Source organism: Nannocystis bainbridge, assembly GCF_028368995.1.
Taxonomy (GTDB): Bacteria; Myxococcota_A; Polyangia; order Nannocystales; family Nannocystaceae; genus Nannocystis; species Nannocystis bainbridge.
Genome location: NZ_JAQNDL010000002.1, coordinates 1,959,806 through 2,001,775 on the forward strand (window position 1 = coordinate 1,959,806; position 41,970 = coordinate 2,001,775).

The 41,970-nt window shown below is 73.2% G+C and carries 36 protein-coding genes (1 of these 36 running past the window's edge); 24 read left to right on the plus strand and 12 right to left on the minus strand.

All coding sequences use genetic code 11. From position 1 onward, the window contains the following. A protein-coding gene (locus tag POL25_RS25355; protein WP_272088741.1) for a hypothetical protein crosses the window boundary here: on the minus strand, positions 1-117 show its 5' portion. 87 nt of this gene lie to the left of the window's left edge; 117 of the gene's 204 nt are visible here — the first part of the coding sequence; it begins with the start codon at positions 115-117; its stop codon lies off the left edge, out of view. A gap of 291 nt (positions 118-408) precedes the next feature. On the opposite strand from POL25_RS25355, the gene POL25_RS25360 reads away from it, so the two are divergent. The 13 genes from POL25_RS25360 (at position 409) to POL25_RS25420 (ending at position 18,052) form a co-directional block, all read left to right on the plus strand. Further along, entirely contained in the window at positions 409-1,041 is a 633-nt protein-coding gene (locus tag POL25_RS25360) for an ATP-binding cassette domain-containing protein (protein WP_272088742.1), read from the plus strand. A 203-nt stretch (positions 1,042-1,244) separates the two neighbouring features. Further along, positions 1,245-2,045 (plus strand): alpha/beta fold hydrolase, encoded by an 801-nt coding sequence (locus POL25_RS25365; protein WP_272088743.1) that lies wholly within the window; start codon positions 1,245-1,247, stop codon positions 2,043-2,045. 226 nt (positions 2,046-2,271) lie between these two features. After that, positions 2,272-3,789 carry a hypothetical protein gene (locus tag POL25_RS25370; RefSeq protein WP_272088744.1) on the plus strand — a complete coding sequence of 506 codons (1,518 nt, stop codon included), beginning with the start codon at positions 2,272-2,274 and terminating at the stop codon, positions 3,787-3,789. Positions 3,790-3,864: 75 nt separating this feature from the next. After that, a complete protein-coding gene (locus POL25_RS25375; RefSeq protein ID WP_272088745.1) occupies positions 3,865-6,924 on the plus strand; it encodes a WD40 repeat domain-containing serine/threonine protein kinase in 3,060 nt (1,019 codons plus the stop codon). A gap of 94 nt (positions 6,925-7,018) precedes the next feature. Beyond that, positions 7,019-7,231, plus strand: coding sequence for a microviridin/marinostatin family tricyclic proteinase inhibitor (locus POL25_RS25380; RefSeq protein WP_272088746.1), 213 nt, complete (start codon positions 7,019-7,021; stop codon positions 7,229-7,231). 29 nt (positions 7,232-7,260) lie between these two features. Next, complete coding sequence (locus tag POL25_RS25385; protein ID WP_272088747.1) at positions 7,261-8,238, plus strand: MvdC/MvdD family ATP grasp protein; 978 nt, start codon at positions 7,261-7,263, stop codon at positions 8,236-8,238. Continuing rightward, positions 8,235-9,239 (plus strand): MvdC/MvdD family ATP grasp protein, encoded by a 1,005-nt coding sequence (locus POL25_RS25390; RefSeq protein ID WP_272088748.1) that lies wholly within the window; start codon positions 8,235-8,237, stop codon positions 9,237-9,239. Before POL25_RS25385 ends, POL25_RS25390 begins: the two co-directional genes overlap by 4 nt. A gap of 7 nt (positions 9,240-9,246) precedes the next feature. After that, positions 9,247-11,055: an ABC transporter ATP-binding protein gene (locus tag POL25_RS25395; protein ID WP_272088749.1), complete on the plus strand. Its 1,809-nt coding sequence runs from the start codon at positions 9,247-9,249 to the stop codon at positions 11,053-11,055. 74 nt (positions 11,056-11,129) lie between these two features. Then, positions 11,130-12,029, plus strand: a complete 900-nt coding sequence (locus POL25_RS25400; RefSeq protein ID WP_272088750.1) for an FHA domain-containing protein — start codon at positions 11,130-11,132, stop codon at positions 12,027-12,029. Positions 12,030-12,119: 90 nt separating this feature from the next. Then, entirely contained in the window at positions 12,120-12,815 is a 696-nt protein-coding gene (locus POL25_RS25405; RefSeq protein ID WP_272088751.1) for a hypothetical protein, read from the plus strand. 371 nt (positions 12,816-13,186) lie between these two features. Continuing rightward, positions 13,187-15,283, plus strand: a complete 2,097-nt coding sequence (locus tag POL25_RS25410; RefSeq protein WP_272088752.1) for an InlB B-repeat-containing protein — start codon at positions 13,187-13,189, stop codon at positions 15,281-15,283. Between the two features lie 163 nt (positions 15,284-15,446). Beyond that, positions 15,447-16,280 carry an STAS domain-containing protein gene (locus POL25_RS25415; RefSeq protein ID WP_272088753.1) on the plus strand — a complete coding sequence of 278 codons (834 nt, stop codon included), beginning with the start codon at positions 15,447-15,449 and terminating at the stop codon, positions 16,278-16,280. 221 nt (positions 16,281-16,501) lie between these two features. Then, positions 16,502-18,052, plus strand: coding sequence for a PQQ-binding-like beta-propeller repeat protein (locus tag POL25_RS25420; RefSeq protein ID WP_272088754.1), 1,551 nt, complete (start codon positions 16,502-16,504; stop codon positions 18,050-18,052). A gap of 222 nt (positions 18,053-18,274) precedes the next feature. Here the strand turns inward: POL25_RS25420 and POL25_RS25425 are convergent, their stop codons facing one another. After that, positions 18,275-19,372: an MYXO-CTERM sorting domain-containing protein gene (locus POL25_RS25425; protein ID WP_272088755.1), complete on the minus strand. Its 1,098-nt coding sequence runs from the start codon at positions 19,370-19,372 to the stop codon at positions 18,275-18,277. A 446-nt stretch (positions 19,373-19,818) separates the two neighbouring features. On the opposite strand from POL25_RS25425, the gene POL25_RS25430 reads away from it, so the two are divergent. Then, entirely contained in the window at positions 19,819-20,070 is a 252-nt protein-coding gene (locus tag POL25_RS25430) for a hypothetical protein (RefSeq protein WP_272088756.1), read from the plus strand. Between the two features lie 124 nt (positions 20,071-20,194). Here POL25_RS25430 and POL25_RS25435 read toward each other — a convergent pair whose 3' ends face one another. After that, the gene (locus tag POL25_RS25435; protein WP_272088757.1) at positions 20,195-21,049 is read right to left on the minus strand and encodes an oxidoreductase; all 855 of its coding nucleotides are present in this window, start codon (positions 21,047-21,049) and stop codon (positions 20,195-20,197) included. A gap of 93 nt (positions 21,050-21,142) precedes the next feature. Here POL25_RS25435 and POL25_RS25440 point away from each other — a divergent pair, with 93 nt between their 5' ends. Beyond that, positions 21,143-22,057, plus strand: a complete 915-nt coding sequence (locus POL25_RS25440; RefSeq protein ID WP_272088758.1) for a LysR family transcriptional regulator — start codon at positions 21,143-21,145, stop codon at positions 22,055-22,057. Positions 22,058-22,276: 219 nt separating this feature from the next. Here the strand turns inward: POL25_RS25440 and POL25_RS25445 are convergent, their stop codons facing one another. The 3 genes from POL25_RS25445 to POL25_RS25455 all read right to left on the minus strand — a co-directional run bounded on the left by POL25_RS25445 (position 22,277) and on the right by POL25_RS25455 (position 26,293). Beyond that, positions 22,277-22,606: a thrombospondin type 3 repeat-containing protein gene (locus POL25_RS25445; protein ID WP_272088759.1), complete on the minus strand. Its 330-nt coding sequence runs from the start codon at positions 22,604-22,606 to the stop codon at positions 22,277-22,279. A 747-nt stretch (positions 22,607-23,353) separates the two neighbouring features. Further along, the gene (locus POL25_RS25450; protein WP_272088760.1) at positions 23,354-24,184 is read right to left on the minus strand and encodes an ankyrin repeat domain-containing protein; all 831 of its coding nucleotides are present in this window, start codon (positions 24,182-24,184) and stop codon (positions 23,354-23,356) included. 567 nt (positions 24,185-24,751) lie between these two features. Continuing rightward, entirely contained in the window at positions 24,752-26,293 is a 1,542-nt protein-coding gene (locus POL25_RS25455; protein ID WP_272088761.1) for a M23 family metallopeptidase, read from the minus strand. Between the two features lie 295 nt (positions 26,294-26,588). Here POL25_RS25455 and POL25_RS25460 point away from each other — a divergent pair, with 295 nt between their 5' ends. Continuing rightward, positions 26,589-28,067 carry an SPFH domain-containing protein gene (locus tag POL25_RS25460; protein ID WP_272088762.1) on the plus strand — a complete coding sequence of 493 codons (1,479 nt, stop codon included), beginning with the start codon at positions 26,589-26,591 and terminating at the stop codon, positions 28,065-28,067. A gap of 78 nt (positions 28,068-28,145) precedes the next feature. Here POL25_RS25460 and POL25_RS25465 read toward each other — a convergent pair whose 3' ends face one another. Then, on the minus strand, positions 28,146-29,084 hold the full coding sequence (locus tag POL25_RS25465) for an RNA ligase family protein (protein ID WP_272088763.1): 939 nt from the start codon (positions 29,082-29,084) through the stop codon (positions 28,146-28,148). 177 nt (positions 29,085-29,261) lie between these two features. Between POL25_RS25465 and POL25_RS25470 the strand changes: the two genes are divergently transcribed. Beyond that, complete coding sequence (locus POL25_RS25470) at positions 29,262-30,026, plus strand: ATP-grasp domain-containing protein (protein ID WP_272088764.1); 765 nt, start codon at positions 29,262-29,264, stop codon at positions 30,024-30,026. Between the two features lie 116 nt (positions 30,027-30,142). Here the strand turns inward: POL25_RS25470 and POL25_RS25475 are convergent, their stop codons facing one another. Both POL25_RS25475 and POL25_RS25480 read right to left on the minus strand, forming a co-directional pair. Further along, entirely contained in the window at positions 30,143-31,924 is a 1,782-nt protein-coding gene (locus POL25_RS25475; RefSeq protein WP_272088765.1) for a polymorphic toxin-type HINT domain-containing protein, read from the minus strand. A 152-nt stretch (positions 31,925-32,076) separates the two neighbouring features. After that, positions 32,077-32,637 carry a hypothetical protein gene (locus POL25_RS25480; RefSeq protein ID WP_272088766.1) on the minus strand — a complete coding sequence of 187 codons (561 nt, stop codon included), beginning with the start codon at positions 32,635-32,637 and terminating at the stop codon, positions 32,077-32,079. A gap of 90 nt (positions 32,638-32,727) precedes the next feature. Here POL25_RS25480 and POL25_RS25485 point away from each other — a divergent pair, with 90 nt between their 5' ends. Beyond that, on the plus strand, positions 32,728-34,170 hold the full coding sequence (locus tag POL25_RS25485; protein ID WP_272088767.1) for a protein adenylyltransferase SelO family protein: 1,443 nt from the start codon (positions 32,728-32,730) through the stop codon (positions 34,168-34,170). A 358-nt stretch (positions 34,171-34,528) separates the two neighbouring features. Here the strand turns inward: POL25_RS25485 and POL25_RS25490 are convergent, their stop codons facing one another. Further along, a complete protein-coding gene (locus POL25_RS25490; protein ID WP_272088768.1) occupies positions 34,529-34,969 on the minus strand; it encodes a hypothetical protein in 441 nt (146 codons plus the stop codon). Between POL25_RS25490 and POL25_RS25495 the strand changes: the two genes are divergently transcribed. Beyond that, positions 34,968-35,339, plus strand: coding sequence for a VOC family protein (locus POL25_RS25495; RefSeq protein WP_272088769.1), 372 nt, complete (start codon positions 34,968-34,970; stop codon positions 35,337-35,339). The genes POL25_RS25490 and POL25_RS25495 overlap by 2 nt on opposite strands. 200 nt (positions 35,340-35,539) lie before the next feature. Here POL25_RS25495 and POL25_RS25500 read toward each other — a convergent pair whose 3' ends face one another. After that, on the minus strand, positions 35,540-35,821 hold the full coding sequence (locus tag POL25_RS25500; RefSeq protein WP_272088770.1) for a hypothetical protein: 282 nt from the start codon (positions 35,819-35,821) through the stop codon (positions 35,540-35,542). A gap of 240 nt (positions 35,822-36,061) precedes the next feature. Between POL25_RS25500 and POL25_RS25505 the strand changes: the two genes are divergently transcribed. From POL25_RS25505 to POL25_RS25525, 5 genes are all read left to right on the plus strand, one after another. After that, complete coding sequence (locus POL25_RS25505) at positions 36,062-37,102, plus strand: hypothetical protein (RefSeq protein ID WP_272088771.1); 1,041 nt, start codon at positions 36,062-36,064, stop codon at positions 37,100-37,102. A gap of 40 nt (positions 37,103-37,142) precedes the next feature. After that, a complete protein-coding gene (locus POL25_RS25510; RefSeq protein ID WP_272088772.1) occupies positions 37,143-37,697 on the plus strand; it encodes an RNA polymerase sigma factor in 555 nt (184 codons plus the stop codon). Next, positions 37,694-38,467, plus strand: coding sequence for a hypothetical protein (locus POL25_RS25515; RefSeq protein ID WP_272088773.1), 774 nt, complete (start codon positions 37,694-37,696; stop codon positions 38,465-38,467). The genes POL25_RS25510 and POL25_RS25515 overlap by 4 nt, the downstream gene beginning before the upstream one ends. 89 nt (positions 38,468-38,556) lie before the next feature. Next, positions 38,557-39,543 (plus strand): hypothetical protein, encoded by a 987-nt coding sequence (locus POL25_RS25520; protein WP_272088774.1) that lies wholly within the window; start codon positions 38,557-38,559, stop codon positions 39,541-39,543. Positions 39,544-40,252: 709 nt separating this feature from the next. Further along, complete coding sequence (locus tag POL25_RS25525) at positions 40,253-41,134, plus strand: hypothetical protein (RefSeq protein WP_272088775.1); 882 nt, start codon at positions 40,253-40,255, stop codon at positions 41,132-41,134. A 139-nt stretch (positions 41,135-41,273) separates the two neighbouring features. Here the strand turns inward: POL25_RS25525 and POL25_RS25530 are convergent, their stop codons facing one another. Next, a complete protein-coding gene (locus POL25_RS25530; RefSeq protein WP_272088776.1) occupies positions 41,274-41,852 on the minus strand; it encodes a YdeI/OmpD-associated family protein in 579 nt (192 codons plus the stop codon). Positions 41,853-41,970: the final 118 nt, after the last annotated feature.

Genomic DNA, 41,970 nt, shown 5'->3' on the forward strand with positions numbered 1-41,970 from the left:
GCACACGCACGCCACCACCTCCGCGTCGTCGCACGCCGGCTGCTGCGACACCTCGCAGCACGGCTGATCGCCGACCGGCAGCTCGTCCGCCTCGTCCGGATCGACCGTCGGTCCCATACCGGGATCACAGTCTTGCACGAACGGGATCGCTAACGCGAGGGTCCCGACGAGGCTCCCCAACTGATTCCATGGCATCGCATTCCTCGTTTCCGGCCGCGCGCACGGCTCGCGCGGCGCACCGTCGGCGGAATTGTGGGCCCGGCGAACAGCGAAGCAATCGCGGCGCTTGCGGCGGGCCACAGCGCCCGCGGTCGCCCGCGCACCAGCCGGCGCGCGTGAGCCCGGGGCGCCCGTGCGGCCCACGACGGCGCGCCCCGCCAGGCCCCGCGCGGCGTTACACTGCCGCGCATGATCGCCCCCCTCGTCGCCCGCGGCCTGACCAAGCGCTACGGCACGACCTGTCTGTTCGAGCACCTCGACCTCGACCTCGAGGCTGGCGAGGTCCTCGTGCTCGTCGGCCCCAACGGGGCAGGCAAGTCGACCCTCATCGGCTGTCTCACCGGCGGCGTCGTGCCCGACGCCGGCAGCGTCGTGCTCGGCGGCCACGACCTGCGCAGCGCCCCGCTGGCGGCCCGCGCCGCCCTGCGCTTCCTGCCGCAGGAGGTCGAGGTCCCGCAGGGCCTCACCGGCCGCGAGCTCGTCGAGTTCTACGCCGGGGTGTTCGGCGAACCGCTCGGCCGCGAGCGCGCCATCGCCCTCGCCGACCTCGGCCCCGCGATCGACCACCTCGCCACCACCTACAGCCTCGGCATGCGCAAGCGCCTCGTCGCCGCCGCGCTCACCCTCGGCGAGGGCGTCCTGTACGTCCTCGACGAGCCGTTCGCCGGCCTCGACCGCCAGGCCCGCGCCGCCCTGATCGCCGCCCTCGTGGCCGCCCGCGCCGCCGGCGTCGCCCTCGTGCTGTCCGCCCACGACCCCGAGGACATCGCCGCCCTCGGCGGCGCCCGCGTGCTCGAGCTCGGCCGCCCGATCGCGGCATGAGTCGATCCTGTCCATTCGGGCATGCCCGCGCGGACATGCCCTTTCGGACATGGTCTTGAAAACCTGTCCCTTCGAGCATCCTTCGACCATCTGTCCCTTCGGCCATCCTTCGAGCGCCCTCGAGCCGGCCTCCGCTCCGCCGCCCGCCCCGGCTCTCGCCTGGCCATCCGCGCCTCCCACCTCACTCCCCGGTTTAAACCCTCGTGCCGCACCTCCACGCCGACCGCGCCGTCACCTTCTACCGCCACGCCGGCAGCGGCCCTGCGCTGCTCCTCTTGCACGCCGGCGCCAGCAGCGGCGTCCAGTGGGAGCGGGTCCTCGCCGCCCTCGCGCCGCGCTGGGAGGTCGTCGCCCCCGACCTCTACGGCCACGGCCACACACCTTGCCCCGAGGACATGTCCCCCGGGACCTTGCTCGAGCGCCAGGTCGCCGTCCTGCTCGCCTTGCTCGACACCCTCGGCGGTCCCGCCCGCGCCGTCGGCCACTCCTACGGCGCCGTCCTGGCCCTGAGCCTGGCCGCGGCTGCGCCCGCGCGCGTGCGTGACCTCGTGCTCGTCGAGCCGGTCGCGTTCGGCCTGCTGCCTGACGACGACCCCGCGCTCGCGCCCGTGCACGCGGTCGAGGCCGCGTGCCGCGAGCGCGTCCTCGCCGGCGACCCGGCCGGCGCCACCCGCCATTTCCTCGATTTCTGGAGCGACCCCGAGCTGTGGGACTTCCTGCCCGACGCCGACCGCCAGGCCATCGTCGCCGGCGCCCGCGAGCGCCACTTCATCGGCGGCCCGGCAGTGTTCGGCGCCCCCTTCGCCGCCGCCGACCTCGCGCGGATCTCGTGCCCGATCCGCCTCGTCACCGGCGACGACGGGCCCGAGGCCCCGCGCGCCGTCGCCGGGCGGCTCGCCACCCTCCTCCCGCAGGCCGAGCCGATCACCGTCGCCGGCGCCGGCCACATGCTGCCGCTCACGCACCACCGCGCGTTCCTCCGCCTGGTCGAGTCGATGCCCTGACGTCTCCGCCTGTGGGTCGAGCGGTCGCCGACGCCGACCCGACGCTGCCGCTCACGCACCACGGCGCGTTCCTTCGAGCTCCGCGCGCGCTCGTTCCGGACATCGCCGTCGCGCTCCCGTCGCGCGCCTGCGCGCCGGCAATCCACGCACACCCCTTCGCCTCACTCGCGGGCCTCCACCGGCCTCGACAGCCGCGGTTACCATGCCGGGCTTCGGAGGGTTTGACATGAATTTCGCTACCTCGCGGCCGCCCATCGCGGCCGCGTTCCTCGTGCTCGCGGCTTGCGGTGACGACGGCCGCGCCACCGCCACCGACGTCACGACCGCCAACGCGACCGCGACCACCACCATGACCACCGGCGCCACCCCGACCAGCACGGGCGAGCCCGACACCGGCACCGACAGCGCGAGCGACACCGCCGCGCCGACCGGCACCACCACCGTCGATCCCCCCACGAGCACCACCGGCACTACCGAGCCGGCGCAGACCACCAGCACCACCGCGGCCGGCTGCGGCGCCTGCGCTCAGCCCAACCAGCTGTGCGTCGACGACGTGTGCGTGACCTCGTGCCAGGGCCAGGGACCGGACGCCTGTCCCGAAGGCCAGGTGTGCGACATCATCAGCGGCGAGTGCCACGCAGAGAGCGACCCGTGCACCCTCGCCGGCCTCGAGACCACCTGCGCCGACCTGTCCTGTGGGCCAGGTAGCACCTGCGACGGCGTCGGCGCCTGCGTCCCGGTGGCCCCCTGCGCCGACGTCGCCTGCACCGACGACGGCCACTGCTGGGGCACCCTGTGCGGCTGCGAGCGCGTGGTCGAGTGTCAGGAGCCGACCGCCGAGCAGCTCAACGGCCCGTTCTCGACCGAGATCGGCGGCATCGACTTCGCCGACGACTGCAACGCCTGGATGGTCACCCTGCGCAGCGGCCCCGACTACGTGCGCCGCCTCAAGCCCGACGGCGAGCTGACCCAATGGACAGGTGTGGCCAACCTCAACATGGGCGAGGTCAAGGTGCTGCGCCGCCTCACCGTCCCGCAGCTGACCCACGTGCCGCCGCTGGCCGCCGGTCCCAACCGCCCGACCCCGGTCGAGGGCCTCGGCGAGGTCGCCATCACCTACACCTGCTGCGCCCAGTGCGGCTGTCAGGCCGACCCGCCGCAGGGCGTGGCCCGGCTCGACGAGGCCAACATGAACTCGCCGCTGCCGATCGTCATCGTCGCCCAGGTGACCCAGGGCGACGGCCCGTTCGGCAGCACCGCCGCCGACGCCGGCCCGCACGGCCTCGCGTGGGGCGAGGACCGCGTGCTCTACGTCGGCAACAGCACGATGAACGGCGAGTACAACGACGCCGACCTCGACGCCGCCACCCAGGACGTGGTGTTCACGTTCGACGCCCGCGTCACCGCCAGCGCCCCCGTCAGCCCGGTCCACCTGCTGGTCGCCCTCGACGGCGGCACCGTCTACCGCTTCAACGCCCAGACCAAGCAGGCCGAGTTCGTCGTCGACCTGATGGCCGACGTCACCAGCCTCGCCCACGACGCCTTCACCGGCCACGTCTACGCCGGCCTCGGCGACCTCGAGGTGGTCCGGATCGCCCCGTTCACCGGTGAAGTCGAGCCGTTCCAGACCATGCCCGGCGTCGGCCGCGTCGCGGTCAGCCCGAGCGGCAAGCTGTGGTACACGCCGGTGAAGTCCCTCGCCGACCTGCCGCTGCAATCGTGGGACCTGCCGATGGCGTTCTGAGGCCCCGGCGATGCCGCGCGCGTCCGCGATCTGCCGCTCGCTCGCCGATCGGCGCGAGGCCGCCGAGGTGCGCCGTTGATCGCGTTCGACGACCCTCCGAGCGGCCCGGTCGGCGGCGCCAGCGACGGCGCGTGCGGGCCCGGAGCGGCGCAGACGGGCCCCGTCGAGCACGAGCGCTACGAACGCCTCGGGCTGCTCGGGGCCGGCGGGATGGGCCGGGTCTACCTCGCGCGCGACCGCCAGCTCGGCCGCATGGTCGCGCTCAAGGAGGCGCACGACGACGCGCTGGCGCGGCGGCTCGCCCGCGAGGTGCGGGTCACCGCCGGCCTCGAGCACCCCAGCATCGTCACCGTCTACGACGAGGCCCGCGGCAGCGACGGGCGGCCGTTCTACACCATGCGACTGATGCGAGGCCGGCCGCTGTCGCAGCTGCTCGCCGAGCGCCGGACCGCGGCCGCGCGCATCGAGCTGCTGCCGCACTACCTCGACGCCTGCCACGCGCTGGCCTACGCGCACGCGCACGCGGTCATCCACCGCGACCTCAAGCCGGCCAACATCATGATCGGCGCGTACGGCGAGACGCAGGTGGTCGACTGGGGGATCGCGCGCCGGCTCGCCGATGCGAGCGACGACGTCGACGCCGACGCCACCTGCCCGGGCGCGATCCTCGGCACGCCCGCGTACATGAGCCCCGAGCAGGCGCGCGGCGAGCCGGCCGATCGCCGCGCCGACGTGTGGGGCCTCGGCGCCGTGCTGCACGAGCTGCTGTCGGGCGCCCCGCCGCGCCACGCCGTCGAGACGATGGCGACCGAGCTGCCCGCCCCCGCGCCCGCGCTGCCGCGCGACGTCCCGCAGGAGCTCGCGGCCATCGTCGCGCGCGCCACGGCCCCGGACCGCGACGCGCGCTACCCCGACGCCGGCGCGCTCGCGGTCGACGTCGCGGCGTTCCTGGCCGGCCGACGCGTGCACGCGCACCGCTACTCGGCGCTCGAGATCGGCCTGCGCTTCGCCCGGGCCTGGCGCGTGCCGCTGCGGGTCGCGGGCGGCGCGCTGCTCGTGATCGCCACGCTCGTGGTGCTCGGCACCTTGCGCCTGCAGGCGCAGCGCGACCGGGCGCTCGCCGCCGAGGACGAGGCGCGCACCGCCTTGGCCGCCTCGGACCGCAACCTCGCCGCCGCGCTGGTCGCCCAGGCGCGCGCCGCCGACGAGCGAGGGGCGCACGCGGCCAAGGAGGTCATCGCCACGCACGCGCTGCGGCTCGTCGATTCGCCGGAGGCGCGGGGCATCCTCGCGGGCGCCCGCGCGGCCGCTCGACCGATGCGGCTCGCCACCGCCGCCCTGCCCGACTGTTACCCGCTGCTCGCGCTCGCGGTCGACGACGTCGTGTGCGCCGAGGGCACCTCCTTGCGCCGCTTGATCGCGGGCTCCGAGCGGTGGCGCGCGCACCTCCCCAAGCCGATCCGGGAGCTGCGCGTCGACGGCGAGCGCCTCTGGTCGATCTCCCACGGCTTCGAGCTCACCACCCTGTCGCTCGCCACCGGCGCGCTGCAGGACGAGGCGTGGGACATCATCGACTTCAACGTCGGCGCGGCCTGGCCCGTGCCCGCCGAGTGGCTGGGCACCGGCATGGCGCAGCCGCACCTCGTCAACGTGTGCGGCGACACTCACCTCGTCGGCATGTCCGGGCTCGTCGACGGCCGCCACGTCCTGCTGTGCGCCGACGGTCGGCTCGGCCGCCTGTCGCCGACGGTCCTGGCCGAATTCGCGACGAGCCTCGACCCCGCGCCGTTCGTCAGCTTCACCCACCTCGAGCTGACGGATGACGCCCGGCGAGCGATCGTCGCCGGCGTGCAGGGCCGGCTCGTCGTCGCCGACCTGACCACGGGCGAGACCTGGATCGCCGCGCCGACCCGTCCCAGCCCCGTGCAGCGGATCGCCCTCGCGCCAGCGGGCGACCGCGCGGCCGTCGTGCGCGAGCGCGGCGGCGTCGAGCTGCTCGCGCTGCCGGACCTGCGCCCGCTCGGCACGATCGCCGCGACCGGCGTCCGCGACGTCCGCGTCCTCGACGACGGCAGCGTGCTCGTCGCCGACGGCCGCGGCGTCACCCGCTGGGCCCTGCCCGCCGCGCCGCGCACCGGCATCCTCGCCGACGCCCACGGCCTGTCCGGCGTGGTGTTCTCGCCCGACGGCCGCACCCTGGTGACCACCCACGGGGAGGGTCGCGCGCTGGTGTGGGACGTCGAGACGGGCGCGCGCAGACACGTGCTCGAGATCGGCACCGGCACCGTCAAGGCCGGAACCTTCTTACTCGACGGCGAGCGCTTCGCCGTCGTCGACGCCGGCGCCGGCCCATCCGGACCGCACGTGTTCGATCGCGCCACCGGCACCCTGCAGTGGCGCCCGCCGGGGCCGTTGCTGGCGCACTGGCGCGCCGACCGGAACGAGGGCTATCCCGGCGACCACGTGTTCCCGCTGATGGGTCGCCGCGTCGCCGTGCTCGCCGGCGACGTCCTGATGTTCGCCCTCTACGCGCGCGGCTTCCTCGCCGTCGACGTCGACACGCAATCGGACGTCGCCACCGTCGATTGCCCCGAACACGAATGGCAGGACCTCGCCGGCGCGCCCGGGGCCAGCCGCGCCGTGCTCGTCTCCGTCGCCGGCGCCGTCGTCGTCGTCGACCCCGGCGCCTCCCTGCGTTGCCGCCCCGTGCCCGTACCCGACGGCGTCGTCGCGGCCGACGTCTCGCCTGACGGCCGCACCGTCGTCGTCGGCGGCCGCGGCTACCTCGCGCGCCTCGACGACGACCGCCTGCGCTGGCAGGTCGCGCACCCCGGCGTGTGGCCGCTCGACGTCTCGCTCTCGCCCGACGGCCGATGGATCGCCAGCTCCGGCCCCGACGACGTCGCCCGCGTGTGGGACGCCGAGACTGGCGCTCTGCGGGCCGTGCTCAGCGGCCACCACGCCCGCGTCGCCTCGGTCGATTTCAGCCTCGACGGTCGCACCCTCGCCACCGGCAGCTGGGACGGCGCCGCCCGCCTGTGGGACCTCGCCGCCCTCGACCTGCCCGCGGGCACGCTCGCCCGCGAGGCCGAAGCGACCTGGGGACTGTCACTCGCCGACGCCCTCGGCGGCTGACTGTTGGATCGCCGTGGGATGGCAGCGCCGCGGCGCCGACTATCCTGCCTCGACTCGACGCATCCGCGCTCGAGCTCACGAAAGCAGGTAGAGGATGTCCAAGAAGTTGATCGATCTGCAAAGCGAAGGGGCCGACGTGCCCTTCTTCGCCCATCTCCTCAGCAGCCAGGCCGACCCGGCCACGCCCGCGGCCGGCGGCGGCGGCGGCACCAAGCCGGCGCCCACCTATCATTGCCTCGACTCCGAATGCACCAAGAAGTATCCGAGCGACGGTGACGAGCCGACCAGCACGCTCTGGGACAAGTGATCGCCGACCCGCGGACGGCCAGGTGAAGCATGAAGGGCGAGCGTTGCGTGCTGTTACTGTCACACAGCGCCGAACCGCTGTGCACCGACGCCGTCGCGGGTGCCCTCGCGCGCCGCGGCGCGCGGGCCGTGCGGCTCGACACCGATGATTTCCCGGCCGCGCTGGCGCTGCGCGGCGAGCTCGGGTTCCCCGGCGCGCGCGGGCTCGTGCTCGACGATCGGCCGCTCGTCGCCGACTCGGTGTGGCTGTGGCGGGTCTGGCCGGCCCGGCTCGATCCGCGCCTGCCCGCCGAACACCACGAGGCCGCCCAGCGCGAGAGCTTCGCCGCCCTGCGCGGCCTGCTGGACCTCTTGCCCGGCGTCCCCTGGATCGATGCGCTCGACGCCGGTCGCGCGGCCGACGACAAGGCCCGCCAACTCCGCCTCGCCTGCGACCTCGGCCTCACGATCCCTCCGACTCTGATCACCGCCGAACCCGCGGCCGTGCGCGAGTTCTTCGCCGCGCACGCCGGCCAGGTCGTCGCCAAGCTGCAGACGCCGCTGCGCCAGACGATGCGCGGCGGCGGCCTGCCGACCCGCCTGCTGCGGCGCGACGACCTCGAGGCGCTCGCCGGCCTCCGTCACTGTCCGATGATCTTCCAACGATATGTCCCGAAGGCCATGGAGCTGCGGATCGCCTGGGTCGACGGCCGGGCCCTCTGCGGCGCGCTCGACGGCGCCCGCTGCGGCGTCGACTGGCGCTACGAGTGCAGCGCGGACTGGCAGTCCCACGCCTTGCCCGAGCCGGTCCACCTGCGCCTGGCCGCGCTCATGGCCCGGCTCGGCCTGCGCCAGGGGGCCATCGACATGATCGTCACCCCGGCCGGCGACTACGTGTTCCTCGAGGTCAACCCCACCGGCGAATGGATGATGCTGGAGAAAGAGCTCGGCCTGCCGATCAGCGAGGCGCTGGCCCAGGCTCTGCTCCGGCTGGCGAATGATTCACAGCGAGAGGCATGCAAGCCATGAAGGTCGTGATGATCACGTTCTCCGGCGATCAGACCGGCAAGCTCGACGAATTGCGGCAGCACCTCGAGGCGCGCGGCGCCGAGGTCCTGCGCTTCGACACCGACCGCTTCCCCTGCGAGGCCCAGGCGTGGTTCCGCCAGGACGGCGAGCGCGAGGAGCTCCGCCTGCGCTGCGACGGCCAGGAGGTTCGGCTCGAGCCCGGCGACGCGATCTGGTACCGGCGCGCGCGCTGGGCCGAGAAGCTGCCGCCGTCGCTGTCGCGCCCGCTCCGCCACGGCTGCGTGCTCGAGTCCGAAGCGCTGCTGCGCGGCATGCTGGCCGCCGCGCCCTGCTTCGTCATGGACCCGCCCGACCGCGTGCGCGAGCGCGGCCACAAGCCCGCCCAGCAGCGGCTGGCCCGCGAGCTCGGCCTCGCTACCCCGCGCACCTTGATGACCAACGACCCGGCCGAGGCGCGCGAGTTCATCACCTCCTGCCCGCACGGCGCGATCGCCAAGATGCTGTCCGCCTTCGCCGTGCACGACCTCGACGGCGACGAGCAGGTCGTCTTCACCACCGCCCTGCGCGACGACCACCTCGCCCGGCTCGACGACCTGCGCCTGGCGCCGATGGTGTTTCAGGAGCAGGTCCGCAAGCGGCTCGAGCTGCGCATCACCGTGGTCGGCAGCCGCATGTTCGCCGCCGCCGTCGACTCGCAGCGGGTCGCCGGCGCCGAGGTCGACTGGCGCGAGCGCGGCGTCACCCTGCTGCCGTCGTGGCTCCCGTACGAGCTCCCGCCCGCGGTCGAGCGGGCGCTGGAGCGCTACATGGAGCGCATCGGCATGCAGTACAGCGCGATCGACATGCTCGTCGATCCCGCCGGGCGCCACGTATTCCTCGAGGCCAACCCCGCGGGCGAGTGCTTCTGGCTCGAGTACTATCCGCCGCACTTCCCGCTGACCGCGACGATCGCCGACGTGCTCGTCGGCGCCCCCGGAGCGCGGCGGACGACCCGTTCGTGACGCCGCGATGACGACCGCGGGCGAACCCTCGACCGACGGCCTGCGGGTCCGCCTCGCCCGCGGCGCCCGGGCCGTGCGGATGGCCTGGCGCAGCGCCCCGACGATCGCCGCGCTGTGGATCGCCGCGCTCACGATCGCCGCGCTCGTGCCGATCGCCGTCGCCTGGATCGGCAAGGCCCTCGTCGACGCGATCGTCGCCGGCGCGACCGACCGGGCCCTCGCGTGGCTGGTCGGCGAGATGCTGCTGATCGTCGGCCTCGGCCTGGTCCAGCGGGCCGCCGGCACCTTGCGCGGCCTCCTCGGCGCCCGCCTCGGGCTCGCGGTCAACCTCGAGATCCTTCACAAGACCCAGCACCTCGAGCTGCGCCACTTCCAGGACCCCGACTTCTACGATCAGCTCACGCGGGCCCGCCGCGAGGCCAGCCACCGGCCCCTCGCCGTCGCCGCCGAGCTGCTCGGCCTGGCCGGCGCGCTCGTCACCTTGCTGGGCTTCGTCGCCCTCCTCCTCAGCTACAGCGTCATCGCCGTCGGCATGCTGCTCGTCGCCGCGGTCCCGGCCGCCCTCGCCGAGCTGCGGTTCTCTCGCGCGACCTTCGAGCTGCGCAACCGGCGGGCCAGCGACGCGCGCATGCTCGGCTACCTCGAGCACGTGCTCGCCAGCGACGAGCACGCCAAGGAGGTGATGACCCTCGACCTCGGCCCGCTGCTGCTCGAGCGCTGGCGCCGGCTCGGCGAGGGGCTGTGGCACGAAGAGCGCGGCCTCGCCATCGCCCGCCTGCGCTCGGTCGCCCTGCTGTCGCAGCTCGGCACCCTCTCGTTCTACGGCTGCTACGGCGCCGTCGTCGTCCAGGCCGCCCGCGGCCAGCTCGGCCTCGGCGAGCTGACGATGTACGCCTTCGTCTTTCGCCAGGGTCAGGCCGCGTTTCAGACCATCCTGCTCGGGCTCGGCGCCCTCTACGAGCACGACCTCTACATGTCGAACCTGCTGCGCTTCCTCGCCATCCCCGTGGCGCCGACGCAGCCTCCGCGGCTCCCCGCCGCGCCCGCGCGAGGCGAGCGCGGGATCCGCTTCGAGGGCGTCGGCTTCCGTTACCCCGATCAAGACGGCTTCGCGCTGCGCAACATCGACCTGTCCATCGGGCCAGGCGAGACCGTCGCCCTCGTCGGCCCCAACGGCGCCGGCAAGTCGACGTTCATCAAGCTGCTCGCGGGCCTCTACGAGCCGACCGAGGGCCGGATCCTGCTCGACGGCCGCGACCTCCGCGACATCCCGCGCCCCGAGCTGCGCCGCCGGCTCGCCGTCGTCTTCCAGGACTACAATCAATACCAATTGTCCGCGCGCGAGAACGTCGGCTTCGGCGACCCCGCCCACGTCGGCGACGACGCGCGGATCACCGCCGCGCTCGCGGCCGGCGGCGCCGCCGACGTCGTCGCCGCCCTGCCGGTCGGCCTCGACGCCCAGCTCGGCCGCTGGTTCGCCGGCGGCGTCGAGCTCTCGGGCGGACAGTGGCAGCGCATCGCCCTCGCCCGGGCCTTCATGCGGCGTGACGCCGACGTCATGATCCTCGACGAGCCGACCGCCGCCCTCGACGTCGACGCCGAAGCCGAGGTCTTCACGCGCGTCCGCGAGCTCGCCGCCGGCCGCATCGTCTGCCTGATCTCGCACCGCTTCGCCAACGTGCGCGTGGCCGACCGGATCGTCGTGCTGGCCGCCAGCGGCGTCGTCGAGCAGGGCGACCACAGCCGGCTGCTCGCCGCTGACGGCGTCTACGCGGCCATGTTCCGCAAGCAGGCCCGCGGCTACGCGTGCGACTGAACTGCCCGCCGCGCGCGCCTGCAAGCGCCCGCATCGGCGACCTCCGCGGGCGCGTCGATGTTATGCCTCGAGCCATGTACCGCGCCCTCGCGACCTTCCGCCTGCCTGACGGCACGGCGCGCTCGCTCGGCCCCGGCGACATCATCGGCCGGCTGTGGAGCGCCGCCCTGCAGCTCGACGATCCGCGGATCTCCGAGGGCCACGCGATGCTCAGCCTGCGCAGCGGCGACCTGTGGCTGCTCGCCCTGCGCCGCCGGCTCGGCGTCGAGGGTCGCAGCGTCGGCGAAGTGCGGCTCGTGCCCGGACTCCGGATCGCGCTGGCGCACGGCCTCGAGGTCGGGGTCGAGCGCGTCGACCTGCCCGCCAGCGCTCTGGCGATCGAAGCGCCCGGGCTCCCGACCACCGTGCTGCCCGGCCTGTGCTCGTTGCGCGCCCGCCCGCAGATCGAGCTGTCGTCCCGCCATCAGCCCGACGCGCCGTGCATCCTGTGGGACACCTGCGACGGCTGGCGGCGCTCGCAGGGCGGCCTGACCGTCCCGCTGGAGGTCGGCGACGCCTGGGACGTCGACGGCGTCCCGTTCCGCGCGGTGGCGATGCCGGTCGGCGCCGCCGGCCTGTCGCCCACGCGCGTGACCGGCGGCATCGATCCGCCGCTGCGCATCGTGACGGCGTGGGAGACCGCGCAAGTCCAGGCCGGCGACGCGCCGCCCGTGGTCTTCTCCGGCGTGCACGCGCGGATCCTGTCCGAGCTCGCCGCGCTCCGCGGACCCGCGTCCTGGGAGGTCGTCGCGCGCGAGGTGTGGCCCGACGAAGACGACGCATGGGTCCTGCGCAAGCGCTGGGACGTGAACCTCGGCCGCCTGCGCGCTCGCCTGCGCGAGGGCGGCGTGCGTACCGATCTGGTGCGAGCCGCCGGCACCGGCCAGGTCGAGCTCGTGCTGCGCCGACACGACGAGCTCGACGATCGCGGCTGAATCATCACAGTCGCGACGATGCCCCGCGCAGGTCCGCGCTGTTGGATCGGCGTGGGTTTGCAGCGACCGCCGCGCCGCTATCCTGGCGGCATGTCCATCACGAATCGCGTACTCACGACCGTAATCACCGTAGTCGCCGGCGCCGCCACGCTCACGCCTGCGTCCGCCGCCGCGAACCCCTGCCAATCCGAATGGGTCAAGTTCAAGAATTTCTTCGACCAGAACGGCGCCAAGATCGCCCGCGGGATCTGCCAGCTCGTCAACAAGAGCGACGCCGTCGCCGCCAAGAAGTGCGTCGACGACTTCGACGCCGCCAAGCAGAAGATCGACGCCAAGCTGGCCGAGTACAACGCCAAGGCCGACGATTCGCAGTGGAAGATCGGCCCGCGCGGCCTCGGTGAGGCCACCTGGGCCACCGGCACCTTGCTCGGCGAGCGCACCTTCGCCGGCGCGCCGGTCCTTTCCGACAACTGGCGCCTCGAGCTGCAGCGCACCGGCGGCAAGGCCACCAAGCCGATGCGCGGCACCGTCTGCTTCCTCGACGCCGACGGCAACCTGGCCCTCCCGGCCGCCACCTTCGCCATCGACGCCGGCCGCCCGAACTACGACAACACCTTCACCGGCGTCGCCGGCCTCAGCCCCGTGATCCTGCTCGAGAAGCCGCTCGGCCTCAACGGCCACCAGTACCAGATCCGCGGCACCCGGGGCGTCGAGCCGACGGTCGTCCGCGAGGCCCGCCAGGTCGACACGACGGCCGCCAAGGCCGCCAAGATGCGCGGTCAGTGAACCCGCGCGCGACCTCAATTCGCGCCCGCGCCTCACATGTCCGGAGAGACATATCATCACAGTACGCCGCCTCGTCCGCCCCCGGGCGAGCGCGGCCTGTCCTCGGCCGTGCCGCGCCGACCTGTCCCCGAGGACATGCCCATGCCCCGCGGCCGGTCGCGCTCCCTCGCGCGGATCGTCGCGCCCCGGTCCTCCGCACCGGAAGGCCGCGGCCAGGGCTCATCCCGCGGAAGTGTCCGTACGCCCCCGATCCGGGCCCGCCCCGACCCATATCACCCGACCAGCGGAGGCCGGCATGTCCGCCCCGGCCCCCAACATCCCACGCATGGTTCCACGCTTTCGCCGGAGCGCGCCGCGGGTACACTCGGCCGATGCGGCTTATCCACGCGCCTGCGCTTGCGACCCTCCTCTTGAATGCGGCGTGTCCGGCCGGCGGCGGCGACACCGATGCCACCGCCACCGATGGCCCCGCCACCGACGCCACCGATGGCACCGACGCCACCAGCAACGGCAGCGCGCCGACCGAGGCCGGCAGCGAGGCCACCTCGCAGCCGACCACGATGAGCGACCCGACTGACACCGGCGTCGGCCCCACCACCGAGGGCGGTGACGGCAACCTCGAGGTCACCATCGTCGGCGACGGCAGCGTCACCGCCGATCCGCCCGGCCAGACCTGCAGCGAGGCCGCCTGCGCCTTCGAAGTGCCCGCGGGCCCCGTCGCGTTGACCGCCGCCGCGGACGCCGGCAGCCGCTTCGCCGGCTGGTCGGGCGACTGCAGCGGCACCGACCTCATGACCGAGGTCGTGCTCGAGACCACCGCCAGCTGCACCGCCACCTTCGAGTCGCTGCCCGAGGGCGCGCTGCCGGCCAGCATCGCCGCCAGCCGCGAGATCGTGCGCGTCCCGGCCGACGACGCCCCCGCGAGCGACAGCGAGACGACGCTGACGATCACCACCGCGGCCCTGCTGACCGGCGTGCACTGGACCGTGCTCGCGGCCGACGACGGCAGCGAGATCGCCAGCGCCGACGGCCTCGAGTACGTCTTCACCTGCCCCGACGGCCGCCGCGACTACGACGTCCGCGCCACCCTCACCGACGGCCAGGTCCAGAGCACCCTGTTCGAGCGCCGGCTCGTCACCTGCGTCCCGCCGCGCAGCGACGCCGGCCGCACCGTCCACACCGCCGACATCGGCACGGCCTCGTACTTCCAGAACGGTGAGATCGGCGGCGTCAAGGTCCAGCCGGGCGACCTCGTGCGGATCTCCGGCCAGGCGAACAGCGACTTCGCCTTCTTCAACTTCCAGGGCACCGCCGACGCGCCGATCCACATCATCAACGACGGCGCCGTCCGCAACGACGACACCAGCTGGCTGATGCACCTCATCAACTGTCAGCACGTCATCATCGACGGCAAGGGCAGCGACGACGTCGAATACGGCTTCACCCTCACCAACACCGGCGCCGGCGGCCAGGCCGTGTTCGTCCGCAATTACACGCAGGGCAGCAACACCAGCGCCGGCTCGACCGACATCGAGATCTTCGGCGTCGAGATCGCCGACGGCCCCGACAGCGGCTTTCGCATCTGGAACGGCGGCAGCGACGAGTTCAACGCCGACAACTGGACCTTCGAGGACCTCCGGCTGCACCACAACTTCGTCCACGACGTCCTCGCCGAGGGCTTCTACGTCGGCTACTTCACCGACAGCGTCGATTTGCAGCCGCCGTCCTACCCGATCGTCGACGCCAAGGTCTACCGCAACCGGGTCGAGGACGCCGGCTGGGACGGCATGCAGTTCGGCTCGTGTCGCGGCGGCCTCGAGGTCCACGACAACCTCGTCACCGGCTCGGGCCACGCCGATGAGCCCAACCAGCGCTCCTCCTTGCAGTGGAACCCCGGCAACAGCGGCGCGCTCTACAACAACCGCTTCATCGGCGGCGTGGGCGTCGATCTCCAGGTCGGCTGCACGGGCGGCGACACCAAGATCTTCAGCAACGTGTTCGTCCACAGCGACGCTGGCTTCTACCTCCACGCCGGCCAGGCCGACGCGCCGCGCTACTGGCTGTTCGCCAACAGCGTCGCCGCGCCGAACGCCGTCGGCCTGCGCATCAACATGAACAGCGCCCCCGGCAACTGCGCCGCCGCGGCCCCGATCAGCGAGATGCACTACGCCAGCAACCTGATCGTCGGACCCGCCGCCGAATCGTGGGAGTTCGCGGCCGGCGACGCCGACACTGCCAGCTGGACGCTGGAGCCCAACCTCGCATCCGACGATCTGGCCGGCCTCTGCCTCGACGACGAGCTGGCGCCGACCTGCGAGTCCTCGCCCGCGCTCGCCGGCGGCGGGGCCGCGCTCGCCGACCTCGGCCTCACCGCCGCCGATCTCCCGGGCGGTCACTTCGTCGACATCGACGGCCGCGTGCTCGCCGGCCCGAGCAACTTCGGCGCTCATCAGGCCGCCGGCCAATGACCATTCGCGAATGTCGACACCGTCCGCGCTGACGGACGGGGCAAACTCGCGCCGCCGATGATTGGCCCTCCGGCGGGCCCTGGCGCGCACGATCGCGCCACCCCGCGGCGGCCTCCCCGCGGCCGGTTTACGGTCTTCCCTCGAGTGAGGCATCCTGGAGGCCGTGGAGCCGACGGCAGCCGAGCGCGCGATCGAGTACTACCGGCGGCGGCTCGACGAGCTCGTGGGCGCGTCGTGCGAGCGCGTGCGAGCGGCCGATCTGCCGTTTTACCGGGTGCTCCCGCTCGCGGCCATGCAGGCCTCGGTCAAGCGCGTGTTCGAGGCCGTCGGCGCCGACCTCGAGCGCGACGAGCCGCAGGACTACCCCGCGATCCTCTCGGCGCTCGGGATCCAGCGGGCCTCGATGGGCGTCTCGGTGACCGAGATTACCCTCGGCATGCACTTCGGCTTCGAGGTCGTGTCCGAGGCGTTCGCCGCCGACTTCGCCGCCGACCCCGAAGCCCTGCTGTTCTGGGAGCGCAAGCGCGGCCGGATCGCCTACGCCGGCGTGGCCGCGCTGGCCGACGCCTACCTCGTCGCCCGCGAGAAGCTGATCCGCAGCCAGGCCGACGAGATCCTGACGCTCTCCGCCCAGGTCCTGCCGCTCCACCCCGGCGTCCTCGTGTGCCCGCTGCTCGGCCGCCTCGATCGTGAGCGCGCCGAGGCGCTCACCGCCGCCGTGCTGACCGCCGTGGTCCGCCACGGCTCGCGCGTCGTCGTGCTCGACCTGTCCGGCGTCCCCGCCGTCGACGCCGAGATGGCCGGTCACCTCGTCGGCGCCGCCCGGGCCGTCGGCCTGCTCGGCGCGCGCCCGCTGCTGGTCGGTCTCGCCCCCGGCGTGGCCCAGGCCATCGTCGCCGGCGGCCTCGATTTCGCCGGCATCCCCACCCTGGGCGACCTCGCAAGCGGCCTGACTCATGCCCTGGCGCTGCTCGGCAAGCGCATCGTCGACGCCTGATATCGGCTGTCCCTCGGGACATGTGATTCGCGACATGTCCCTCTAGACATGTCTGATCCGTCGCGTTCACCTCGCGGCCGCGAAAGACGACCGCGATCGAAGCGCGGCAGAGCCAATCGAGGCGCCCTCGCTGCGACAGGCGATTTCATGGGTCTCGATGGGAATCGTCGGCGGCACAGCCCTCTTGTCGCGCCGGTGACCGCGACGTAAAAGCAGGTCGCATGCTCGCGCCGCGCCTCCCCCTCGCGTCTCTGCTCACGCTCCTGGCCGCATGCGGGCGCGACCCGGAGCCTCCGCCCCGGGCGGCCGACGCGACCGCGCCCGCGCCGAGCGACCCCCGGCGCGAGCGCTGCACCGCCGTCGCCGAGGAGTCGGCCCGCCTCGGCAAGATCACCGGCGCCGTGCTCACGGTGGCGCTCGCGGATCGCCCGGCCGAACGCGACCTCGCGGGCGAGGGAAAAAAGCTCGCGGCCGCCGGCGACGCGATCGGTCGGGAGATGTTCGCCGAGTGCATGCAGTGGCCCGACGCCGTGATCGCCTGTCTCGGCCCGTTGGACCGCCTCAAGCCCGGCTGCGCCGCCACGCTCGACGCCGCCTTCGGGACCGCCGATGCCGTGCTGCCGGCGGACATCCCGGCCGGGCCGCCCCCGGCGTGGTCGCTGAAGCTGCCGGCGAAGCCCGAGGCCCTCGCCGTCGCGCCGGACGGCGCCGTGCTGGCGATCGTCGAGCGCGCGCTGGTCGGCGTCCGCGACGGCGCGATCGCCTGGCAGAAGCTCGACGGGCTGCGACCCTGGGTGCTCGTCACCGCCGGCGTCGGCGTGGTCGCGCAGCGCGACCGGGTGCTGGCGATCGACCCGTCCAACGGCCGCGAGCTGTGGTCGGTCGCGCTGCCGTCGATCCCCGACGCCGACGAATTCGACGATCCTCCCTCCGCCGTGATCGCCGCCGATGCGAGCGACGGCCTGTGGCTCGGCGACAACGCGGCCCGGTTCTTTCGCCTGCACCCGCCCCGTTGCACCCGCAGCACGGCCAAGCGCGCCGCGCCTGGCTGCCTGGTGGCCGCGGGCGCGCTCGTCGAAGAGACCCTCGACGAGGACGCCCTGCTCAGCGTCACCGCCGACGGCCGACGCATCCTGCGCGAGTCCGGCGTCGTGCGCATGTTCGACGGCGACGGGGCCAACCTGCTCGACGCCCGCGCCCACGAGCACGGCGCCGCCTTCACGCTCGGCCCGGCCGGCCTGGCCCTCGTCATCGACAACGACGTCGTCTTGCTCGACCCGGACCGCTGCGGCGGCGACGCCTTCGCGCCCTCGGGTTGGCCGCAGCCGGGTCAGCTCTTCGCCCGCGAGCTCGACGAGTGCCCCGACTGCCCCGCGCCGCCGCCGGGCTGCCGGCGCTGGCGCCGTTTCGTCGACTCCATGGGGAGCGACGCGCCGGCGCTCGGGGACGACGGCACCGCGCTCGTCCACACCCACGACGGGTTCACGCGCGCGCTGCGGCTGGGCGACGAGGCGTGGAAGACCGCCACCGGCGGCGAGGGCCCGCTGTTGAGCCTCGGCGACCGGGCCCTCGGCGCCAGCACCGGCCTCGCGGAGGGCGACCCGCTGGCGCTCTTCGAGCTTGCGATCGCCGACGGCAAATACCTGTGGCGCACGCCGCTGCCGGACGCCGGCACGAACGACGTCGACGACGTCGTGCTGCTCGCCGGCCACGGCTGGCTGATCGCCGGCTTCGACGAGACCCTCGTCGCCCTGCAGCGGCCCTCACCGTGATTCGCGGAGCGATTCACATGTCTAATGGGACATGCTCTGAGAGACATATTTCATTCGACATGTCCATCAGACCATTCGTGACATCGAACCGACGGCATGTCCCTCGAGACAGACGGCCGTCGCCCTCGTGTGCGCAGCGTCCCGAGTGAGAGCCGCCGCGATCCGCTCGCGTCTCAGAGCAGCATCGGCCCGAGCGGCCGGGCGTGCCCCTGCGACCTCCGCTCACGCCCGCCGGCGCCGGCGCAGCCCCAGCAGCCCGAACAGCGCCAGCCATCCCGCTCCGCCCGTGCCGTCGCTGGCGCACGCGCAGCCCTTCTCGGGCCCGTCTTCACCGCCGGTCGCGCTGTCCGTCGCATCCGACCCGCCCGTCTCGCTCCCGGCCTCGCCCGTCATCGGCGCCTCGCCGGTCGTCGGCGCCTCGCCGGTCTCGCTCTCTTCGCCCGTCGTCTCGACCGCCGCCGCGCAGGCGCTGCCCGGGACCGCGTCCGCGTCGCTCCACACCGGCTCGTCCGGCGGCCCCGAACCATCGGGCTGCGGCGCCTCGTCGGTGCGCACGAAACACGGCGGGCACAGCTCGAACGGCGCCGCCGCGTTGCCGGCCGCGTCGATGGCCACGACCTCGAGGCACACATCGGTGCGCACGTCGGCCCCGCCGAGTCGGTCGACCGCCAGCGTGATCGGCACGACCGTCGTCGACGAAGGCCCCCGCGCGGTGCGGTGCAGCCCGTGCCCCTCGAACTCGCCGCCTGGGTCCCACTCCATCACGAACAGGGGCAGCGCCTCGCCGGCCGTCGGCGCCGGTTGCTCGAGGTGCACGTAAAGCGTCTGCTCGATCTCGAATTGGTCGCAGCCCGACGTCATCGTGTACTGCGCGTGCTCGAACACCGCAAAGAACGACTTCTCGACGTCCGGCGACGGCGCCGTCACGTCACGCGCGCCCGCGATGAAGCTGATCGACGCCGGGCAGTTCTCGCCCTCGCCACAGAACTCGCCCGCCACCACCACCGTCTGGCCCGGCTGCGGCTCGGGCTCGACCTTCGCCGCCAGCGGGGCCAGGCCCGCCGCGAGCGGGGCGTCGACCAGCGCCGCCGGCTCGCCGTCGACCGTCACCGTCACCTTGTCGAGCGTGATGCCGTCGCCCCAGAACAGCAGCGCCGCGTTGGCCGGATACGTGTCGCCGTCGGCCGGCACGCTCTCGTGGAGCTCCGGCAGCGTCGCCCCGCACGCGTCGGCCAGGCGGGGCAGCGCAAACAAAAGGGCGCACGTGCTGGCCAGCACGGCGCCCCCCGCGAGTCGGGACCAGGCGTAAGTCGTTCGCATGGCTGCCCCGCATCCACCATCCGTGCCGCGCGAACTCGCCTGCGATCTCGAAGACTTCCCATCGTCCGCGGCGCTGGATCCATGGCGTCGCTGTCGGGCCCCGACTTCCGCGCCGCGCGCTGGTGCCGCGATCCTCGTCCCTTCGCGTCGTCGCCACGATCCAGATCGCCGAGCCTCGCCGATGACCTGTCCTCTCGGACATCTCGATTCATTGTCCCAAAGAACATGTCCCTCGAGACATCCATGACCCGGGCTCGGCGCCGCGGCGCCTCGACGACCCATGGACTTCCAAAGCCTCACCCCACCCCGCCGAGATCCGCGGCACCTGTCCTCGAGGACATCCCGCCCAGCGCCGCGACCGCCGCGCCGCGCTCCGTGAATTGACGCCCACTTGACTGGTCGACTGCGAGCGGCCCTGCATCTTCCATACGTAGGGAGACGTACGAATGCAGCGCGAAGGATGGTCGACGTGGATCCTGGCGAGCGCGACGCTCGCAGGTGGTTGTTGTCCTGGCGACCCTCCGTCGGACGACGGACGGATCCGCCACTGGCTCGCGGCCGGCGAGCAACCGGACGAATCGGACGGCGTCCCGTGCAGCGGCGACGACGAGCGCCGCGCCGGCTGGCGTGACGACGGCGACGACGAGCCCGAGGTCGTCGACGACCCGTCCTGCGACGGCTTCGAGCGCGCCGAATGACGGGCGCACCGCGCGATCGCGGCGCGCCCGCGATCGTCCGGACGCGCTGGATCGCCGCCGCTCGCCCTCTGCCTCGCCGATCACGCCGCGAGTGCGACGCGCCGGCCTCGCAAGCCGCACCGCCTCACGCTTCGAAGTCCGTCGCCCGCGCCACGCTCTCCACCGCATCGACGTCGCCCGCGATCCTCGCCAGCTTGCCGCGGATGCCGTCGATCGCGTCCCCGCCGAGCGGCAGCCGCAGCGGCGGATCGGCGCGCCCCACCATCGCTGCGATCGCGCGCGCCGCCCTGGCCGGGTCGCCGGCCTGACGCTCGTTCGTGTCCGTCACCCACGCCCGCATCGCCCCGACCGTCGGCGCGTACGCCTCCATCGCCGGCATGTGGCGGAACGCCGCGCCGAACAGGCCCGTGCGAAACGCCCCCGGCTCGACCACCAGCACCTGGATCCCGAGCGGCCCCACCTCCGCCGCCAGGCTCTCGGACACCGCCTCGAGCGCGTGCTTGGCCGCGCAGTAGGCCCCGAAGCCCGGCGCCGTGGTGATCCCGCCGACGCTCGTGATCTGCACGATCGTCCCGCTCCGGCGCCCGCGCATGTGCGGCAGCACCTCCTTCGTGGTCGCCACCGCCGCGAAGAACATCAGCTCCATCGTCGCCCGCAGCTCTTCCTCGCTCGTCTCCTCGACCGCGCCGAGGATGCTAAAGCCGGCGTTGTTGACGAGCACGTCGATCTGCCCGAACTGCGCCAGCGCGGCCGCCACCGCCGCGCGCACCTGCTCCGGACGGGTCACGTCGAGCGCGGCGAGCCGCACCTGCGCCGGCGCCTTGGCGGCCAGCTCGGCCAGCACCTCGGGCCGGCGCGCGGTGGCGAAGACGCGGTCGCCGCGGGCGATCGCCGCCTCGACGAGCGCGCGGCCGAAGCCCGACGACGACCCGGTGATGAACCATACGCGTGACGAAGTGTCGCTGGTGGACGTGCTCATGGCGTTCTCCTGCGACGAATCTGGACGCTCGCGGCGCCGCCGAGAAGCCGGGCAAATTGCCGCTCGTCATGAAGTTCTGCTAAAAAATCGACCATGCCCGACGACCTGTCTGGCCTCACCGCCTTGCTCGTCGTGGCCGAGCGGCGCAGCTTCACCGCCGCCGCCGCCGAGCTGGGCGTCACGCCCTCCGCGGTCAGCCAGAGTGTGCGCGCCCTGGAGGAGCGCGTCGGCGTACGGCTGCTGCAGCGCACCACCCGGAGCGTCGGCCTCACCGAGGCCGGCACGCGCTTCCTGGACCGCCTGCGCCCCGCGATGGAGGGCGTGCGCGCGGCCTTCGAGTCGCTCGACGAGGTCCGCGGGCGCCCGGCCGGGACCCTGCGGCTCAACATCCCGCGCCTGGCCAGCGAGTGGGTGATCGAGCCGATCCTCGCCTCGTTCCTGGCGGCCCACCCCGAGATCAAGCTCGACATCACGCTCGATGACGGCATCACCGACATCGTCGCCGGGGGCTTCGACGCCGGCATCCGCGTCGGCGAGATGCTCGACCGCGACGTGATCGCGGTCCGCCTCACGGACGACATGCGCATGGCCGTCGTCGGCTCGCCGGCCTACTTCGCCGCCCGCGGCAAGCCCAGGCACCCGCGCGAGCTCCACGCCCACGACTGCATCAACTACCGCCAGATCCGCAGCGGCGCGCTGTACCGGTGGGAGTTCACCGACGAGGGCCGCGACATCACGCTCGCCGTCGACGGCCGCCTCACCACCAACGACCAGGACATCATGGCCCGCGCCGCGCGCGACGGCCTCGGCCTCGCCTACCTGTTCGAGCACACCGTCGCCGACGACCTGGCCCACAAGCGCCTCGTCCGCATCCTCACCCCGTACTGCCCGCGCTTCCCTGGCCTGTTCCTCTACTACCCGAGCCGCACCCAGACCCCGCCCAAGCTGCGCGCCCTGGTCGAATTCCTGCGCGCCCGCCGTCGCAAGCGCCCGTCGCCGTCCGCCTGATCGCCCGCCACGCAGCGACGCTCATGGACTTCGCCGAGCATCCGGCCCGCCACGCAGCGACGCTCATGGACTTCGCCGAGCACCCGGCGCCGTCCTCCTGATCGCTCGCTCCGCGGTGCTCACTGCTTCCGCCGAGCACCCGCTTGCTCGCCCGCTGCGCTGCGACGCTCACGGGCTCCGCGTCGAGCGCTCGACTCGCTCGCCCGCGCTGCGTGAAGCTCACTGGCTCTGCGGCGGGCAGCCGTCGCCGTCGGCCCGCCCGTCGCGGACCTCGGGCACGTCGGGGCACTTGTCGAAGCGGTCGGAGATCCCGTCGCCGTCGCGGTCGACCACCGGGCAGCCGTCGCGCGGCCCGCCGGCCTGATCAGGGCAGGCATCGACCGCGTCGGGCACACGATCGCCGTCCCGATCGCTCGGCGTCGTGACCGGCTTCGGGCGCGACACCGGCCCGCTCGTAGCATCGAGCGACACCGGCGGCGCCTGCGTGGCGCCGGACTGGGCGCATCCGAACAGCAGGACGGGCAACAGGAGACTGGCAGCGCGAGCCATGCAGTGCCCAGGGTACCACTCCGCCCGCGAGCACGCGAGCACGGCCGCCCAGCGGCCCCGAGGCGCGAACGACGGCCCGCGATGCCCGGAACAGCCCCACGGGATCGCAAGCGAGGCCATCCGTCCCGAAATGCCCGCATCGACTCGCAGCGCACATGCCCGCGCGCGAGGGCCGGCCCGAGGTGCCAGCAACAGTCGCGTCGAAGCCCAGCTCGCACAGGTCGCAAGCACGGCCATCCGTCCAGAGACCCCCGCATCGACCCGCGGCGCACGCATGCCCGCGCGCGAGGGTCGGCCGATGGGCCAGCAACGGCCGCATCGCTCGCACTGCTCGCCCAGGACCGCAAGCACGGCCATCCGTCCAGAGCTGCCCGCACGACCCACGGCGTACGCATGCACAGGCGGGTCGGCCCGACGTGTCGACAACGGCCGGCCTCGAGTGCGAGCAACGGCGACGCAAGCATCCCCCGCGAGCGAGGGTCACCTCGCCCGCGATCGCTCGCTGCGACTCCCGACCTTTATCCCGGACCCCTGGTCTCTCGGCGCCCGCCGCGGCCCCGCACATGCGACGGCAGCAACATCGCCACAGGACCGGGCCTCTCGAAGGCCGACAGCGGAGTTCCGCTCTTCCCGAAAGAACATGTCCTTTTAACCATGTCCTTTTCGACATGCTCATTTCACCATGCCCTCGACGACATGCTCTTCACGACATGTCTCAAAGTTTCTACGGTGGCACCCGACGCTGCCTCAAGAAGCCAGCCGCAGCCGGCGCGCCAGATCCGGATGCCCCCCGTGCTCGGCCCAGTCTGCGGCCGTCCCGCCCCAGCGGCCGTCTCGCACGCCCGGGTCGGCCCCGTGGGCCAGCAGCCGCCCGACCACCCCCGCGTGGCCGCGCCAGGCCGCCTCGTGCAGCGGCGTCCGCGGCGGCTGCCCGCCCGGCCGCACCAGGCGGTCCCCCTCCGCCCCGCAGCCCAGCAGCAGCGCCACCGAGGAGTGCTGCTCGCGGATGCACGCGTAGGCCAGCGCCTCCGCCAGCACCTCGTGGCCGAGCTCCGGGCTGAGCAGATCGGTCAGCGTATCGATGCGACCGAGCGCGGCCGCGTGCCGGACATCGACCCTCGCACCGCGCTGGACCAGCTCCTCCGCCGTGTCCGGCGCGAGGTTCAGCAGCGGCTTCGACAACAGATCGGGATCGGCGAGATCGAGCCGGGCCCCGCCCGCGATCAGCCGATCGATCAGCGCCGGCGCGACCCCGGCCTCGGACGCGCGCCGGCTCGTCAACACCAGCTCGAGCGTCGCCTGGGCCGCCCACGCCGCGCTGCCGCGGTCGAGCAGCAGCTGCGCGATCTCGACGACCTCGGCCGCCAGCGGCCCTCGGTCCGGGTTGCCAGCCACGTGGTGCAGCAGCGTCGCCCCGGCGAAATAGCCCGCCTCGTAACCAGCGCCGACGCGGCACCGCATCGCCACCAGCAGGGGGTCGCCGTCGAGCAGCGACCGCAGTCGATCGATCTCGCCGCCGTCGATCGCCGCCACCGCCGCGCGGAACTTCTCGAGCTGGTTGCTGTTCGCTTCGTGCATCGGCGAGCTCCTCGCCGTCTATGCGATCGTTCGGCCGAAGTTCAAGCGCCCGCGCCGTCACGCTGGCCCACGAACATCGTTTTCATGGCCGTTCCACGCCGCCCGCAGCGAAAACACGATCGCCCGCCGAGACCGACGAAGTCCCCCCGCCGCGCGCCGTGAGGCTTCCACGCCACGCGGGGGGATCGCCGCGAACATACGTCCGCATGTCTCGCAGGACATGTTCTTCGGACCATCCGAAATCAACGGGTGTCGCCTCGCCGACGCACGCCCGCGAACCGTCGCCCCCAGCACCCGCGGCCAGCGCGAACCGACCCGCCCGCCGCGCCATGATTCCTTGCGAAGACTCCCGCGAATCTCTCCACTGAGCATCTTCAATCAGCGAATGACGTGACCATCGCCCGCCACGAAGACCAGGCATCTACGCGATCCCAATTTCTCCGGATCCGGCGCACCGAGGAGCATGCACACGCGAGGACCCGGCAGGGCACCGCGGCCCAGGACCGTCTCGGGCAAGACGGTCCTGAGCCGCGCCGACCATGGAGTGGAGCGTCGGGCAACGCTCGTTCAGGCACCCCAACCGCCGACCACCGGCGGATTCGCGTTCGATTTCCAAAGCTTCGGGCTCATCGCCCCGTCCAGAGTCACCCACCCGCGCGGGTCGATGTTCGCCGGCGCCTGCCAGCCGAACGGATCGATCGCGTAGCGGTGGAAGTTGTGCGAGCCGCCGGTGCACGCCGTGCAGCTGTCGGCGTTGGGAACGAACCACCGATCCTTCTGCGTCGGCGTGCCGACATTCGTCTCGCGCATCACCGTGAGGTGCAGGTGCGGCCCGGTCGTCCAGCCGCCGTTGCCGACGTCGCCCAGGACCGTGAACTTGGTGACGTTGGTGCCGACCGCCGGCGTGACCGTGCGCTTGACGTGGAAGTAACCCGCCACGAAGCTCTCGCTGTAGGTCACCGGCGACGTCACGACCTTGTGGCGGACGTACACCTCGCCCTGCAGCAGCCCGTCCCAGCCCGAATTGCGGTAATCGATGTAATCACCGGCCGCGATGGCGTTCACGCAGGCGACGCTGGGGTCGCCCCAGCCCGAGCACACCGCCGGCCAACCGGCCGCGAAGTCGCGGTTGATGCAGCCCCCGTTCTTCTTCTTGGCCGCCTCGGCCGTCGCGCACGCCACCGCCGAGGTCTGATAATCACGGCTGACGATCACCCGGCCGTCCGTCATTGCATAGAGGTCAGTGTTCTCGGGCGCGCCCCAGTCCCAGCCGTCGTGATCGTCGATATAGTTGGCGGAGATCGCGTGGCCCTTGAAGTTGACCTTCGACGCCAGCACGTCGAGGTACGGCAGCAGCGCCCCGAACATCCCGGTGTTCAGCGTCGGCGCGCCCTCGCGAGCGAAGTCGACGCCCGTCCCGATCGACGAGAACGAGGCCGGCGCGCGCTCGAAGATCGGCAGCTCGAGCGGCGACACCGTCAACACGCAGTTGGGCTCCTCGGCGTCCACCGACGCGTTGAACGCCCACGTGAGCGGATCGCCGCCCGACCCGCGCCAGATCCCCGGGCCCCACGTCTGACCGTCGCACCAGATCACCGCCTCGTTGGTGCCCGCGGCCGAGAACAGGCCGGCCTTGCGGATCGTACCTGCCCCGTGCTGGCTGACCAGATAGCCGCACGGATCGCCGCCGTTGGTGTCCCACGAATACGCCCAACCGCCGCCGGGCCACGTCATGCTGCAATAGTGGCCGTAGCCGGCCGGCTCCGCGATCTCGCCCGCCGCCAGGCTCGGCCGGGCCGGGACTGCCAGGTCGGCTGTCTCCGGGGACAGGTGCTGCGACATCTCGCCCGGCGCGAACACGCGGACATCGGGCGCGTCCTCGGTGCCCGCGAACCCGGCGAACGCCGCGTTCGCCTCCTCACCGACGAGCCGATCGTGCTCGGCCACCTCGGTGATCGCCCGCGGGCCGTCCGGCGCGATCGTCGGCGCATCCTCGGCCTCCGCCGCGGGCGCCTCGTCACAACCACCAATAGGGGCACATAGACCGATCCATAGCACGTGCTTGAAGGTATTCACGGTGAACTCCTGGGCCTCGTCTCCGCGAGGCACGAACGTCAGGTGACCGTGCGCGGCGGAACAATTGCGGCCCGTGTCCCCTTCGCGGCGATTCGCCGCGAAGGTCCGACGTCACGCAGCGCCTCGCAATTGATCGGCCACCCGCCGACACCACCACGCGCTCGACCTCCGCGAGTCGACCCCCGCCGCGAGCCCGTCGATTCGTGCGATTGCCTCGAACGACACGCTGCGCCCGGCCACCTCGCGGACCCGCGCCTCCACGCCTCCGCACCGCGGCGCGGTTTCGGCCCGTCAGCTCCGCGATCATCGGTGCTAAGGTCGCCTGCGCGTGGACAACGAGCCCAAACGCTACGTGTACAACAAGCAGGCCGGGGCCCTGCAGGAGGCCGCAGCGGCCCCTCCGGGCGTGCGCACGCGGCTGGCGATGCGCCCGAGCAGCAGCATCGCCCAGTCGCTGCTGCCGTCCCAACTCGACGACCAGGCCGCCGCCAACGCGGCCCCCGAACCGCTGCAGCGCGACAGCTCGCGGCTGCCCCGACCCCCGCGGCCCGCCGACAGCGGCCGCGATCCCATTCGACCGACCCGGAGGCCCGGCATGTTCTCATTCACCATCGAGGACGGCGAGCACGTCCTGATGATCCACAAGAACGGCGCGATGGAGGAGCTCGTCGGGCCGAAGCGCGTGTCGACCCTCGGCCGCACCTTCCGCCGCATGGACCACTACGTCGCCCACCCCGGCGAATTCCTGGTCGTGCGCTACCGCGACGGTCGCCAGGAGCACCTCGTCGGCCCCGCGCACCTGTGGCTCGATCCGCGCAAGCACCTCTCCGTCACCCGCGAGGAGGGCTTGCAGCTGGCCGCCAAGGAGGCCGTCGTCATCTACGCCCGCGGCGACGCCGGCGAGGTCACGCGCCGCGTGCTGCAGGGCCCGGCCGTGTTCGTGGCCCAGCCGGGCGAATGGCTGCACTCCTTCTCGTGGCACGGCTCCTCCGGCACCGGCTATCGCAAGGTCCCGAACGCCCTGGTCTTCGAGAAGCTGTGGCTGATGCCCGACCAGATGTACCACGACGTCGAGGACGTGCGGACCGCCGACGACGCCGTCATCACGGTGCGGCTCATGATCTTCTTCGAGCTCGTCGACATCGAGCTCATGCTGGCCACCAGCCACGATCCGATCGGCGACTTCGTCAACGCCGCCACCAGCGACGTCGTCGATTTTCTCGGCCGCCACGACCTCGCCTCCTTCAAGCTCCACACCGACCAACTCGGCGACCTCGCCACCTACCGCCAGCTGACCGCGCGCGCCGGCCAGTGCGGCTACCGGATCGGCAAGGTCGTCTACCGCGGCTTCGACGCCCCGCCCTCGCTGCAGCAGATGCTCGATCAGGCGATCGAGTCGCGCACCCGCCTGCAGCTCGAGCGCGCCACCCAGCAGCAGGCGCAGGAGCTCGAGGACTTCAAGCTCGAGCGCCAGCTCGGCCGCGGTGAGCGTCAGCGGGCCGACGGCGCCGCCGAGCAGGCCCACGCGCTGGCCCTCGAGAAATCGCGCCGCGCCGCCGCGATCGAGGCCGACGCCGCCCGCAGCGAGTTTCAGCGGGCCCAGCGACGCCTCGACCAGGAGCGTGCCCTCGCCGACGAGCGCGCCCGCCATGACGAGGAGAGCCGCCACCTCGCCGCCCTGCACGGGCTCGGCGTCGACCTCACCGCGCTCCTCACCCAACACCGCGCCGACCAGGTCATCGAGCTGCGCGGCGACGGCGAGGGCGCCCACGTCCACGTCGACGCGCCCCGCCGCGAGCCGCGCTGAGAGACATGTCCCTGAAGGCATGGCCTCGGGGACATGCCTTATTCGACATGTTCCAATGAACATGTCCGAAGGGACAATCTACACCAGCCGCGCCGCGGCCGCCCGGATCGCCGCCCGGATCGCGGCCTCGTCGGCCTCGTCGGGCGCCTGCAGGGCCACCGGGAACGCCGCGGTGAGGTCGATGAGCACGTCGAGCTCGACCTCGTCGAGGATCGCCTGGCGGTCGTCGCGGCCCCACTTCGACGCCGCGCTGGCGATCCGCACCGGGTTCGTCAGCCGCTCCGCCCACGCCACCAGGGCCGCGCGATCGGGGCGCTGGTTCGGGTCCCAGGCCTCGGCCTCCTGGAACCGCTGCTCGTCGAACTCGGCGATCTTGCGCTTGTAGGTCGGCCGCGTGCCGGGACGCGCGCGCGCGTCGGGGCGGACCACCAGCCCCTCGGCGAAGTTGTCGGCCAGCCCCGGCAAGCCCAGCGCGGCCGGCACGCGCGTCGGCGCTCGCGTCGGCGCCGCCTCGACGTGCGGGCGCGGCCCCGTGCGCACCACCGGCGGCACCATCATCCCTGTCTCTCGGGACAGCTCAGCCAGCTCGCTCCACCCCAGCAGCTCGCCCTCGTCGTCGTCGCTCGTCGCCACCAGCGCGTCGAAGGCCGCCCAGCGCAGGTCGGGCGCGTACCAGATCCCCGTCTGCACCGGCTGCAGCCCCGGCACCGCCGCCACCTCCGCGTGCGGATAGCCGCCGCCGAACAGCTCGCCGTAGAACACCACCAGCGGCGCGCCGAGCCGGCCAGCCGCCGCCCGCGCGACCTCGCTGAGCCCGGCCCGCACCAGCTGCCAGCCGAAGAACGGATCGCCGTCGGCCAGCCACGCCTTGCGCTTGCCGAAGCGCACCTGCTCGCCCGCGACCGCGATCAGCATCTGCGCCCCGTGGATCTTCTCGAGGGCGACCCATGGCCCGCCGGGGACGAGCCCGAGCGACTCGCCGGGCCCCGCGATCTTGCCGTAGTAGCGGTGACGCACCGCGCCAGGGTAGCCGAACCGCGCCCCGTCGCGCGCGGCCACCGGCGCGCGCGCCCGCGCTTTCGTCTTTGCATCTCATGTCCCGAGAGACATGTCCGAAAGCACCGGGCCACTCGCGCGCGCCCGCGGACTCCGCCTCCCGCCGCGCGCCGCTCTGTGGCACTGTCGGCGCCCGCCATGCTCGCCAAGATCTACGTCCAGCGCGACCCGACCACCGGCGAGTTCATCAACAAGAACGTCTACAACGCCTGGTACGGCTTCACCAAGATGGGCGTGTGGGCCGAGTCGTTCGTGTGGTCCGACCTCTACGAGGGCCGGCTCGCGCTCGATCGTGACACCGCCGTGATCGGCGGGATCCTCACCGTCCGCACCGCCCTCGCCCGGCTCGGCGCCACCGATCCCGAGAACCTCGACTACCCGCCCGTGCTCGAGCCGTTCCTGCGCCGGCGCGTGCGCCGGGCCTCGATCCGCGAGGCCCACGCGCTGTGCCGCGACGATCGCTTCGACCCGCCCGTGTTCATCAAGCCCGTCACCGGGCAAAAGGAGTTCACGGGCCACGTGCTCGCCGTCTACCGCGACCTCTTGCGCACGGCCGGCTGGGCCCACGAGCAGCCCGACACGCCGGTGTGGCTGTCGGAGGTCGTCGACTTCACGGCCGAGTGGCGCTACTTCGTCCACGCTGGCGAGATCGTCGGCGTCGGCCACTACCACGGCGACCCGCTGCGCGCCCCCGATCCCGGGGTCGTGCGCGCCGCCGTCGCCGCCTGGACCGACGCCCCCTCCGCCTACGTCATCGACTTCGGCGTGCTCGCCGACGGCACCACCGCGATGGTCGAGGTCAACGACGGCTTCGCGTTCGGCTGCTACGGCCTCAACCCCTACGCCCACGCCCGCATGCTGGCCGCCCGCTGGGCCGAGATGGTCGGCCTGGACCGCGCCTGAGCGCTCTTTGGTTCTGTCCCGAAGACCAGGTCAACGACCACGACGGAACCTGTCCCAAACGCCAAGTAGACGCGGCGTCGGCCTGTCCCGGAAGCCAGGTCGTCGCGCCCGTCCACTCAGTAGTTGTGAGCCAGGATCCCCCCGGCGAAGTACGTATCCGGCGCCTCGACCGAGAGCTCCCACACCTCGCTGGTGCCGTCGGCGACGATGCTCTCGATCGGGACCTCGGCGCCGTCGCTTCCGAGCAGCCGCTCGCCGACCCGCAGCTCCTTCGTGACCCGGAACGCCCCCACGCGCGGCAGCCACAGCGGGTGCTCCGCGGTGACGCGCAGCGCTCGACCGTCCGCGAGTCGCAGCTGCAACACCGGCTGCTCGCCGCGGGACACCCGGCGCAGCACGTGGGCCACGCGCGCCTCGCCGCTCAGCACGTCGTGCGACAGCACCCTCGCTCCGGGCGCCAGCGCCTCGATCGCCACCGGCCCGTCGGGCGTCTCGATCGGCGTGCCGGTGGCGAAGCACGTCGCGCCCGAGAGCCCCCAGCGCGCCGCGCCCGAGACTGGCGTCAGCGTCCCGTCCGCCGCGCTTGCGCAGGCCAGCAACGCGACATCGCTCGAGCAGCCGACCACGCCGCGGAAGCCGGGCTGCTCGCCGTCGCCGCCGACCTCGAGCGCCAGGGTCAGAGGCAGTTTCGCGGTCGCGGGGTGGCTATGCCAAGCGTCCCACAGCGCCCGCGGCACGTCGGCGAACACCTGCTGCGGATCGCACGGGAGCGGCACCCGGGCGCCTCGCGGTCCCGGATGGCGCCCTGCGATCAAGCGGATCGACTCGGCGCCGGCCGGCCAGGTCCGCACCGTCAGCGCCGCGTCCAGCATGCAGTCGTAGCTCTCGCGCGCGGCCACCAGCGCGACCTCGGCGGCGCGCGTCGGATCCTCGTCCGCGGCCAGCGGCGTGGACTCGCCGGCCGAGGGCTTGCCGTCGCGCACCAGCAGGCGGTCGAGGAAGAACGTGTCCGGCGCGCTGACGTCGGTGATGTCGGAGCCGTACGTCTTCTTGCGCTCCGTCACTTCGCGGGCCTCGACCGGCCCCTCGCGACCGAACAGTCGATCGCCCGCGACCACCTCCGACGCGCGCACCCACGCCGCCGTCTCGACGCGCCACAGCTCGTGGTTCGGCAGCACCACGATCGGCTCGCCCGTCGTCAGCCGGACCTCCAGCACCCGGCTCGACCGTCGCTCTCGCAGCGCCCGCACCTCGACCCGCACGCGCGCGCCCGTCGTCGGGTCGGCGCCGATCAGCTGCATGCCGCGCTGCGGGGCGACCAGGTCGGCCGTCTCGCCCGAAGGCGTCAGCAGGCGATGCTCGCCGTACCAGCTCGGATCGGCCGCGACCTCCGTATGCGCCGCGACCGGGCCGCGCGAGGCATGGAGCGCGCCGCTCGAGTCGCGCATGCACAGCCCGAGCGCGTAGGACTTCCCGCAGGCGATGGCCGGCGGCTCGACGCGCACGCGCAGCCGCGTCGGTCCGCCGGTCGTGTCCGGGGGCGCGACGGTCAGCGCTTCACGCGGCAGCTCGAGCATCACCGGCCGCGAGCAATCGACCGCAGCGACGGATGCGTTCGCCGACTCCCGGGCCACGACCACCAGCGACACCAGCGGCGCAGCGAGCTGGACCGCCGGCACGTCGACGTCGAGCGCGCAGTGATCGAAACTACCGACGAGCGACGGGACCACCAGCATCGCCTCGTCGAGCTCCGGAACCGGTGCCGGAGCCGGCGCTGGTGCCGGCGCCGGCGGCAACGCCTGGGGCCTCGTCTCGGGCCGCGGAGCGGCGGCATCGGGGGCATCTGGCGTGCAGCCCGCCAGCGAGACGAGGACGGCGGAGACGATCGCGCGGCGCATGTGCGACCCAATACGAGCTCGACCCCATGTTATTCGCGCGCTCGCGCCGCCCCGGCCGCGTCGTGCCTCACACCCCCGGCCATCACTCAGGGACATGTCGCTCGGGACATGTCCGATCGTCCCGAGCGCCCGAGGTCGACAGCCCCCGCCCCTCAGTGGACGCGATAGCCCCCGTGCTCCGCAGCGATCTCGTTGTAGCGGGCGAACCCCAGGATCCACTTGCGGCCGTCCTCGCGGGCCACCCCGGCGTCCGGGAAATAGTCCTGGGCGATCACCTCCACGTGCTCGCGCAGCTTGCGGGCCAGCACCGCGCACTCCTCCGGCGTCACCAGCCAGCCATCGTTCGACTGGAACTTGAACGCCCCCACGCGCCCGTCCTTCAGCGATGACGACTCCACCGCCGCCTCGTGCGCCTGCAGGTACGCGCGCGCGGCCGCCAGCTCCGCCTCTGTCGGCGCCGGCCCCTCTGCCGCCTCGCCGCGCAGCGCCGCAAACGCCGCGAGCACCCGCTCCTCGTCGAGCTCGCCCAGCTCGAGCTCCGGGATCGGGGCCGCCTCCCCGTAGTGGATCGCGTCGGCCCACTCGAGCGCGCCCACGGTCGTCGCCATGCCCCGCACGTTGAAGCGGTAGTACCCCGCGACCCCGCTCGAGTTCGGCAGCTCGTCCTCGTCCACCGTCGGGGGGGTGCGCACCATCTGCAGGTCGTAGCCCATCGTCCAGGCCTACCATGGATCGCCCGCGCGCGGCGTCGCCTCACGCCCGCGCCTGCGGCCTGCGAGCGGCCTGCGTGCCAAGCTCTCGCCGTGCCGCCCTCCGCACGTTATCGGCCGGATCCCCGGTACCTCGCGCTCGGCGACGGCTTCGCCGACGTCGTCGCCCCCGCGCGCTTCCCCAGCCATGTCCTGCGGCACCGCGACGAGCGCTGGGCCGCGCGGGTCGGCCTCGACAGCCTCGGCGACGACGAATGGGAGCGGCACTTCGCCCGCTTCGAGCCGCTGCCCGGCAACCTGCCCGACCCGCTCGCCCTGCGCTACCACGGCCATCAATTCGGCAGCTACAACCCCGCGCTCGGCGACGGCCGCGGCTTCTTGTTCGCCCAGCTGCGCGACGGCTTCGACGGTCGCCTGCTCGACCTCGGCACCAAGGGCAGCGGCGCCACCCCGTACGCCCGCGGCGGCGACGGCCGCCTCACCCTCAAGGGCGGCGTGCGCGAGATCCTCGCCGCCGAGCTGCTCGCGGCCCGCGGCGTCGACACCTGCAAGATCCTCAGCGTGTTCGAGACCGGCGAGCGGCTCATCCGCGGCGACGAGCCCTCGCCCACGCGCTCGTGCGTGCTCGTGCGGCTCAGCCACTCCAACCTGCGGTTCGGCACCTTCCAGCGCCACGCTTACCACCGCGACCTCGCCCGCCTCGGCGCCCTGGTCGACTACGCCGTCGAGCACCACTTCCCGGCCGCGCGCCGCGACGACCTCGCCGTCACCACCGCCGCGCTGGTCCGTCTCGTCGCCTGTCGCGCCGCCGCCACCGCCGCCGCCTGGACCGTCGCCGGCTTCGTGCACGGCGTCCTCAACACCGACAACCTCAACCTCACCGGCGAGAGCTTCGACTACGGCCCCTGGCGCTTCCTGCCGACCTACGACCTCGGCTTCACCGCCGCCTACTTCGACGAGACCGGCTTCTACGCCTTCGGTCGCCAGCCCAACGCCGTGCTGTGGAACCTCGGGCGCCTGGCCGAGGCCGTACTCCCGCTGACCACGCGAGATGTCCTCGAGGACAGCCTCGGCGCGTTCGAGCCCGCCTTCCACGCCGCCGTGCGCCGCGCCTTCCTCGACCGCCTCGGCCTCGCCCCGCGCGGCGACGCGGCCGACGACGGCGTCATGGACGCCTGCTACGCCTTCCTCGCCGCGCGCCGCCTCGACCTCGACCGCTTCTACTTCGACTGGTACGGCGGCGAGGCCAGCGCCGCCCGGGCCCTCGCCGGCCCGGCCGCCGCCCACTACGACCACCCCGAGTTCATGGAGGTGCGCCGCGCCTGGACCGCGCACGCCCCCGCCGCCCCCGAGCGCCTCGGCCACCCGTACTACGGCGGCGCCGCCCCGTGCTCGCTGCTCATCGACGAGGTCGAGGCGCTGTGGGCCGCGATCGCCGACCGCGACGACTGGGCCCCGCTGGCTGCCAAGCTGGCGGCGATCCGCGAGTTCGCCACCCTCCACGGCCGCGACCCGTCGGTGATGGACATGCCCTGAAGGCCATGTCCCAAGCGACATTTCTCAAAGGGCATGTCGCTTGCGACATGTCCCGACGTTCACTCTAAATCCGCGACCCCTCGGAGCTCGCGCCCGGCATCCAGCGCCACGAGCAGCCCGGAGCCGGCGCTCGGCCTCCGCTGTCGCGGGAATCGCCGCAGCCGCGAGCTCGTCAGCCGCGAGCTTCTCAGCCGCGAGCGCTCCGCGCCTGAACCTCGCGGGCGAGCAGCCCGGAGCCGGCGCTCGGCCCGACGCCGCGAGGGCCGCCGCAGCCGCGAGCTTCTCAGCCGCGAGCGCTACGCTCCCAACCCTCCGGCACGAGGCCTATCGCCCTCCTCGCAAGCACAGCCCGGAATCTTCAGCCGCGAGCGCTCCGCTCCCGACCCTCGGCCACGAGCCTATCGCCCTCCGCCGCGAGCAACCGCTCGGCTTCCTCCGCCGCGAGCAACTCGGCTTCCTCTGCCGCGAGCACCTCGGCTTCCTCCGCCGCCTCCGCTTCCTCCGCCGCGAGCAGCTCCGCCTCCTCGATCTCGAGTTCCAGCAGCTCCTGCTCGGCCCCGATCTCCGTCAGCTCCCAGTCCTGCTCCGGCGCGCAGGCCGGCATCAACAGGCCCCACGCGGCGAACACGACCGCGCACGCGCCCCGGATCCCTCGGATGTGCCCGCTCTCTTGCATGGGCCCATCCTCGCAGCTCTTCCCGATCTCGCGCGGATCACGGCGCCGCACCCTCGGTTCGCCGACCGCGTGCAGCCGGCTGCCTTCCTCGGGGCTGCCGCTCGCGTTACTGTCCGCGCCCATGATCGGCTACGTCAGTCTCGGTACCAAGGACATGCAGCGGGCCTCCGCCTTTTACGACGCGCTCCTCGCGGAGCTCGGCGCCCAGCGCACGCTGAACTTCGACCGCTTCGTCATTTGGGGCAAGAGCCCGAGCGAGGCCGCCCTCGCCGTGTGCACCCCGTACGACGGCAACCGCGCCACCGTCGGCAACGGCGTGATGGTGGCCCTCGCCTGCGCCGACCGGGCGGAGGTCGACCGCCTGTATGCGCGCGCCCTCGCTCTCGGCGCCACCGACGAGGGCGCCCCCGGCGAGCGCGGGCCCGGCTTCTACGCCGCCTACTTCCGCGACCTCGACGGCAACAAGCTCAACTTTTTCAAGATCGACGGATAGCGACAGCGACCCGATGGGCCGCCGGAGTCGAGGAGAGTCGCGCCTCCCGTAAACACAGGCCGAGGGGACATGCCCCCTCGGCCTGCTCGAATTGACCGCCCCGGCCGCCCGCATCGCATGTCTCCCACGACATGCCCTCAAGAGCATGTCCCGAACACCATGCCCGTAAGAGCATGTCCCCGGCGACAGCTCGTGATGCCTCACCCGCCCGCCAGCGACAGCACCGCGATCTCGCCCTTCTCGCTGCCGACCGCCAGGCGCTGGCCCTCGCGGTCGAACGCGAGCGCCGTCGTCCCCCCCTTGGCGAACACCCGCTGCGACGCCAGCCGCGCCCCGCCCGGGTACGCCACCAGCACCACCTCCCCCTCGGCCGAGCCGAACGCTGCGCGCTCGCCGTCGGGGTGCCAGGCCAGGCACTTCAGGACAGGCGGTGACGCGAGCCCTCGTTCCGCGTTCCCCTGTCCTCCGCTCTCTCTATTCAAAGCTGCACCGAGACCCCGCTCCGCATCCGAGCCCCCCGACGCTGCGTGTCCTCTCGCGCCCCGCGAAGCCACCTCGCCCCTGCGGTCGCGACCTCGACCTGTCCCCGCAGACAGATCGATCCCGCCGACCTGTCTTCCCGGCCAGGTGCGCTCGTGACCGCGGTTCGGTCCGGGTCCGCGCCTGCCTCCGCCTGAGGCTGGCCCGCGCCGGCGGCCCCGCGTACACTCCGGCCCCGTTCGATGCCGGCCCTCGTCGTCGCACTGCTCACCGCGCTCGCGCCCGATCCTTCCGATCCGGTCGTCGACGCCTGGCAGGTCCCCGAGGGCTGCCCCACCGTCGAGGTGCTGCACGCTGGCATTCGCCGCTCGCTCGGCGGCCTCGCGGTCGAGCGCCGCGCCCCCGTGCAGGTCGGCGTCATCGTCGTCCGCGAGGCGCCGCAGCGCTTTCGCCTCGAGCTGCGGCTCGACGCTGGCGACGGCCCCAGCGAACGCGTGCTCACCAGCGACAGCTGCGGCGCCGCCGTCGACACGGCCGCCTGGCTGGTCGCCATCGCCATCGACGTGCGCGCCAGCGACCCGGCCGCCGCGCCAGCCCCTTCGGTCACCGTCCCCGCGCCGCCCGACCCCGAACCGGGCGCGCTCGTGCCCGCGCCCGTGCCTGCGCCCCAGCCAGCGCCCGCGCAGCCCGACCCCAAGCCCGCGCCCCAACCACTGCAGCCGCCCGCGCTCGAAGCCCCCTCGGACCCGTCGCCCGCCCCACGCCCCAAATCCCCGCTCCACCTCGACCTCTGGGCTGGTGGCGGCCTCGGTCTCGGCGTCTTGCCGCGGCCGGCCCCGACCGCCGCTCTCGGCCTCACCCTCGCCGGCCCGCGCTGGGAGGCCGAGCTCAGCGGCACCTACTGGGCCCTCCGGCGCGAAGATTTCGGCGAGGGCCGCGGCGGCAAGTTCGCCCACGGCCACGCCGCCGTGCGCGGCTGCGGCGCCTGGGAGCGCGGCCGCGTGCGCGTGCCTCTGTGCGGCGGCCTGGCCCTCGGCGGCGTCAGCGGCGAGGGCACCGGGGCCCTGATCCCCCAGACCGCCCGCTCGCTGTGGATCGGCCTGCTCGCCGGCGCCGGCCTGCGGGTCGCCCTGCACCCGCGCGTCGGCCTGCTCCTGCGCGCCGAGGCCGTGTTCGGCCTGCGCCGCCCGGGCTTCCTGCTCGAACCTGCGCGCGGCCTGGTGTTCCGCCCGGCGCCGGTCGGGTTCTCCGCGCTGATTGCGCTCTCGATTCGGTTGCGTTGAAGTGTCCGACTCGCCCCGCTCGTGGACATCCAGGGAGACGATGCCCGCCAGCGGGGTCCTCTTCGACGCACTCGGGTCTCCGGCCGAGCTGCTCACCGTCGCCGACGTGTACCGCACGCACGCCGATTTCGTGTGGCGCGTGGTCCAGCGCCTGGGCGTGCCCGCGGCCGAGGCCGAGGACGTCGTCCACGAGGTCTTCATGGTCGTCCAGCGCCGGCTCGGCGAGTTCGACGGCCGCGGCGCCATCACCAGCTGGCTTTACGCGATCGGCCGCGGCGTCGCGGCCAACTACCGCCGTGGCCACGCCCGCGCCGCCCGCCGCATCGATCACCTCGATCCCCCGCTGCCGCCGCGCTCGCCCGAGGAGGACGCCGCCCACCGCGAGGCCGCCGGCGTCATCGAGACCTTCCTCGGTCAGCTCGACGGCGAGACCCGCGAGATCTTCGAGCTCGCCGACATCGAGGGCATGAACTGCCCCGAGGTCGCCCGCGCCCTCGAGCTCGACCTGAACCGCGTGCTCGCCCGACTCAAGACCGCCCGCCGCCGCTTCAACGCCTTCGTCGCCCAGCGCAGCGCCACCACGAGGACCCCATGACCGAACCCCGCGACGACCTCCCGGCCCTCGATCCCCGCGCCGCCGACCTGCTGGCGACCTACCGCCGCGCCCGCGCCATGCCGCCGGCCGCCCGCGCCCGGGTCCGCGACCAGCTCGTAGGGACAGGTCCCGAAGGACATGTCCTTCCGCTCAGGCCACGCCGCCGCCACGACGCCGCCTGGGCCGCCGCCCTCGCGCTGGCCGCCGTCGCCATCCTGTGGCTGGCGCGCCGCGACTCACACCTGTCCGAACAGACGGGTGCGTCCGCGACCATGAGCCCGGCCCACGGCGCTGCCGACCCCGCCGTCAACGACGCCGCCCTTCTCACGCCGCCGCCGGCCGCCCCGCAGCCCGGGCTCGTGCCTGCCGTCGCCCCGGCGCCGACCGACGTCGTGCGACCCCGGTCCAGGCCCGCCGCCGATCGCCGCGACGCCGCGAGCCCCTCCGTCTCGGCCGATGGCCCTGACGATCACCGCGACGCGCACGACACCGCGCCCGCCACCGATCTGCGCGGCGAGCAGGCCCTGCTCGCGCGCGGCTGGCAGGCGCTCGCCGGCGGCGACCCCGGGTCCGCCGCGCGCGACGCCGACGAGCACGCGCGCCGCTACCCCGCTGGCGCGCTCGCTCCGGAGCGGCGCGCGCTCGCGGCCGCTGCGAGCTGCGCCGACGACCCCGCCGCTGGCGCCGAGCTCGCTCGCGCATTCCTCGCGGACCACCCGCGGAGCCCGCTGGCCCGGCGCGTGCGCGACGCCTGCGACCTCGCCCCGTGACCGCGATCGCGAAATTTTCTCCCCCTCATGTCCCACTGCTTCGCTTCGCGGACATGAAGGGGGCGACCCCCCACCTGAGGAACCTAACCATGCGCCTTCATCTAAACCCCCTGTACGTCCTCACCCTCGCTGCCGGCGCGCTCATCGGCGCCTGCGACATCGACAAGCCGATCGGCGAGCTCGGCCCCTACGAGCCCTGCGAGGCCAAGAAGTGCGGCGACGCCTGCAGCGTGTGCGACCCCGACGACAAGGATTGCGTCGAGACCGCGGTCATCAAGGCCTGCGACGCCGAGGGCGCCTGCGTCGCCGGCAACCCGGGCGTGTGCGAGGACGCCGGCTGGGAGCCGTGCGCCGACAAGGGCTGCGGCGAGGGCTGCAGCGTGTGCGCCCCCGACGACCCCGACTGCGTCGAGACTGCGGTCGTCAAGGCTTGCAACGGCGAGGGCCAGTGCGTGCCCGAGACCCCCGACCTGTGCGACCCCGCCGTCTACGACCCGTGCGCGGGCAAGGCCGCGTGCGACTCGTGCCAGGAGTGCGACCCCGCCGACCTCGACTGCAACGAGACCGCCGCGCTCAAGGTCTGCGACGAGTCTCTGAAGTGCGTCGTCGCCACCCCCGAGATCTGCGAGCAGACCGAGTGGGCCCCGTGCGAGGACCAGCCGTGCGGCGAGTCGTGCACCGAGTGCCCGCCCAACTCCCCCGGCTGCTTCGAGGATGACGTCGTCAAGGCCTGCGACGGCAAGGGCCAGTGCGTGCCCCTCAACGACGAGCTGTGCGAGGACAGCTACGACCCGTGCGCCGGCAAGGCCGCCTGCGATCAGTGCTTCCTCTGCGACCCCGCCGAGCCCGATTGCTCCGAGGACGACGCGGTGAAGGTCTGCGACGACTCGCTGCAGTGCGTCTTCCAGACCCCGGGCGTGTGCCAGGACTCGTTCAACGACTGCGCCGAAAAGGCCTGCGGCGAAGCCTGCACCCTGTGCGACCCGGCCGACCCCGACTGCGCCGAGGACGCCGTCTTCAAGGTCTGCAACTCCCTCGGCACCTGCGTGCCCGGCCAGCCCGACGTGTGCAAGTGAGCCGCCCGCGCGGCTGAAGCCTCGAGGCACCTGGTCTTTCGACCAGGTGCCTCTTGACGTTTGCAAGTGAGCCGCCCGCGCGGCTGAAGCACCGAGGCACCTGGGCTTTCGACCAGATGCCTCCTGATGTGTGCAAGTGAGCCGCCCGCGCGGCTGAAGCCTCGAGACACCTGGTCTTTCGACCAGGTGCCTCTTCGCGTCTGCCGCTCCGCCGCGACATCCCGGATCCGGCCGACCTGACCGATGGGCCAGCTCGCCGTTTCCGTCCGTCGAGCGATCTCGACATCCACCTGTCCCTTCGGCCAGCTCGCGCCCTCTCCCCGCCGGGTTTCACGACCGGCCACCTATCCCTTCAGCCAGCTCGCCGCCCCCGCCCGTCGAGCGATCCCGACAACCTACCTGTCCCTTCGGCCAGATCTCGCCCTCTCCCCGCCGGGTCTCACGACCGGCCACCTGTCTCTTCAGCCAGCTCGCCGCCCCTGCCCGTCGGGCGATCCCGACGACCTACCTGTCCCTTCGGCCAGCTCACCGCGACCCCACCGCCGACCAGCGCTGACCGGGCCCGCCAAGACGAGCCCCCGGCTCGGTCTCGAACGGTAGAGACGGCTCACCCCCTTCTCCCCGCCTGCCACCACGTTCCGCGCCCCGATCCGCGATCGGCGGCCGCGCCGCTGGTCAGCCCCGGCAATTTTTGGCACTCCTGCAGCCGGTGCTGCTCGTCCCCGCGCTCCTGGCCGTCCTCGTGGCCGCGCCGATCGAAGTCGGCACCTCTCTCGTCGACGCCACCCGGCTCGCGGCCGGCTTGCGCGCGCGCGTCGGCCCGGAGCTCGACGACTGGACCATCACCGTCGGCCCGGCCGACGGCGCCGACGCCCTGCGCGTCACCCTCGCGCGGGGCGACGGCCGCGCCGCCAGCCACACCGTCCGCCTCGCCGGCAAGACCGTCGAGGATCGCACCCGCGAGCTCGCCGCCAGCATCACCCTGTTGATGGACAGCCACCCGGCCGATCTGACCCCCGCGGCGCCCGCGTCCCCCGCTCGGCCGGCCCCTCAGCGCTCGCCGCCGCTGCCCCGGCCGCCCGACGCGCCCGCCTCGCGCCCCCCGCGGCCTGCCCTGCGCGGCTGGCTCGGCCTCGGCCCGCGCATCGAGGTCGGCAGCGGCCTGCGCTACGAGGCCGGCCTCGACCTCCTCGGCGGCTTGTGGCTCGCGCGCGAGCACGTCCAGCCGCTCATCGGCCTCGGCTTCAGCGGCGGCGCCCGCCACGGGATCTCCGTGCTCCACGCCCGCTTCGGCGCCGGCGCGGCCTTTGGCGCCCCGCTCGGCCCCGGAGGCCGGCTCTGGCTCGGCGCCCACCTCCTCGGCCACGCCCTGTACCTCCACGCCGTCGAGGTCGGGACCGACGCCACCTGGCTGTCCTCGACCGAGATCGGCGGCCTCCTGCAGTACCGCGGCCGCCGCCTGTTCCTCGGCCTGCGCACCGGCCTCGACCTCACCTTGCCCGCCGTGTCGATCCGCGGCACCCGCGGGGTCGTGCGCCGCGAGGTCCCGCGCTGGTGCTTCGGCCTCATGTTCGGCGTGAAGTTCGGCTGATCGGCGCCGCCGCAGCTCTCAGGTCGCATGCCCCGGGGACATGCCCTCTCGAGCATGTGCAAAAAGACATGTCCACTCTAACATGTCCATCCAGACATGCCCCTTCAAACATGTCTCTTCACGCAGAACCCATCGCCGCTCACTCGTGGATCTTCCGGCCCTTGGCCAGCATCTCGACGAAGCGCTCCACCTGCCGCGCGCGCGTCTCCGGCTTCTTCGCCGTCTGCAGGCGGAACAGCAGCGCGTAGCGGTTGGCCGCGTCCAGCCCGGCGAACGCCGCCTGCGCGGCCGGCACGCGGGCCAGCGCCGCCGTCAGCTCCGCCGGCACCTCGATGCGGCTCGCGGGCGCGTACGCGGCGTCCCAACGGCCGTCGGCGCGGGCCCGCTCGACCTCTGCCAGCCCCGCCGGCTGCATCGCCCCGCGCTCGACCAGCGCCTGCACCCGCTCGCGGTTGATCTGCGACCACAAGCTCCGCGGCCCGCGCGGCGTGAACCGCTGCAGCCAGCTGTCGCCGTCGTGGGCCTTCTTCTGGCTGTCGATCCAGCCCCACACCAGCGCCACGTCGACCGCGTCCGAGTAGCTCACCGAGCGCAGCGACTTGCCCTTCTTGGCCAGCTGCAGCCAGGCCCCGGGCGAGCTGCGGTGGTGCTCCGCCAGCCAGCGCGAGAACGCGTCGGCGTCGGCGAACAGGACGATGGGCAACGTCGGCGCGGCCATGTCCCCCAGCAGAGCACCCGCCCCGCGCCCGCGCTTGTAAAAACGCGACACCTGCCCCCAAAGCCAGCTCGCCCGCCCCCCGCCGACTCCGCGTTCAGGTCGGCCACGGTCTCGCAAT

Coding starts and splice junctions, on each gene's coding strand:
- POL25_RS25480 (WP_272088766.1), bottom strand. CDS start 32,637: ATGGGCTACGACCTGCAGATGGTGCGCACCCCCCCGACGGTGGACGAG.
- POL25_RS25400 (WP_272088750.1), top strand. CDS start 11,130: ATGTACCGCGCCCTCGCGACCTTCCGCCTGCCTGACGGCACGGCGCGC.
- POL25_RS25490 (WP_272088768.1), bottom strand. CDS start 34,969: ATGGGCGCGGACAGTAACGCGAGCGGCAGCCCCGAGGAAGGCAGCCGG.
- POL25_RS25385 (WP_272088747.1), top strand. CDS start 7,261: ATGAAGGGCGAGCGTTGCGTGCTGTTACTGTCACACAGCGCCGAACCG.
- POL25_RS25515 (WP_272088773.1), top strand. CDS start 37,694: ATGACCGAACCCCGCGACGACCTCCCGGCCCTCGATCCCCGCGCCGCC.
- POL25_RS25390 (WP_272088748.1), top strand. CDS start 8,235: ATGAAGGTCGTGATGATCACGTTCTCCGGCGATCAGACCGGCAAGCTC.
- POL25_RS25435 (WP_272088757.1), bottom strand. CDS start 21,049: ATGAGCACGTCCACCAGCGACACTTCGTCACGCGTATGGTTCATCACC.
- POL25_RS25470 (WP_272088764.1), top strand. CDS start 29,262: ATGCTCGCCAAGATCTACGTCCAGCGCGACCCGACCACCGGCGAGTTC.
- POL25_RS25450 (WP_272088760.1), bottom strand. CDS start 24,184: ATGCACGAAGCGAACAGCAACCAGCTCGAGAAGTTCCGCGCGGCGGTG.
- POL25_RS25510 (WP_272088772.1), top strand. CDS start 37,143: ATGCCCGCCAGCGGGGTCCTCTTCGACGCACTCGGGTCTCCGGCCGAG.
- POL25_RS25410 (WP_272088752.1), top strand. CDS start 13,187: ATGCGGCTTATCCACGCGCCTGCGCTTGCGACCCTCCTCTTGAATGCG.
- POL25_RS25395 (WP_272088749.1), top strand. CDS start 9,247: ATGACGACCGCGGGCGAACCCTCGACCGACGGCCTGCGGGTCCGCCTC.
- POL25_RS25475 (WP_272088765.1), bottom strand. CDS start 31,924: ATGCGCCGCGCGATCGTCTCCGCCGTCCTCGTCTCGCTGGCGGGCTGC.
- POL25_RS25495 (WP_272088769.1), top strand. CDS start 34,968: ATGATCGGCTACGTCAGTCTCGGTACCAAGGACATGCAGCGGGCCTCC.
- POL25_RS25445 (WP_272088759.1), bottom strand. CDS start 22,606: ATGGCTCGCGCTGCCAGTCTCCTGTTGCCCGTCCTGCTGTTCGGATGC.
- POL25_RS25380 (WP_272088746.1), top strand. CDS start 7,019: ATGTCCAAGAAGTTGATCGATCTGCAAAGCGAAGGGGCCGACGTGCCC.
- POL25_RS25360 (WP_272088742.1), top strand. CDS start 409: ATGATCGCCCCCCTCGTCGCCCGCGGCCTGACCAAGCGCTACGGCACG.
- POL25_RS25370 (WP_272088744.1), top strand. CDS start 2,272: ATGAATTTCGCTACCTCGCGGCCGCCCATCGCGGCCGCGTTCCTCGTG.
- POL25_RS25440 (WP_272088758.1), top strand. CDS start 21,143: ATGCCCGACGACCTGTCTGGCCTCACCGCCTTGCTCGTCGTGGCCGAG.
- POL25_RS25420 (WP_272088754.1), top strand. CDS start 16,502: ATGCTCGCGCCGCGCCTCCCCCTCGCGTCTCTGCTCACGCTCCTGGCC.
- POL25_RS25530 (WP_272088776.1), bottom strand. CDS start 41,852: ATGGCCGCGCCGACGTTGCCCATCGTCCTGTTCGCCGACGCCGACGCG.
- POL25_RS25520 (WP_272088774.1), top strand. CDS start 38,557: ATGCGCCTTCATCTAAACCCCCTGTACGTCCTCACCCTCGCTGCCGGC.
- POL25_RS25405 (WP_272088751.1), top strand. CDS start 12,120: ATGTCCATCACGAATCGCGTACTCACGACCGTAATCACCGTAGTCGCC.
- POL25_RS25430 (WP_272088756.1), top strand. CDS start 19,819: ATGCAGCGCGAAGGATGGTCGACGTGGATCCTGGCGAGCGCGACGCTC.
- POL25_RS25505 (WP_272088771.1), top strand. CDS start 36,062: ATGCCGGCCCTCGTCGTCGCACTGCTCACCGCGCTCGCGCCCGATCCT.
- POL25_RS25425 (WP_272088755.1), bottom strand. CDS start 19,372: ATGCGAACGACTTACGCCTGGTCCCGACTCGCGGGGGGCGCCGTGCTG.